This is a genomic window from Rhodococcus sp. NPDC059234 (assembly GCF_042754225.1).
Taxonomy (GTDB): domain Bacteria; phylum Actinomycetota; class Actinomycetes; order Mycobacteriales; family Mycobacteriaceae; genus Rhodococcus_G.
On record NZ_JBHZAH010000029.1, the window covers coordinates 1 to 47868 of the forward strand.

The 47868-nt window shown below is 70.9% G+C and carries 51 protein-coding genes; 28 read left to right on the top strand and 23 right to left on the bottom strand.

Annotated features, from left to right (window positions below; all coding sequences use genetic code 11):
- Nucleotides 1-27: 27 nt before the first annotated feature.
- From lepB to ACFXGJ_RS09070, 3 genes are all read left to right on the top strand, one after another.
- Entirely contained in the window at nucleotides 28-813 is a 786-nt protein-coding gene (gene lepB, locus ACFXGJ_RS09060; RefSeq protein ID WP_378618017.1) for a signal peptidase I, read from the top strand.
- Nucleotides 814-826: 13 nt separating this feature from the next.
- On the top strand, nucleotides 827-1558 hold the full coding sequence (locus ACFXGJ_RS09065) for a ribonuclease HII (protein WP_378618018.1): 732 nt from the start codon (nucleotides 827-829) through the stop codon (nucleotides 1556-1558).
- Between the two features lie 71 nt (nucleotides 1559-1629).
- Complete coding sequence (locus tag ACFXGJ_RS09070) at nucleotides 1630-1953, top strand: DUF2469 domain-containing protein (RefSeq protein ID WP_378618019.1); 324 nt, start codon at nucleotides 1630-1632, stop codon at nucleotides 1951-1953.
- A 3-nt stretch (nucleotides 1954-1956) separates the two neighbouring features.
- Here the strand turns inward: ACFXGJ_RS09070 and ACFXGJ_RS09075 are convergent, their stop codons facing one another.
- Nucleotides 1957-2469, bottom strand: coding sequence for a TIGR04338 family metallohydrolase (locus ACFXGJ_RS09075; RefSeq protein WP_378618020.1), 513 nt, complete (start codon nucleotides 2467-2469; stop codon nucleotides 1957-1959).
- Nucleotides 2466-3227 carry a DUF2786 domain-containing protein gene (locus tag ACFXGJ_RS09080; protein WP_378618021.1) on the bottom strand — a complete coding sequence of 254 codons (762 nt, stop codon included), beginning with the start codon at nucleotides 3225-3227 and terminating at the stop codon, nucleotides 2466-2468. The genes ACFXGJ_RS09075 and ACFXGJ_RS09080 overlap by 4 nt, the downstream gene beginning before the upstream one ends.
- A gap of 327 nt (nucleotides 3228-3554) precedes the next feature.
- Here ACFXGJ_RS09080 and ACFXGJ_RS09085 point away from each other — a divergent pair, with 327 nt between their 5' ends.
- The 3 genes from ACFXGJ_RS09085 to dprA are packed head-to-tail and all read left to right on the top strand — an operon-like array spanning nucleotide 3555 to nucleotide 6534.
- Complete coding sequence (locus ACFXGJ_RS09085; RefSeq protein WP_378618022.1) at nucleotides 3555-3911, top strand: YraN family protein; 357 nt, start codon at nucleotides 3555-3557, stop codon at nucleotides 3909-3911.
- Nucleotides 3911-5419 (top strand): YifB family Mg chelatase-like AAA ATPase, encoded by a 1509-nt coding sequence (locus ACFXGJ_RS09090; RefSeq protein WP_378618023.1) that lies wholly within the window; start codon nucleotides 3911-3913, stop codon nucleotides 5417-5419. The genes ACFXGJ_RS09085 and ACFXGJ_RS09090 overlap by 1 nt, the downstream gene beginning before the upstream one ends.
- On the top strand, nucleotides 5416-6534 hold the full coding sequence (gene dprA / locus ACFXGJ_RS09095; RefSeq protein WP_378618024.1) for a DNA-processing protein DprA: 1119 nt from the start codon (nucleotides 5416-5418) through the stop codon (nucleotides 6532-6534). Before ACFXGJ_RS09090 ends, dprA begins: the two co-directional genes overlap by 4 nt.
- A gap of 52 nt (nucleotides 6535-6586) precedes the next feature.
- Here the strand turns inward: dprA and ACFXGJ_RS09100 are convergent, their stop codons facing one another.
- Entirely contained in the window at nucleotides 6587-7150 is a 564-nt protein-coding gene (locus tag ACFXGJ_RS09100) for a hypothetical protein (RefSeq protein WP_378618025.1), read from the bottom strand.
- A 193-nt stretch (nucleotides 7151-7343) separates the two neighbouring features.
- Here ACFXGJ_RS09100 and ACFXGJ_RS09105 point away from each other — a divergent pair, with 193 nt between their 5' ends.
- Entirely contained in the window at nucleotides 7344-8120 is a 777-nt protein-coding gene (locus tag ACFXGJ_RS09105) for a siderophore-interacting protein (RefSeq protein WP_378618026.1), read from the top strand.
- Here ACFXGJ_RS09105 and ACFXGJ_RS09110 read toward each other — a convergent pair.
- The 3 genes from ACFXGJ_RS09110 to ACFXGJ_RS09120 all read right to left on the bottom strand — a co-directional run bounded on the left by ACFXGJ_RS09110 (nucleotide 8117) and on the right by ACFXGJ_RS09120 (nucleotide 12479).
- A complete protein-coding gene (locus ACFXGJ_RS09110) occupies nucleotides 8117-8782 on the bottom strand; it encodes a hypothetical protein (protein ID WP_378618027.1) in 666 nt (221 codons plus the stop codon). The two genes, ACFXGJ_RS09105 and ACFXGJ_RS09110, sit on opposite strands and share 4 nt — an antisense overlap.
- A gap of 58 nt (nucleotides 8783-8840) precedes the next feature.
- Entirely contained in the window at nucleotides 8841-11198 is a 2358-nt protein-coding gene (locus tag ACFXGJ_RS09115; protein ID WP_378618028.1) for an arylsulfatase, read from the bottom strand.
- 93 nt (nucleotides 11199-11291) lie between these two features.
- Nucleotides 11292-12479, bottom strand: a complete 1188-nt coding sequence (locus ACFXGJ_RS09120) for a multidrug effflux MFS transporter (protein ID WP_378618029.1) — start codon at nucleotides 12477-12479, stop codon at nucleotides 11292-11294.
- Between the two features lie 84 nt (nucleotides 12480-12563).
- Between ACFXGJ_RS09120 and ACFXGJ_RS09125 the strand changes: the two genes are divergently transcribed.
- Entirely contained in the window at nucleotides 12564-13514 is a 951-nt protein-coding gene (locus ACFXGJ_RS09125; RefSeq protein ID WP_378618030.1) for a tyrosine recombinase XerC, read from the top strand.
- Here the strand turns inward: ACFXGJ_RS09125 and ACFXGJ_RS09130 are convergent, their stop codons facing one another.
- Entirely contained in the window at nucleotides 13515-14021 is a 507-nt protein-coding gene (locus ACFXGJ_RS09130; protein WP_378618031.1) for a M23 family metallopeptidase, read from the bottom strand.
- A gap of 286 nt (nucleotides 14022-14307) precedes the next feature.
- On the opposite strand from ACFXGJ_RS09130, the gene rpsB reads away from it, so the two are divergent.
- Nucleotides 14308-15201, top strand: coding sequence for a 30S ribosomal protein S2 (gene rpsB / locus ACFXGJ_RS09135; protein ID WP_378618032.1), 894 nt, complete (start codon nucleotides 14308-14310; stop codon nucleotides 15199-15201).
- 100 nt (nucleotides 15202-15301) lie between these two features.
- Nucleotides 15302-16126: a translation elongation factor Ts gene (tsf, locus tag ACFXGJ_RS09140; RefSeq protein ID WP_378618033.1), complete on the top strand. Its 825-nt coding sequence runs from the start codon at nucleotides 15302-15304 to the stop codon at nucleotides 16124-16126.
- Nucleotides 16127-16253: 127 nt separating this feature from the next.
- On the opposite strand, the gene ACFXGJ_RS09145 is transcribed toward tsf, so the two are convergent.
- Nucleotides 16254-17045 (bottom strand): SDR family oxidoreductase, encoded by a 792-nt coding sequence (locus tag ACFXGJ_RS09145; protein WP_378618034.1) that lies wholly within the window; start codon nucleotides 17043-17045, stop codon nucleotides 16254-16256.
- 180 nt (nucleotides 17046-17225) lie between these two features.
- Here ACFXGJ_RS09145 and pyrH point away from each other — a divergent pair, with 180 nt between their 5' ends.
- Genes pyrH through ACFXGJ_RS09165 form a run of 4 tightly spaced genes read left to right on the top strand, consistent with a single transcriptional unit; the run spans nucleotide 17226 to nucleotide 20199 of the window.
- Nucleotides 17226-17969, top strand: coding sequence for a UMP kinase (gene pyrH / locus ACFXGJ_RS09150; protein ID WP_378618035.1), 744 nt, complete (start codon nucleotides 17226-17228; stop codon nucleotides 17967-17969).
- 37 nt (nucleotides 17970-18006) lie between these two features.
- On the top strand, nucleotides 18007-18564 hold the full coding sequence (frr, locus tag ACFXGJ_RS09155; protein WP_378423113.1) for a ribosome recycling factor: 558 nt from the start codon (nucleotides 18007-18009) through the stop codon (nucleotides 18562-18564).
- A gap of 27 nt (nucleotides 18565-18591) precedes the next feature.
- Nucleotides 18592-19470 carry a phosphatidate cytidylyltransferase gene (locus ACFXGJ_RS09160; protein WP_378618063.1) on the top strand — a complete coding sequence of 293 codons (879 nt, stop codon included), beginning with the start codon at nucleotides 18592-18594 and terminating at the stop codon, nucleotides 19468-19470.
- 3 nt (nucleotides 19471-19473) lie between these two features.
- Complete coding sequence (locus tag ACFXGJ_RS09165) at nucleotides 19474-20199, top strand: class I SAM-dependent methyltransferase (protein ID WP_378618036.1); 726 nt, start codon at nucleotides 19474-19476, stop codon at nucleotides 20197-20199.
- A 147-nt stretch (nucleotides 20200-20346) separates the two neighbouring features.
- On the opposite strand, the gene ACFXGJ_RS09170 is transcribed toward ACFXGJ_RS09165, so the two are convergent.
- A complete protein-coding gene (locus tag ACFXGJ_RS09170) occupies nucleotides 20347-21183 on the bottom strand; it encodes an HpcH/HpaI aldolase/citrate lyase family protein (protein ID WP_378618064.1) in 837 nt (278 codons plus the stop codon).
- A gap of 197 nt (nucleotides 21184-21380) precedes the next feature.
- Between ACFXGJ_RS09170 and rlmN the strand changes: the two genes are divergently transcribed.
- A complete protein-coding gene (gene rlmN, locus ACFXGJ_RS09175) occupies nucleotides 21381-22490 on the top strand; it encodes a 23S rRNA (adenine(2503)-C(2))-methyltransferase RlmN (protein WP_378618037.1) in 1110 nt (369 codons plus the stop codon).
- A 140-nt stretch (nucleotides 22491-22630) separates the two neighbouring features.
- Here rlmN and ACFXGJ_RS09180 read toward each other — a convergent pair whose 3' ends face one another.
- Nucleotides 22631-22897, bottom strand: a complete 267-nt coding sequence (locus ACFXGJ_RS09180) for a DUF2631 domain-containing protein (RefSeq protein WP_378618038.1) — start codon at nucleotides 22895-22897, stop codon at nucleotides 22631-22633.
- Nucleotides 22898-22965: 68 nt separating this feature from the next.
- Nucleotides 22966-23505 carry a DUF1990 family protein gene (locus ACFXGJ_RS09185; RefSeq protein WP_378618065.1) on the bottom strand — a complete coding sequence of 180 codons (540 nt, stop codon included), beginning with the start codon at nucleotides 23503-23505 and terminating at the stop codon, nucleotides 22966-22968.
- 55 nt (nucleotides 23506-23560) lie between these two features.
- Between ACFXGJ_RS09185 and ACFXGJ_RS09190 the strand changes: the two genes are divergently transcribed.
- From ACFXGJ_RS09190 to ACFXGJ_RS09215, 6 genes are all read left to right on the top strand, one after another.
- On the top strand, nucleotides 23561-23857 hold the full coding sequence (locus tag ACFXGJ_RS09190; RefSeq protein ID WP_378618039.1) for a hypothetical protein: 297 nt from the start codon (nucleotides 23561-23563) through the stop codon (nucleotides 23855-23857).
- Nucleotides 23838-25082: a 1-deoxy-D-xylulose-5-phosphate reductoisomerase gene (gene dxr / locus ACFXGJ_RS09195; protein ID WP_378618040.1), complete on the top strand. Its 1245-nt coding sequence runs from the start codon at nucleotides 23838-23840 to the stop codon at nucleotides 25080-25082. Before ACFXGJ_RS09190 ends, dxr begins: the two co-directional genes overlap by 20 nt.
- A gap of 7 nt (nucleotides 25083-25089) precedes the next feature.
- Entirely contained in the window at nucleotides 25090-26313 is a 1224-nt protein-coding gene (locus ACFXGJ_RS09200; protein ID WP_378618041.1) for a M50 family metallopeptidase, read from the top strand.
- A gap of 47 nt (nucleotides 26314-26360) precedes the next feature.
- Nucleotides 26361-27518: a flavodoxin-dependent (E)-4-hydroxy-3-methylbut-2-enyl-diphosphate synthase gene (gene ispG / locus ACFXGJ_RS09205; protein ID WP_378423128.1), complete on the top strand. Its 1158-nt coding sequence runs from the start codon at nucleotides 26361-26363 to the stop codon at nucleotides 27516-27518.
- Between the two features lie 61 nt (nucleotides 27519-27579).
- Nucleotides 27580-28416 (top strand): GNAT family N-acetyltransferase, encoded by an 837-nt coding sequence (locus ACFXGJ_RS09210; protein WP_378618042.1) that lies wholly within the window; start codon nucleotides 27580-27582, stop codon nucleotides 28414-28416.
- A gap of 110 nt (nucleotides 28417-28526) precedes the next feature.
- Complete coding sequence (locus tag ACFXGJ_RS09215) at nucleotides 28527-30335, top strand: penicillin-binding transpeptidase domain-containing protein (protein ID WP_378618043.1); 1809 nt, start codon at nucleotides 28527-28529, stop codon at nucleotides 30333-30335.
- A gap of 63 nt (nucleotides 30336-30398) precedes the next feature.
- Here ACFXGJ_RS09215 and ACFXGJ_RS09220 read toward each other — a convergent pair whose 3' ends face one another.
- Both ACFXGJ_RS09220 and ACFXGJ_RS09225 read right to left on the bottom strand, forming a co-directional pair.
- Nucleotides 30399-31175 carry a transporter gene (locus ACFXGJ_RS09220; protein WP_378618044.1) on the bottom strand — a complete coding sequence of 259 codons (777 nt, stop codon included), beginning with the start codon at nucleotides 31173-31175 and terminating at the stop codon, nucleotides 30399-30401.
- Between the two features lie 75 nt (nucleotides 31176-31250).
- Nucleotides 31251-32117 (bottom strand): response regulator transcription factor, encoded by an 867-nt coding sequence (locus tag ACFXGJ_RS09225; RefSeq protein ID WP_378618045.1) that lies wholly within the window; start codon nucleotides 32115-32117, stop codon nucleotides 31251-31253.
- A gap of 101 nt (nucleotides 32118-32218) precedes the next feature.
- On the opposite strand from ACFXGJ_RS09225, the gene ACFXGJ_RS09230 reads away from it, so the two are divergent.
- On the top strand, nucleotides 32219-33847 hold the full coding sequence (locus ACFXGJ_RS09230) for an AMP-binding protein (protein WP_378618046.1): 1629 nt from the start codon (nucleotides 32219-32221) through the stop codon (nucleotides 33845-33847).
- A 101-nt stretch (nucleotides 33848-33948) separates the two neighbouring features.
- On the opposite strand, the gene ACFXGJ_RS09235 is transcribed toward ACFXGJ_RS09230, so the two are convergent.
- The 9 genes from ACFXGJ_RS09235 to ACFXGJ_RS09275 all read right to left on the bottom strand — a co-directional run bounded on the left by ACFXGJ_RS09235 (nucleotide 33949) and on the right by ACFXGJ_RS09275 (nucleotide 42001).
- On the bottom strand, nucleotides 33949-34245 hold the full coding sequence (locus ACFXGJ_RS09235) for an antibiotic biosynthesis monooxygenase (protein WP_378618047.1): 297 nt from the start codon (nucleotides 34243-34245) through the stop codon (nucleotides 33949-33951).
- A complete protein-coding gene (locus tag ACFXGJ_RS09240; protein ID WP_378618048.1) occupies nucleotides 34242-35060 on the bottom strand; it encodes a dienelactone hydrolase family protein in 819 nt (272 codons plus the stop codon). Before ACFXGJ_RS09240 ends, ACFXGJ_RS09235 begins: the two co-directional genes overlap by 4 nt.
- A gap of 114 nt (nucleotides 35061-35174) precedes the next feature.
- On the bottom strand, nucleotides 35175-36161 hold the full coding sequence (locus ACFXGJ_RS09245) for a GlxA family transcriptional regulator (RefSeq protein ID WP_378618049.1): 987 nt from the start codon (nucleotides 36159-36161) through the stop codon (nucleotides 35175-35177).
- Nucleotides 36162-36196: 35 nt separating this feature from the next.
- Nucleotides 36197-36982 (bottom strand): ABC transporter permease, encoded by a 786-nt coding sequence (locus tag ACFXGJ_RS09250; RefSeq protein WP_378618050.1) that lies wholly within the window; start codon nucleotides 36980-36982, stop codon nucleotides 36197-36199.
- The gene (locus tag ACFXGJ_RS09255) at nucleotides 36957-37862 is read right to left on the bottom strand and encodes a 2-aminoethylphosphonate ABC transporter permease subunit (protein WP_378618051.1); all 906 of its coding nucleotides are present in this window, start codon (nucleotides 37860-37862) and stop codon (nucleotides 36957-36959) included. Before ACFXGJ_RS09255 ends, ACFXGJ_RS09250 begins: the two co-directional genes overlap by 26 nt.
- A complete protein-coding gene (locus ACFXGJ_RS09260) occupies nucleotides 37859-39031 on the bottom strand; it encodes an ABC transporter ATP-binding protein (RefSeq protein ID WP_378618052.1) in 1173 nt (390 codons plus the stop codon). The genes ACFXGJ_RS09255 and ACFXGJ_RS09260 overlap by 4 nt, the downstream gene beginning before the upstream one ends.
- A 1-nt stretch (nucleotide 39032) precedes the next feature.
- Nucleotides 39033-40100: a 2-aminoethylphosphonate ABC transporter substrate-binding protein gene (locus tag ACFXGJ_RS09265; protein ID WP_378618053.1), complete on the bottom strand. Its 1068-nt coding sequence runs from the start codon at nucleotides 40098-40100 to the stop codon at nucleotides 39033-39035.
- Between the two features lie 63 nt (nucleotides 40101-40163).
- Complete coding sequence (locus ACFXGJ_RS09270; protein WP_378618054.1) at nucleotides 40164-40847, bottom strand: phosphonatase-like hydrolase; 684 nt, start codon at nucleotides 40845-40847, stop codon at nucleotides 40164-40166.
- A gap of 26 nt (nucleotides 40848-40873) precedes the next feature.
- Entirely contained in the window at nucleotides 40874-42001 is a 1128-nt protein-coding gene (locus tag ACFXGJ_RS09275; RefSeq protein ID WP_378618055.1) for a TIGR03364 family FAD-dependent oxidoreductase, read from the bottom strand.
- A gap of 97 nt (nucleotides 42002-42098) precedes the next feature.
- On the opposite strand from ACFXGJ_RS09275, the gene ACFXGJ_RS09280 reads away from it, so the two are divergent.
- The 3 genes from ACFXGJ_RS09280 (at nucleotide 42099) to ACFXGJ_RS09290 (ending at nucleotide 44273) form a co-directional block, all read left to right on the top strand.
- Entirely contained in the window at nucleotides 42099-42638 is a 540-nt protein-coding gene (locus tag ACFXGJ_RS09280; RefSeq protein WP_378618056.1) for an HD family phosphohydrolase, read from the top strand.
- The gene (locus tag ACFXGJ_RS09285; protein WP_378618057.1) at nucleotides 42635-43342 is read left to right on the top strand and encodes a GntR family transcriptional regulator; all 708 of its coding nucleotides are present in this window, start codon (nucleotides 42635-42637) and stop codon (nucleotides 43340-43342) included. Before ACFXGJ_RS09280 ends, ACFXGJ_RS09285 begins: the two co-directional genes overlap by 4 nt.
- Nucleotides 43343-43403: 61 nt before the next feature.
- Nucleotides 43404-44273, top strand: coding sequence for a type 1 glutamine amidotransferase domain-containing protein (locus ACFXGJ_RS09290; protein WP_378618058.1), 870 nt, complete (start codon nucleotides 43404-43406; stop codon nucleotides 44271-44273).
- Between the two features lie 31 nt (nucleotides 44274-44304).
- Here ACFXGJ_RS09290 and ACFXGJ_RS09295 read toward each other — a convergent pair whose 3' ends face one another.
- Nucleotides 44305-44661: a hypothetical protein gene (locus tag ACFXGJ_RS09295; RefSeq protein WP_378618059.1), complete on the bottom strand. Its 357-nt coding sequence runs from the start codon at nucleotides 44659-44661 to the stop codon at nucleotides 44305-44307.
- A gap of 144 nt (nucleotides 44662-44805) precedes the next feature.
- Here ACFXGJ_RS09295 and ACFXGJ_RS09300 point away from each other — a divergent pair, with 144 nt between their 5' ends.
- The 3 genes from ACFXGJ_RS09300 to ACFXGJ_RS09310 all read left to right on the top strand — a co-directional run bounded on the left by ACFXGJ_RS09300 (nucleotide 44806) and on the right by ACFXGJ_RS09310 (nucleotide 47433).
- Nucleotides 44806-44994 carry a ChaB family protein gene (locus ACFXGJ_RS09300; protein WP_378618060.1) on the top strand — a complete coding sequence of 63 codons (189 nt, stop codon included), beginning with the start codon at nucleotides 44806-44808 and terminating at the stop codon, nucleotides 44992-44994.
- Between the two features lie 67 nt (nucleotides 44995-45061).
- Nucleotides 45062-45919 carry a type I methionyl aminopeptidase gene (map, locus tag ACFXGJ_RS09305; protein WP_378618061.1) on the top strand — a complete coding sequence of 286 codons (858 nt, stop codon included), beginning with the start codon at nucleotides 45062-45064 and terminating at the stop codon, nucleotides 45917-45919.
- Complete coding sequence (locus ACFXGJ_RS09310) at nucleotides 45916-47433, top strand: cobyric acid synthase (RefSeq protein ID WP_378618062.1); 1518 nt, start codon at nucleotides 45916-45918, stop codon at nucleotides 47431-47433. Before map ends, ACFXGJ_RS09310 begins: the two co-directional genes overlap by 4 nt.
- The last annotated feature ends 435 nt before the right edge of the window (nucleotides 47434-47868 follow it).

Below are 47868 nucleotides of genomic sequence, written 5' to 3' on the forward strand. Positions count from 1 at the left end.
GTTCCGGGGCCGGGCTAACCTGATCCGGTGGTAGATACCCCGCAGGAATCGACGACGCCGGCCGCCGGCGCCGATGGCCCCGACTCGAAGTCGGAGAGGCCCAAGAAGAAACCCCGCTCGTTCTGGCGGGAACTCCCCATACTCATAGTCGTCGCGCTGCTGATGAGCTTTCTGCTCCAGACCTTCATCGCGCGGGTGTACCTGATTCCGTCCGAGTCGATGGAACCCACCCTGCACGGCTGCGCCGGCTGCACCGGCGACCGGATCCTGGTCGAGAAGATCAGCTATCACTTCGGCGACCCGCAGCCCGGCGATGTCGTCGTCTTCAAGGGACCCGACTCCTGGAACGCCGAGTTCCACTCCACCCGCTCCTCCAATGTCGTCGTCCGCGGTCTGCAGGAGTTCGGTTCGCTGGTCGGCCTGGTGCCCCCGGACGAGAACGACCTGGTCAAGCGCGTTATCGCGACAGGCGGCCAGAAGGTCGAGTGCTGCGACAGTCAGGGCCGGATCCTGGTCGACGGCAAACCGCTCACCGAGCCCTACGTCGTCAACGACTTCCCGTTCACCCCCGGCGTGCAGACCTGCGAGACGTTGCCCAAGTCGGGGCGCTGCTTCGGGCCGTTCACCGTTCCCGAGGGGAACCTGTGGGTGATGGGCGACAACCGCAGCAATTCGGCGGACTCGCGCTACCACATCGGTGACGAGTACAACGGAAGCGTGCCGGTCGACAACGTGATCGGCAAGGCCGTCGCGATCGTCCTGCCGCCGTCGCGGTGGGGCACGATCTCGTCCCCCAATCCACAGAGCAACTGAGCGCCACCAGAACGTGAGTACCTGGCCACCACGGACGATCATTCGCAGAGCCGCCGGACTGCGGACGATGGAGTCTGCGCTGATCCGGACCGGGCTCGGTCCGGTCGCGGGGGTGGACGAGGCGGGCCGGGGCGCGTGCGCCGGCCCGCTGGTGGTCGCCGCGTGCGTGCTCGGGCCGAAGCCGCACCGGGCCCTGGAGGGACTCGACGACTCCAAGCGGCTCACCGAGCGGGTCCGTGAGGAACTGTTTCCCACCATCCAGCGGCTGGCCCGGGCCTGGTGCATCGTGGAGATCCCGGCGTGGGAGGTGGACTCGCTCGGTGTGCACGTCGCGAACATCGAGGGCATGCGGCGCGCGGTTGCCGGACTGTCCGCGGTGCCGGGATACGTTCTCACGGACGGGTTTCGGGTCCCGGGGCTGCCCGCGCCGTCGCTCCCGGTGATCGGTGGCGACGCGGCCGCCGCATGCATCGCCGCGGCCAGCGTGCTGGCGAAGGTCTCCCGGGACCGCACGATGGTCGACCTCGACCGGCAGTTGCCCGGCTACGGGTTCGCCGGGCACAAGGGGTACAGCACGGCCGTGCACACCGCCGCGATGGCCGCGCTCGGCCCGAGCCGCGAGCATCGGATGTCGTACGCGAACGTGCGGGCCGCGGCGGCGCAACGCGACGCCGGTCGCGCCGACCCGCTGGCCGACCGGCCGGGGGTGGGCGAGATGTACAGCGCGGCGGTCGGTGCGCGATGATGTGTGTTCACAAGTGACGCTGGTACAGCAATGGTGTTGATTCAGCGCAGAGCAGGAGGACGGCGAAACCGATGAGTGCCGAAGATCTCGAGAAGTACGAAACGGAGATGGAGCTCTCGCTCTACCGTGAGTACAAGGACATCGTCGGCCAGTTCGCCTACGTCGTCGAGACCGAACGCCGCTTCTACCTTGCGAATTCGGTGGAACTGGTCCCACACAACGCGGACGGCGAGATCTACTTCGAGGTGCGGATGGCCGACGCCTGGGTGTGGGACATGTACCGCCCGGCCCGGTTCGTCAAGCACGTTCGGGTGATCACGTTCAAGGACGTGAACATCGAGGAGCTCGAGAAGTCCGACCTGCGCCTGCCCGAGAACGGCCCGTTCGGCGACTGACGCTCAGCCGAACCGGACGCCGTTCTCGGCCATGGTCGTGCGCAGCACGAACGCGGTCTCGCCGCCGAGAATCTCCTCGACCAGGGTGAGGTAACGCTCGACGAACTCGGGGCCGTGCGGCGCCAGGTCGGCGCCGGTGGGCTCGAGGTGGTGCGCGATCTCGTGCAGGACGACCAGCTCGCGCAGTGCCCACGCCGCGTCCCGTCGGTGCACGGGGATGGCGAGGGTCGCGCTGTCGGGCTCGTAGTGCGCGGCGGTGGCGCCGGCGCGGACCCGGACGTTGAGCGGGGTAGCCGCCTCGGGCCAGCGGACCCGCACCCAGTTCAGCGCGAGCACGCGGTCGGCGTAGTCCTGTACCGACTCGGCGGAGGCGAACTTGCGCTCGGTAGGCAAGGTGATCCGGGAACCGAACAGCTCGAGCTGGCGGCCGGTACCCGCGTCCGCGCGGTCGAAGATCCGGCGCACCACGGACTCCGCCTCGTAGACACGCGAGCGCTGAGCGTCCCGGGCACTCATACGAGTTGGCTGCGGGCGGCGGGCAGCTCGGGGGAGTTGCCCAGGCGCGCGTCGCGGCCGGCCCGGTCGCCTGCGCGTCGTGACTTGGCGGACGGTGCGACCGTGGCCTTGGCCCCGCGCCACGTGCCGCGGGCCTGTGAGGTCTGCCGGTAGAAATCGGAAAGTTCGATCTGCTTGTCGCGCAACACGAGTGCGGTGCCGGTGGGCTCGGCCGCGGGGTCGGGTCGGTCCGCGCTGATCGCGTCCGCCTCCGCCTCGCGTTTCGCGGTGGCCAGCCGCTCGCCGATCCGTGCGGCGAACGCCAGCTGGAAGTTCAGCCGGGCGGTGACGCCGGCGACGGGCCGGTGCGCGCCCGAGCGGATGAACGCGTCCGAGGCCCGGACCATCTGCATCAGCAGACTCGAGTACAGCGCCTCGCTGGCGTCGATGTCGGTGTCGAAGCCGTAGGCGAAGACCTGGGTGGAATTGTGCGCGACGTCGCACTGGACATCGTTGGCGGCGGCGATCGAAACGAACAGGTGCACGTAGGTGCGAAGACCCTTCTTGCCGGTCTCGCCGATCCGGATCGAGCGCTGCACCGGTGTCGCGCGGCGCTCGCGCTGCGAGGTGTGCGAGCGGGCCACCGCGAGGTCGATGGACGTCGCGGTCGCGATGCGCTGCGCGGCCTCCATGAACGCCTGCGCCTCGTGCGGGTTGGTGGTGGACTCGGCCTGCCGCAGCAGGCCACCGATCCGCGCCAGCATCTTCTCGGAACTCACCCGGTCGAGGGTAGACGGCGGGTGGGACAGGTGGCGCGACACTTCCCGCGGTGTGGCCCCGCCGGGTCGTCGATCACCGACTGGTCGTGTTCGACGAGCCGGCGACCGACGAGATCGAGGAGCGACTGAACCCTCCTGGGATCGGCACAGCCGGTCTCGGGTCATCCCGAGCTCGGCGGGAAGGAGTGACCTGCAGCGCCGCGGTCTGTCGCGGTAGGTCGACCGGGTCCCTGTCGGTTTGTCCACAGGGTCGAATCCGTCCACAGGCCGCGCGAAACCCCAGGACGATCGTGCGGGCGAGTCGTGGTGGGGGCGCATGGTCGACCCATGGCGCGAAACCTGGAGTTGGGCGCACGGGGCGAGGACCTGGCCGTCGAGCATCTCGTTGGGCTGGGAATGACCGTGCTGGAACGCAATTGGCGGTGCCGGTACGGCGAGCTGGACGTTATCGCGCGGGACGGCGAGGCGGTGGTGTTCGTGGAGGTCAAGACCCGATCGGGCCGCGGCTACGGGACGCCGGCCGAGGCGGTGACCTTCGTCAAGCAGTCCCGGATCCGGCGGCTCGCCGGACTGTGGTTGCGCGAGCAGTCGCGGGGCTGGGCGCGGGTGCGCTTCGACGTGGTGTCCATCGTCGTCGAGCCGGGCCGGGAACCGGAGCTCGTGCACCTCGAGGCGGTGTTCTGATGACGTTGGGGCGGGCGCACTCGGTGGCGGTGCGCGGGGTCGAGGGGCAACTGGTCGAGATCGAGGCGGATCTCGGTCGGGGGCTGCCCGGGGTGCATCTGGTCGGGCTGCCGGACACGGCGTTGCAGGAGTCCCGGGACCGGGTGCGTGCCGCGGTGACCAATTCGGGTGAGAAGTGGCCGGATTCGCGGGTGATCCTGGCGCTCTCGCCCGCGACGCTGCCCAAGGGCGGCAGTGCCTACGACCTGGCGCTGGCGTGTGCGGTGCTAGCGGCGGACGCCAAGGTGCCGACCGGGGACCTCGACAAGTCGGTGCTGCTAGGCGAGCTCGCTCTCGACGGTCGCCTGCGGACGGTCCGCGGAGTGCTGCCGGCGGTGCTCGCGGCGAAGAATGCGGGCTGGTCGTGCGTGGTGGTGCCGCACGCCGCGTTGCCCGAGGCGGGTCTAGTCGCGGGGATCGACGTCCTCGGTGCCCGCGATCTGCGGGAGGTGATCGAGTGGCTGCGTGGGGAACTGATGCTGACCGCACCCGGCCCGATGGACCGGGCCCCGACGGTCGCGGTGGCGGACCTGAGCGAGGTCGCGGGTCAGGCCGAGGCCCGGCTGGCGCTCGAGGTCGCCGCCGCAGGGGCGCACCACCTGATGCTCACCGGACCGCCCGGCATCGGCAAGACCATGCTCGCCCAACGACTTCCGGGTGTGCTGCCGCCGCTGAGCGAGCGGGAGTCGCTGGAGGTGACGGCGATCCACTCGGTCGCCGGACTCCTGACCACCGAACGGCCGCTGATCACCGAACCGCCGTTCGTCGCTCCGCACCATTCCTGCTCGATCAGTGCGCTGGTCGGCGGCGGCTCGGGGATGGCCCGGCCCGGCGCGGTCAGCCGGGCCCACCGCGGCGTCCTCTTCCTCGACGAGTGCGCGGAACTGGGAGTCAAGGCGCTCGAGGCGCTGCGCACACCGCTCGAGGACGGGGAGGTCCGGATCGCCCGCCGGGACGGGGTGGCGTGTTACCCGGCCCGCTTCCAACTCGTTCTCGCGGCGAACCCCTGCCCGTGCGCACCGCCACGGGAGGTGGACTGCATCTGCGCCCCGACCGCCCGGCGCCGCTACCTCGGCAAGCTGTCGGGACCGCTGATGGACCGGGTGGATCTGCGGGTGCGGATGCATGCGCTGTCCGTCGGCGCGCTGAACGGCGAGGTGGCGGAGTCGACCGCGACCGTCCGGGACCGGGTGGCGCGGGCGCGGACGACCGCCGTGGAGCGATGGAGCGACTACGGCTGGCGCACCAACGCGGAGGTGCCGGGACCGATTCTGCGGCAACGCTTCCGACTCGCTCGCGCGGCGCTCGCGCCGCTCGAGCGGGCACTGCGGGAGGGGCAGATCACGGCCCGCGGCGCCGACCGTGCGCTCCGCGTGGCGTGGACCCTCGCCGACCTGTCCGGACTGACCGTGCCCGGCGAGGACCAGGTCGGCACCGCGCTCGAGTATCGCGACCGGAGGGGTGAGTGAACCCGCGCCTGGCCGCCTGGGCCTACCTGTCGCAGGCGGCGCTGGGACCGTGTGCCCCGCTGGTCGAACTGGTCGGGGCGGTCGGCCCGGAGGAGGCCGCCCGAGCCGTCCGGGAGGCGGCTCTGCCGGAGGTGCTGCGCTCGCGCACCGCCGCCCGGCGCGACCGGGACACCGCCGAACGCGACCTCGCGGCGATCGAACGCCTCGGTGGCCGTCTGCTCACGCCCGACGACGAGGACTGGCCGGCCTGGAAGTTGCTGGCGTTCGACGCGATGGACCCGCGCCGGGACCGTGAGTGTGCTCCGCCGCTGGCGATGTGGGCGCTGGGGAGTCGCTCGCTGGCGGAGTTGACCGAGCGTGCGGTCGCGGTGGTCGGGACCCGCGCGGCGACCGGCTACGGCGAGCACGTGACCACGCAGTTCGTCGACGACCTCGCCGGGGAGGGCTGGACCGTGGTGTCGGGTGCGGCGTACGGGGTGGACGGGGCCGCGCATCGGGCGGCGCTCGCCGCGGGTGCGCCGACGGTGGCGGTGCTCGCCTGCGGGGTGGATCGCGCGTACCCGGCGGGGCACGCGCGACTGCTGCGCGAGATCGCCAGGGAGGGGGCGGTTCTCAGCGAGTACCCGCCCGGAACCACCCCGGCGCGGCATCGGTTCCTGGCGAGGAACCGGCTGGTCGCGGGGTTGTCGGACGCGGTGTTGGTGGTCGAGGCGGGTGTTCGCAGCGGGGCCCGCAACACGGCGGCATGGGCCGCCGGGCTCGGTAGGCCGGTGCTTGCGGTCCCCGGGCCGGTCACCTCGGCCTCGTCGGTGGGCTGTCACCGGATGATCCGCGACGGCGAGGCCGTGCTGGCCTCGCGGGCCGCCGACGTGTCAGTCGCGGCCGGGCCGATTCGTCCGGGGGAGCGGGAGGAGGGTCCCGCGCGGCCGCTCGACGGCCTGTCCCGCAAGGCGGCGCTGGTCTACGAGGCCCTTCCCGCATCGGGTTCGGTCGGCGTGCGTCAGCTGTCGGAGACATCCGGCGTGCCGGTCGAGGCGGTGCGCGGCGCGCTACCGGTGCTCGAGCTCGAGGGCCTGGTCGGGTCGGACGAGACGGGCTGGTTCCGCCGCGGCTGAACCAACCCGCCCGTCCACCTCGACATTCCCCGTCGCTTCGCTCGCTCCGTGACTACTTGCCGAACTGCGGGCAGATGTTCGCGAGCGCGGCGTCGTACACCTGCCGACCGGCCTCGGCCGCGGCCGGATCTCCCTTGGTCATCATCGCCACGTAGCCGGACCAGTCCGACCACGCGCCGCTGGACGCCGCGGACGGGCGCAGCTGCTCATAGGTGTCGCAGTAGTTGTGACCGGCCGCAACGATCGCGCCCCGCTGCGTGCGCGCGGTAGCCAGGACCGTGCCGTCGGGGGAGACCACGTCGTCCCAGCGGGCCTGCGCGCACACCGCCTTGGTGAACGCGGCGTCGCCGTCCGCCGGGACCGCCTTGAAGACCGAGCTCTCGCGCACGCGGGCGACCTGGGCGTCCCGGCCCTGGTCGAACTGCGCGGCCAGCTCGCGGAAGGTGTCGTCGGCCCCGCCCGGTCCGGACGGTTGCGGCTTGAGCACGTCCACGAGTTCCTCGGCGGACGCGTTGGGGAGCGAGGCGTCGACGCAGTCCCGCGCACCTGCGGCGGAGTCGTCGGCCTGCGCGGACGAGGAGCACCCCACGACCGCGGTGGCCGCGGCGGCGACCAACAAAGAGACGGAACAGGCGCGGCGAACGGGGTGCATTTTCCTCCGATGACGATGAAAGGTGGTCGACGACAACGCGTCAGGAGTATTCCAGTCGTCGTCCGATCGGGGGGCGGATCGGGGTCAGCTCTCCCGTCCAGTGGGCGAGCATCGACTCGATGTAGTGTTGGGCAAGGCTGACAACGGAGGTTCCGTGATGTCTCGTCCGATCGTCACCCTGACCGTCCTGCGTACCGAGCAGTTGACGCCACACCTGGTTCGGGTCCACCTGGGGGATCCCGGATTCGACGAGTTCGTGCCCAACGACTACGCCGACGCCTACGTCAAGCTGCTGTTCGGTACCGAGGACGCGCCGGTGCTGCGCACGTACACGGTGCGCAGCGTCGACGACGCGAGGCGTGAGATCGCCATCGATTTCGTGGTGCACGGCGACGAGGGCGTCGCGGCCCGGTGGGCCGCGTCCGCTCGGCCGGGCGAGACCCTCCGGCTGCGTGGTCCCGGCGGCGCCTACGCGCCGCGACCCGATGCGGACTGGCACCTGCTCGCGGGCGATGAGTCCGCCCTACCGGCAATCTCGTCCGCCGTCGAGGCACTGCCCGCGGGCGCGGTCGCCCTCGTGTTTCTCGAGGTCGCCGGTCCGGAGGACGAGGTGCACCTGCGTAGCGCGGCGAACCTCGACGTCACCTGGATCCACCGCGGCGGCGGCGCCGACGAGGTCGGCGACGACCGCGCCGGCGACAACGCGCCGATCGTCGCCGCGGTGCGCGGCGCCCGGTGGCTGCCCGGCCAGCCGCAGGTGTTCATCCACGGCGAGGCGCACGCCGTCATGCACGGACTGCGCGGCTACGTCCGCAAGGAGCGCGGGGTCACGGCGGAGTGGGCGTCGATCTCCGGGTACTGGAGACGCGGGCGTACCGAGGAGGGCTTCCGGGTCTGGAAGTCCGACCTCGCCGCATCGGAGAGTGTGGGCTAGACGGCTTCGGCTCCCGGCGAGGACGTCGGGCTGGTGAGTACGTACACGCTGATCACCACCGCCCACACCGGAAAGATCAGGGTTACCCAGAAGCTGAAGCTGACCACGACCAGCAGGGTCAGCGCGAGCAGGTAGGTGGCGATCGCCAGCCATCGAGGCATCAGTCCGGTGCGTAGCCAGATAGTTCCGAGCGAGATCATGAACACGCCCGCCATGCGCACCCCGTAGACGTTGTTGAGGTGCAGCATCACTATCCGGCCCAGGGTGACGGTCCCGTCGCGGCCGGAGTCCACGTCACGGGAGACGGCGAGAATCCCGCCGGCGAGCGCCATCGAGGTGAAGGTCGTCGCCAGGAACAGCAGGCCGCTGCCGAGAGCGACTGTCGCAAAGAAGCGATCTTCGAAGGTGCCGAGCCGGTCGCGGAGGACACCGAGGAACCACAGGAACGCGATCCCGGCGAGCGGCGCAAGCGTCAGGGCGGCGGCGATTCGGGAGCCGTTGTGAACCCACGGGGTGGCGGTGTCGGCGGGTAGCGAGGTGCCCAGCAGGACGATGCTCGTCGCGAAGAGCGCCCCGAAGGCGATCCCGGCCACCGCCGCGGCTCGCGGCGTCCGCAGTCGACGGAATTCGGTCCCACCGCGCCGGCCGCCCCCGCCACGCACTCGGGTCCGCTGGCTCCGCCCCCGCCGTCGCGGAGGCGGAGCCGACGTGGCCATGCCGTCACTCGCGGGAGAGCATCGCGGCGGCCTCCCGTTCGAGGTCGACGAAGGGTTCGCCGCTCACGTCGACCGCCACCCGGTCCAGCGTCCCGCCGGTGAACTCGAACGGGGTGCTGCCGGGGTAGTCGTCGGTGATCGCCTCGGCGCCGCTTCTGCCAACGGTGAGGCCTGCGCCTGCAAGCCCGAACGTGCCGGCCTGGGTTCGGATTCGGCCCTCGCCGACCTTCCGGTCCCCGTAGTACAGGCTGAGCAGGCCGCGGGCCGTTCCGGGCGGATCCTCACCCTCCTTGTCGAAGGAAGCGGCCAGGATCAGGTTGTCGCCCTCGGGAAGGTCCGCGGTCGCGCTGATCCGCTGTTCCTCGCTGCCGACGAAGTTGTAGACGTAGTGCAGGCGGTTGTCCTTGACGTAGAGCGCGTGCCCGCCGAACCGGCTGCCCTGTGCGAAGAGCACACCGGCCGAACCGGGTCCGGGCAGGTCGACGAGCGCTCCGATCGAGTACGACCTGTTGCGGAAGCTGACCGCGACGGTCTCGGGCACCTCGGCTCGGCCGGGGCGATAGACGTAGCGGTTGCGCGGCGGCGCGAGTCGCGGGCGCGGGGTCGTCAGGATCTCGACCGGGGAGCGGTCGTCGAGAGGGTAGGCCTGGTTCGCGCCCGCCTCGTGGAACCACAGTCCGATCAGTTCGGCGAGCCGTCCGGGTTCGGCGGTGGCGAGGTCGTGCAGCTCCGTGCGATCGGTGTCGGTGTGGTAGAGCTCCCAGGTGTCGTCGGGGAAGTGGCTCCAACCGCTGATCGCCGGATGGGTGGTGACCGCCTTCCAGCCGTCGTGCCAGATGCCCCGGGTGCCGAGCATCGAGTAGAACTGGGTGTGCTTGGCGGTCGGGATGGCGCCGTGGTCGAAGCTGTAGCGCATGCTCAGGCCCTGGATCGGATGCTGGGTGTAGCCCTTGACCGTGTCCGGGAGTTCGACGCCGAGGCAGTCGAGCAACGTCGGCACGATGTCGACGGCGTGGTGGTACTGGTCCCGGGTCTCGCCGCGCGCGGCGATCCCGGCCGGCCAGGACAGGATGCACGGATCGCAGGTACCGCCGTTGAACGAGTAGCGCTTCCACATCTTGAACGGGGTGTTGAACGCCATCGCCCACCCGTTCGGATAGTGGTTGTAGGTCCTCGTGCCGCCCAGCTCGTCGATCATGGCCATGTTCTCGGCTAGATCGTCAGCGACCCCGTTGAAGAGTTTGTTCTCGTTCACCGAGCCGTTGGGACCGCCCTCGCCGCTGGCGCCGTTGTCGGAGACCAGCACGACGATGGTGTTGTCGAGTTGGTCGATGTCCTCGAGGTAGGCCAGGAGGCGGCCGATCTGGTCGTCGCAGTGTGACAGGAATCCCGCGTACACCTCGGCCATCCGGGCGAAGAGCCGTTTCTCGTTGTCGGACAGGGTGTCCCAGGGTCGGGTGAAGTCCAGCGGCGGGAACGGCTGCCCCCCGGGTCCCGTGCGGTTCTCGGGGGTGCCGATCGGGTTGAGCGGCGGCAGTTCGGCGTCCTGCGGGACGAGACCCATCCCCTTCTGTCGGGCGAGGGTCCGTTCGCGCATCGCCTCGTAGCCCTCGTCGAACCTGCCCCGGTAGCGATCGGCCCATTCGCGCGGCACGTGATGGGGTGCGTGCGCACAGCCCGGTGCGTAGTACAGGAACACCGGCCGATCCGGTGCGATCGCCTTGACGTCGTCGATGTACTCGATGGCCCGGTCGGTGATGTCGACGCCGAAGTGGTAGCCCTGATCGGGCGTGGCCGGCTGCTCGACCGGGTGGTTGTCGTGCACCAGGTCCGGGTACCACTGGTTCGTCTCGGCCCCGAGGAAACCGTAGAAACGCTCGAAGCCTCGGCCGACAGGCCAGTTCGCCTTGGTGGAGGCCAGATTCATCTCGTCGGCTGCGCACAGGTGCCACTTGCCGACCATCGCGGTGCTGAACCCGCGCTCGACCAGGATCTCGGCGAGGGTGGCGCACTCCTGCGGGATGTGCCCGTTGGCTCCGGGGAAACCGACCGCGGCCTCGCTGATGCAGGCCATGCCGTTGGTGGTGTGGTTGCGGCCGGTGAGCAGGCAGGAGCGTGTCGGCGAACACAGCGCCGTGGTGTGCCACTGGCCGTAGCGCAGCCCGTTCGCGGCGATCCGGTCGATGTGAGGAGTGTCGATGGGCCCGCCGTAGCAACCCAGCGCGCCGAATCCCACGTCGTCGAGCACGATGTACAGCACGTTCGGCGAGCCAGGCGGCGCCTTCGGCTGCTCGTACGGACTCCAATCGGGGATCGAGTCGCGAATGTCCAGGTTGACGACACCTCTGAACGGCTTGGCCATGACAAGGCTCCTCACACGGGATCCGCCCCTGACGTCAACCCAAGCACCGGGGCCCGCTGTTGGCTAGGCCCGCCGACCGAGGCCCGCGGCCGGCTAGACGGACGCCGGTTCCGTGACCCTGGTCCGCGGGGCGTCGACGGCCCGTCGGGTGAGCGTGAGCAGCGCGGTCACCGCGATCGCCGCGCAGACCAGGATGCTCGTCGCCATGCCCGTCGCGGAGCCGCCGACCAACGGTGAGACCAGGGCGGCCAGGCCGAACTGGCCGGCGCCCATCAGCGCCGACCCGGTGCCCGCCGCCTGCGACACCTCCGACTGTCCGAGCGCGGTGGCGTTGCCCATGACGAAGCCGATCGCGGTGGTGGTCACGAACAGCAGCGGCAGCACCACCCAGCGGTGCGCGCCGCCGACGGTCACCTCGAGCGTCAGGAGCGTCCCCGCGGTCAGCAACATCAGCACGCCGAAGGTCAGCAGCTGGCGGGCGTGGAAGTGGCCGATCAGCCTGGTGTTGACGATGCTGCCGCCGACGATGCCCATCGAGTTCACCCCGAACACGATCGAGAACTGGCCCGGCGTGAGACCGAGGACGTCCTGCACGACGAAGGGCGAGGCGGAGATGTAGGAGAAGAGCGCCCCGAAGCCGAACATGAAGGTCAGGGCGTACCCCACGTAGCTGCGGTTGCCGACCACGTACCGCACGTTGCGGACCAGCGCGGTCAGGCCGCCGCCGTGCCGCCGTTCGGTCGGCAGGGTCTCCGGGATCAGCGCCGCCACGCCGACGACCATCAGGACCCCGGCGCCGGTGAGCACCCAGAAGATCCCGCGCCAGCCGATCGGACCGAGCAGCGCGCCGCCGAGCAACGGGGCCACGACGGGGGCGACGCCGCCGATGATCATCATGATCGAGAACAGTTTCGCGGCGAGGTCGCCCGTGGCGCGGTCGGCGATCACCGCGCGGGCCAGCACGATCGCCGCGCCGCCGCTCAGGCCCTGCAGCAGCCGCGCGGCGATCAGCACCTCCGCAGACGGGGCGAGCGCACACAGGACGCCGCTGATCGCGAACGCGACCGTGCCGCCGAGCAGCAGCTTGCGCCGGCCCCAGCCGTCGGAGAGGGGTCCGACCACCAACTGGCCGATCCCGAGCCCGGCCATGAAGGTCGTCAGGGTCAGCTGGACCGTCGAGGTCGTGGTCCCCAGGTCGTCGCCGAGGGCGGGCAACCCGGGAAGGTACATGTCGGTGGCGAGTGGAGCGATCGCGGAGAGCAGTGCGAGGGCCAGCAGCATGGGAATCGAAACAGCTCGGGTCACATGTGGACCCAGCGGCGCGGATGCTTGATTTATTCCAGTTCCGGAGACAATCTTCGTCCCATGGCATCGGACGCGGCGGCAGGGGCACACGACGAGTTGCCCCGTCGGCTCGCCGAGCAACTGGACGCGTACGCCGAGCATCTGCGGCTCGAACGCGGTCGTTCCGAACACACCGTGCGCGCCTACATCGCCGACGCGCGTTCGCTGCTCGGGCACCTGGCGGCAGCCACTCCCGAGGCGGGGCTCGACGATCTGGACCTGCGGGCGATGCGGGCGTGGCTGGCCGCCCAGGCGGCGTCGGGCGTAGCGCGCAGCACCCTGGCCCGGCGGACCGCTGCCGCGCGGACCTTCACCGCCTGGCTGGCCCGTACCCGCCGGATCGGCCGGGACCCCGGCATCCGGCTCGCCTCGCCGAAGTCGCACCGCGCGCTGCCCGCGGTGCTGCGTCAGGGGCAGGCCGCCGAGGCGATGGCCGCCGCCGAATCCGGAGCAGCCCAGCTCGATCCGGTCGCCGTGCGGGACCGGTTGATCGTGGAGCTGTTGTACGCGACCGGGATTCGCGTCGGCGAGCTGTGCGGGCTCGACCTCGGCGACGTCGACCACGACCGCCGGGTGCTGCGGGTGCTGGGCAAGGGCAACAAGGAGCGCAGCGTCCCGTTCGGCGGTCCGGCCGCCGAGGCACTCGACGCCTGGCTGCGCTCCGGGCGCCCCGCCCTGGTGACCCCGGAGTCGGGGGCCGCGCTGCTGCTCGGCAAGCGGGGCAGGCGGCTCGACCAGCGACAGGCCCGCTCGGTGGTGCACGAGGTGCTCGACGCGGTGCCGGGTGCACCGAGCCTGGCGCCGCACGGGCTTCGGCACTCCGCCGCCACCCACCTGCTCGAGGGCGGCGCCGACCTGCGGGTGGTCCAGGAACTGCTCGGGCACACCAGCCTCGCGACCACCCAGCTCTACACGCACGTCTCGGTCGCCCGCCTGCGGGCGGTGCACGACCAGGCCCACCCGCGCGCCTGATCATCCGGGCCCCGGCAGGGCCGCGGGGTGCAGGGGTTTGAGCCGCACCGGCGCCGCCCGGACCAGCCCGAGCGGGTCGAGGTACTCGCGGCCGCGACGCACGCCCCAGTGCAGGCACGCGGCAGGGCAGTCCGGGTGTCCCGGTTCGAGGGTGCCGAGGACACTTCCGCGTCCGACCCGCTGCCCGGGGCGGACCGACGCCCGCACCGGCTCGTAGGTCGTGCGCAGGCCGCCGGCGTGGTCGACCGAGACGACCGGCTTGCCCGCGATCGTCCCCGCGAAGGCGACCAGCCCGTCGCCCGCGGCCAGTACCGGCTGGCCGTCGCCGCCGGCGAGGTCCACGCCGCGGTGACCGGGCAGCCAGTCGTGTTCGGGAGGGTCGAACGGCCGCGCGACCGCCGGTCGCGGTCGCAGCGGCCAGTCGAACCCGGAGACGGGAGCGGCGACGCCGGCCGGCGCGGCGGCCAGCAGCAGGGCGGTCAACCCGAGCACGGCCGGTAGTCGCATTCCTCCACGCTCCGGCAGTCGCGGCGGCCACGGAACCCCGCCGCCGCGATCTGTGGACGGTCCGGACCGCCATCCACAGGCGTCCGACCACCGGTTATGACCTGCCAGTTCCAACCCGTACACTCGACACGCGGTCTGTGTTCGCGCAGTCCGACTTCGCGCGTCCGCGCAAGAACTATCGGCCTTCGGCTGGTCCTGCATTCGTGCAGGTCCGAGGGCTGGCGGACGCCAGGGCAGGGGTCACCCGACCGCCTGCGTCAACCGGCAATGAAAGAGGTACACAGCCATGGCTGTCGTCACCATGAAGCAGATGCTCGACAGTGGTACCCACTTCGGGCATCAGACCCGTCGCTGGAACCCGAAGATGAAGCGTTTCATCCTCACGGACCGCAACGGCATCTACATCATCGACCTGCAGCAGACCCTGACGTACATCGACAAGGCGTACGAGTTCGTCAAGGAGACCGTCGCCCACGGCGGCACCGTGCTCTTCGTCGGCACCAAGAAGCAGGCGCAGGAGTCCATCGCCGAAGAGGCCACCCGCGTCGGCATGCCGTACGTGAACCAGCGCTGGCTCGGCGGCATGCTCACCAACTTCACCACCGTCCACAAGCGTCTGCTGCGCCTCAAGGATCTCGAGGCCATGGAGCAGACCGGTGGCTTCGAGGGTCGCACCAAGAAGGAAATCCTCATGCTCACGCGTGAGATGACCAAGCTGGACCGCACCCTCGGCGGTATCCGGGACATGGGCAAGGTTCCGTCGGCCATCTGGGTCGTCGACACCAACAAGGAGCACCTCGCGGTCTCCGAGGCTCGCAAGCTGAACATCCCGGTCATCGCGATCCTGGACACCAACTGCGATCCCGACCTCGTCGACTACCCGATCCCGGGCAACGACGACGCGATCCGTTCGGCCGCGCTGCTGACCAAGGTCGTCGCCTCCGCCGTGGCCGAGGGCCTGCAGGCCCGCGCGGGCCGCGGTTCCGCGGACGACGCGAAGCCCGAGGCCGGCGCCGAGCCGCTCGCCGAGTGGGAGCAGGAGCTGCTCTCCTCCGCCGCGCCCGCCGCCGATGTCATCACCGAGGGTGGCCCCGAGTCTCCCCGTGAGGCTGTCGCCGAGGCCGATTCGAAGCTCGCCGAGGCTCCCGCGGACGTCGCGGACGCCGAGAAGCAGGCCTAGTCGATCCGGCCCTGACCCGTCATCTCGAAAAGACTGGGTCAGGGCCGTTTCGCTCAGACAGACATACCCGGCTCCACAATTACGAGGAGGCTCGCCCCCGATGGCGAACTACACCGCCGCTGACGTGAAGCGGCTCCGTGAGCTCACCGGCTCCGGAATGATGGACTGCAAGAACGCTCTCGCCGAGACCGACGGCGACTTCGACAAGGCCGTCGAACTGCTGCGCATCAAGGGCGCCAAGGACGTGGGCAAGCGCGCCGAGCGCACCACGGCCGAGGGCCTGGTCGTGGCCAAGGGTGGCGTCATGGTCGAGCTCAACTGCGAGACCGACTTCGTCGCGAAGAACGCCGAGTTCCAGGAGCTCGCGGACAAGGTCGTCACCGCGGCCGCTGCGGCCAAGGCCGCCGACCTCGAGTCGCTCAAGGCCGCTTCGGCCGGCGATCAGACCGTGGACGAGCTCGTCGCAGCGCTCTCCGCCAAGATCGGCGAGAAGCTCGAGCTGCGTCGCGTCGTCGCCTTCGAGGGCCCGGTCGCGACCTACCTGCACAAGCGCAGTGCCGACCTGCCGCCCGCCGTCGGCGTGCTGGTCGAGTACACGGGCGAGGGTGACGCTGCTGCGGAGGCCGCCCGCGGCGCCGCCATGCAGGTCGCCGCGCTCAAGGCGAAGTACGTCACCCGCGACGAGGTCCCCGCGGACATCGTCGACGGCGAGCGTCGCGTCGCCGAGCAGACCGCCAAGGAGGAGGGCAAGCCCGAGGCTGCACTCCCGAAGATCGTCGAGGGTCGCGTCAACGGCTTCTTCAAGGATGTCGTGCTCACCGAGCAGTCCTCCGTCACCGACTCGAAGAAGTCCGTCAAGGCTCTTCTCGACGAGGCAGGCGTGACCATCACCCGCTTCGTGCGGTTCGAGGTCGGCGCCAGCTAGTCGCAGGCAGTCGCAACGCGAGCGGCCCCGTCACCTTCCCGGTGGCGGGGCCGCTCGCCGCTTCGCTGCCTGTGCGCGATCTTCACCCCGACCGCGGTACGGATCGCGCCCGGGTGGCGGAGCCGCATCACAGGTCGGGCAGGCCGAAGTCCAGATTCGGGGTCTGCAGGCCGCCGTCCACCTCGAGCACCTTGCCGGTCAGATACGACCCCGCGGGCGAGCACAGGTACAGCACCGCGGCCGACGCGTCCTCCGGATCCCCGATCCGGTGCAGCGGGGTCGCGTCCTCCATCGTGGACTTGATCGTCTCGTTCTGCGCGACCACCTCGAGCGCCGAGGTCAGCACCGATCCGAGGGACACGCAGTTGACCCGGATCCGCGGGGACAGGTCGGCCGCGGCCAGGCGCGTGTAGTGCGCGACCGCCGCCTTCGCGGTCCCGTAGGCGGCGTACCCGCGCCCACCGACCCGGCCGACCACCGAGGACACGTTGACGATCGCGCCGGCCCCCGCGGTCTCGAGGATGTGCGGCACCGCGGCCCGCACCAATGCGTGCGCGGTCGAGACGTTGAAATGGAAGGCCTCCTCGAGCTGACGCGGCTTCGTCTGCAGCAGGGGAGTGGGCATCGCGCCGCCGACGTTGTTGACCACGATGTCGAGCCGGCCGAGCACCTCGCGGGCGGTCCCGGCGAGTCCGGCGACGGCGTCGAGGTCGGACAGGTCCGTGGCCACCACGTGGGCCCGCCTGCCGGTCGCCCGCACCCGCTGCGCGACCTGCTCGAGCTGGTCCTGGCTGCGCGCGGCGATCAGCACGTCGGCCCCGGCCTCGGCCAGCGCGACCGCGGACGCCGCGCCCACTCCTCGGCCCGCGCCGGTCACCACGGCCACCTGATCGGTCACGAGGAACCTGTCGAGGATCATGTCTCTCCCGTCGTCGCGACGCGGCAGTGTGGCGCGCCGCGCGCAGCCTACGGCCCCGACCGCCATTCGCGGGGCCGGATAAGGCAGGATGAAGAGGTCATCTGTGGCCGAACAGGCCGAGGTGGCCGATTCATGCTGGCCGCAGGCGCCGACCGCGGCCCGCCGGAGAAGAGGAGAGCCATGACCGAACCCGCCCCGACGGATTCCGCACCGCGACGTGAGGGCTTCAAGCGCGTCCTGCTCAAGCTCGGTGGCGAGATGTTCGGTGGCGGCGAGGTCGGTCTCGACCCCGACGTGGTGCAGACGGTCGCCCGGCAGATCGCGAAGGTCGTCGAGACCGGTGTTCAGGTCGCCGTGGTGATCGGCGGCGGCAACTTCTTCCGCGGCGCCGAGTTGCAGCAGCGGGGTATGGACCGGGCCCGCTCCGACTACATGGGCATGCTCGGCACCGTCATGAACTGCCTTGCGCTGCAGGACTTCCTGGAGAAGGAAGGCATCGACACCCGCGTGCAGACCGCTATCACGATGGGTCAGGTCGCCGAGCCGTACCTGCCGCTGCGCGCCGTCCGCCACCTCGAGAAGGGCCGTGTCGTCATCTTCGGCGCGGGCATGGGCATGCCGTACTTCTCCACCGACACCACGGCCGCGCAGCGCGCCCTCGAGATCGGCGCCGAGGTGGTCCTCATGGCGAAGGCCGTCGACGGCGTCTACAGCGCCGACCCGCGAGTGGACCCAGCAGCGACCATGTACACCGAGATCAGCCACCGCGAGGTCATCGAGCAGGGCCTGCAGGTTGCCGACGCAACGGCGTTCAGCCTGTGCATGGACAACCAGATGCCGATGATGGTGTTCAACCTGCTCACCGAGGGAAACATCGCGCGCGCGGTGGCCGGTGAGAAGATTGGAACGCTCGTCAAGTCATGAATCACCACACCGCACCCGCCGAGCCTGGAGGAACACCGTGATCGATGAAGCTCTCTTCGACGCCGAGGAGAAGATGGAGAAGGCCGTCGCGGTGGCCAAGGAGGACCTCGGCGGCATCCGCACCGGGCGGGCGAACCCGGGCATGTTCAACCGGATCCACATCGAGTACTACGGCTCGGTCACCCCGATCACCCAGCTGGCGAGCATCAACGTGCCCGAGGCCCGCATGGTGATCATCAAGCCGTACGAGGCCGCTCAGCTCGGACCGATCGAGACCGCGATCCGCAACTCGGACCTCGGCCTCAACCCCAGCAACGACGGCAGCATCATCCGCATCTCGGTGCCCCAGCTCACCGAGGAGCGCCGGCGCGAGTTCGTCAAGCAGGCGAAGGGCAAGGGCGAGGACGCGAAGGTCTCGATCCGCAACGTGCGACGCAAGGCGATGGACGAGCTGTCCCGGATCCAGAAGGACGGCGAGGCGGGCGAGGACGAGGTCGGACGGGCGGAGAAGGAGCTCGACAAGACCACGGCCAAGTACGTCGCGCACATCGACGAGTTGGTCAAGCACAAGGAAGCCGAATTGCTGGAGGTATAGGCGGTGCCTACCGAAGGCTCAGCGGCGGTGCCCGCCGAAGGCTCAGGGCCCGACGGTTCGCCCCCCGCGGCGACGGCCACCGCAGCGGCCTCCAAGGCCGGGCGCAACCTGCCCGCCGCGATCGGGGTCGGCGGTGGCCTCGGCGTTCTGCTCATCGTCACGCTGATCTTCGCGTCGCGATTCTGGTTCGTGATCGTCGCGGCCGCGATGGCGGTGGCGGCCTGGGAAGTCGCCAAGCGCCTGCGCGAGTCCGGCATCCTGGTACCGCGGATCCCGCTGATCCTCGGCGGTCAGGCCATCATCTGGCTCGGCTGGCCGTACGGCACGACCGGTGTCCTCGCCGGGTTCGCGGGCACGGTGCTGGTGTGTCTGGTGTGGCGGCTGGTCGAGCAGGGGCTCGACGCGACGCCACAGAACTACCTGCGCGACGTGGCGATCACCGTGTTCGTCGCGGCCTGGATTCCGCTGTTGGCGTCGTTCGCGACGCTGATGGTGCTGCAGGACAAGGGCGCCGACCGGGTGTTCGTCCTGATGATCGGCGTGGTCTGCTCCGACGTCGGCGGGTACGCGGCAGGGGTGCTGTTCGGCAAGCATCCGATGGCGCCCGCGATCAGTCCGAAGAAGTCGTGGGAGGGCCTGGCCGGTTCGCTGCTGTTCTGCGTGATCGGCTCGGTGCTCACCGTCACCCTGCTGCTCGACGCCGCGTGGTGGAAGGGCGTGCCGCTCGGCATCCTGCTGGTGGTCGTCGCGACACTCGGGGACCTGGTCGAGTCGCAGGTCAAACGCGACCTCGAGATCAAGGACATGGGCACCCTGCTGCCCGGTCACGGCGGCATCATGGACCGGCTCGACTCGCTGCTGCCCTCGGCGTTCGTGACCTGGCTGGTGCTGACCGCGCTGCTGTAGGTCATGACCCGCGAACGCCGTGGCCCCGGGCCGATCCCGAGCCCGAACATCTGGCACTGGCCCGAGATATACGAGGCGGAGAACCGCGCGCAGGACGTCGACGGCGCAATCTTCGACGCCCTGCGCGATCTCGCCGACTGGTCGGGACGCGACGTGCTCGACGTCGGCTGCGGCACCGGGTTCCACCTGCCCCTGTTCGCACGCGACGCCCGCAGCGTCACGGGCGTCGAACCGCACCCGCCGCTCGTCACGCGGGCCCGTGACCGGATGCGGGCGACCGGGTCGGCGGTCGAGGTACTCGCCGGATCGGCCGAGCGGATCCCGCTCCCCGACGACAGCGTCGACCTGGTGCACGCGCGCACTGCGTACTTCTTCGGGCCCGGTTGCGGGCCGGGAATCCTCGAAGCGATGCGGGTACTGCGCCCCGGCGGAGTGCTCGCGGTCGTCGACCTCGACGCCACGGTCGGCGGGTACGGCGCATGGATGCGCGCCGATCTGCCGCACTACGACCCGGCGGCCGTGGAGGCGTTCTTCGCCGCCCAGGGATTCGAGCTCTCGCGGGTGCGGACCCGGTGGCAGTTCGACAGCCGGCAGGACCTGCGCGCCGTGCTCGGCATCGAGTTCAGCGGCAAGATCGCCCAGCGCGCCTACGAGCAGACCCCGGGGCTCGCGCTGGAGGTCGGCTACCGGATCCACACCAGGCGTGCGCCCGCCGGGCTGCTGTACTGAGACCTGGCCAGCCGGACGCCGTCGGCCGGGAGAGCTCGCGCATCGCCTGGCAGATCGTCGCGTGAACCACCGACTCCTCGGCGGCCGCGTCGGATCCCACGTCGGCTCGGGTGCGCCTCTCCGCGTGCGGGAGGGCGGTGCCGTGGCCTAGTCCAGGCCGAACGACCTGGCCAGTTCCGCAACCCTCTTCGCCTTGGCCAGGCGCGGCAGGTCGCTTCCGTCGCGGACCCGTTCGCCGTCCTCGCCGAGCTCGGCGATCACGTCCCGTGCCCAGGCGACGTCGTCCGGGCTCGGGCTCAGCGCCCGATTGACCGCGCCCGCCTGGTCGGGGTGCATGCAGAGCTTGCCGGTCAGCCCCATCGACGCGGTCAGGGCCGAATCGCGCTGCAGGACGGTCTCGTTCGTGCTGAGCGTCGGGCCGTCGATCGGGCCGGGGAGCCGGGCGGCGCGGCTGGCGACGACGAGCCGGGCTCGCGGGTACGCCATGGCCATCGGGTCGTCGCTCATCCCGGTGTCGCGGCGGAAGTCGCCGCTGCCGAACGCGAGGCGGAACACCCCGTCGGCCTTGGCGATCTCGGGTGCGGACTCCAGGCCCGCCGCCGACTCGATCAGCGCGAGGATGGGCGTTCCCTCGGGCAGCCGGTCCGCGGTCGCGTCGACCTGGCTGCCGCTCTCGGTCTTGGCCAGCATCACCCCGGCCAGGCCCGGCGCGGCCGCGAGCGCGGCGAGGTCGTCGGCCCAGTACGGCGTGGTGGCGTCGTTGATGCGGACCCAGGCACTGCCGCCGCTGCCGAGCCAGTCGACCACGCGGGCGCGCGCGGCGGGTTTGGCGGGCGGAGACACCGCGTCCTCGAGGTCGAGGATCACCGCGTCCACCCCGGATTCCGCGAGCGGCGTGAAGCCCTCGGGCTTGGTGGCGGGAACCAGCAGCCAGGACCGGGCGAGATCGGGTGGGGCGGCTACCCCTCGACGCTCCGCGTGAATGGTCACAGCAACTCCTCCGGTGATCGGGACGACGCCTTCATCGTCCTCTCGCCGGTCACGCCGAGCTAGTTTGCGTAAGTAATGTGCGCGGCCGCACAACCTCGGGGTGCCCGTGGCGCGATCGGCACGTGCGACGGGTGTGATTGCGCGCTCACATTCGCCCGTCGCGGCACTTCGATGGGACACTGGGGGACACTATGGCCGTTTCAGTCCCGCTCGTCTTCAACGCCCCGCGTCGCGGCATGCCGCCGACGCACCTCGCCGACCTCGACTCCGAGGGCAGGCGCGCGGCCGTCCAGGAACTCGGTCTGCCCGGTTTCCGGGCCGATCAGCTGGCCAGACAGTATTACGGCCGGCTCGAGGCGGACGCGGGCAAGATGACGGACCTGCCCGCGTCGGTGCGCGAGAAGGTCGGGGAGGCGCTGTTCCCGACGCTGCTCACCCCGGTCAAGCATGTGGCGTGCGACGACGGCACCACCCGCAAGACGCTGTGGAAGGCGAACGACGGCACGCTGCTCGAGAGCGTGCTGATGCGCTACCCGGACCGCGCGACGCTGTGCATCTCGAGCCAGGCCGGCTGCGGCATGGCGTGCCCGTTCTGCGCCACCGGTCAGGCCGGCCTGACCCGGAACCTGTCGACTGCCGAGATCGTCGACCAGGTCCGCGCGGCGGCCGCCGCGATGCGCGACGGCGAGGTCGCGGGCGGCGAGGGCCGGCTGTCGAACGTGGTGTTCATGGGCATGGGCGAGCCGCTGGCGAACTACAAGCGGGTGGTCGCGGCGGTGCGCCGGATCACCTCTCCCGCGCCCGAGGGCCTGGGCCTGTCGCAGCGTTCGGTCACCGTCTCGACCGTCGGCCTCGCGCCCGCGATCCGCAAGCTGGCCGACGAGGGACTGTCCGTCACGCTCGCGGTGTCGCTGCACACCCCCGACGACGAACTGCGCGACACCCTGGTCCCGGTCAACAACCGGTGGTCGGTCGCCGAGGTGCTCGAGGCCGCGCGGTACTACGCCGACAAGACCGGTCGCCGGGTGTCGATCGAGTACGCGCTGATCAAGGACGTCAACGACCAGCCGTGGCGGGCGGACATGCTCGGCAAGAAGCTGCACAAGGCGCTGGGCTCGCTGGTGCACGTGAACCTGATCCCGCTGAACCCGACCCCGGGCAGCGAGTGGGACGCCGCGCCGAAGGACGTCGAGCGCGAGTTCGTCCGCCGCGTCATCGCGCAGGGCGTGTCGTGCACGGTCCGCGACACCCGCGGCCAGGAGATCGCCGCGGCCTGCGGACAGCTGGCGGCGGAGGGCTGACAGCGCCGGATTTCTCGCACATTCTGTGTGTCGGCTGCGCGGAATCAGCCGCCGCGGCCGCGGAGTGTGCGGCTCCCGAAACGACTGCGGCCGCGCGGCTCCCGAGGGAGCGGCGCGGCCGCTGTCGTGCGTGTGGGTGTCTACCGCGGCTTGCGGCGACGGATGATGTCGCGCACCAGCATGAAAATCATGAACGAGGAGAGGCCGACCAGCCAGAGGTCCTCGACCTTGCCCTCGTGGTTGCCGATCGTGTAGACGAGCAGGAACGCGGCGAAGAACCAGCCGAGGAAACGGAACAGTCGCGGCGCCTCGCCACTCCAGCCCCAGGCGGCGGACGGAACTTCTGCGGTGTCGACGTGTGCGGCGACGAGGGGCTCGTTGACGCTGGGGTCCAGCTCGGTGGCCACGGTCGATCCTCCTGCTCGTGCGGGTGTGCTTTGGTCTGCATATCGTGGCATACGACCGGGCGTCGTACCTAGCTGGGTCGGCGGGTGCGCGGCGGCCTGCGAAACGCGTCGAGGTACCGGCGGGTGATCACGCGTTGCACCGCCCGATTGACCGGACCGCCCAGCCGGGTCAGCCGCGTGCCGGCGGTGGAGAAGGCGTCGACGACCACCTCGACCCGTCCGGTGTGCGGGTCGTGCTCGACGACGAAGCGTTCCTCGCCGCGCTCGGGGTGACCGGGCAGGGTGCCGTACGCGAACCCGCGGCGGTGCGGCTCGTCGACGACGTACACCACCCGGCACGGCGCGGCGACCGCGCACCACGCGGGACCCACGCGCAGGATCACCGTCGCGCCCGTGACGGCGGTCTCGTCGGTCGACTCGACGCGCACTCCCGCACTCCGGTGCATGTCCCAGCCGAGCAGTGTGCGTGTGGCCCGTTCGAAGTCGTCGGCGCCGCGCCCGATCTCCGCGCTCGCGTGCACGTGGTGGTAGCCGGCCGGCAGCGGTCCACGAGTCGCGCCGACCTCCGGGTAGGTCGGCGAGGCGGCGTGCGCCGAGGCGAGGTCCACGGCCGCCATCCTGTCAGCCTGGCGGCGGGGGCGCCGGAACCGAACGGTGTACTACATGACGATCCTGGTGACGGGCGCGACCGGAAGCATCGGACGGCTGGTCGTCGACCACCTGCCCGCCATCGGTGCGGTGCTCGGTAGGCCCGTGGAGTTCGTCCGGGTGAGCGCGGGGGAGGCCGTCGAGATCCTCGAGCCCGTCATGGGGGCGAACGCTCGCTTCTACATCGACACCGCGGTCGCGTCGCTGGTCGGCGCCCCGCAGCCGGCGACCGACACGGTCGCCGCAGTGACCGGGCGCGGCGGGACGACGTTCGCCGAGTGGGCCGCCGCCAATGCGGGCGCGTTCACCTGATCGCCGCCTCGGGAGTCCTGTCAGGCTGCTCTCAGGTGCCATCGGGAACAATGGATGCGTGGTCGACACATCCTCTTCGGCGCCGACGCGCGTCCTCCTCCTCGGCAGCACCGGCTCGATCGGCACCCAGGCCCTCGAGGTCATCGCCGCCAACCCCGACAAGTTCACCGTCGTCGGACTCGCGGCCGGCGGCGGCAACCTCGACCTGCTGGCCGAGCAGCTCCGCGCCACCGGCGTCACGAACGTCGCCGTCGCCGACCCGGCTGCCGCGGCCCGGCTGGAGATTCCCGGTGTCCTGTCCGGGCCCGACGCGGTCACCGAACTGGTCCGCACCACCGAGGCCGACGTGGTGCTCAACGCGCTGGTCGGCTCGCTCGGTCTCGCCCCGACCCTGGCCGCGCTCGAGTCCGGCGCCCGGTTGGCGCTGGCGAACAAGGAGTCGCTGGTCGCGGGCGGCCCGCTGGTGACCGCGGCGGCCGCCCCCGGCCAGATCGTGCCGGTCGACTCCGAGCATTCGGCGCTGGCGCAGTGCCTGCGCGGCGGGCGCGCCGAGGAGGTGGACCGGCTGGTGCTCACCGCGTCGGGCGGCCCGTTCCGCGGCTGGACCGCCGCCGCGCTCGAGTCCGTCACCCCCGAGCAGGCGGGCGCCCACCCGACCTGGTCGATGGGCCCGATGAACACCCTCAACTCGGCGACCCTGGTCAACAAGGGGCTCGAGCTGATCGAGACCCATCTGCTCTTCGGCATCGACTACGACCGGATCGACGTGACCGTGCATCCGCAGTCGATCGTGCACTCGATGGCCACCTTCACCGACGGCTCCACCCTCGCCCAGGCCAGTCCGCCCGACATGCGGCTGCCGATCGCCCTCGCGCTCGGCTGGCCGGACCGGGTGCCCGGCGCGGCCGCCGCCTGCGACTTCTCCACCGCCGCGACGTGGACGTTCGAGCCCCTCGACAACGCCGTCTTCCCGGCCGTGGACCTGGCCCGCGCCGCGGGGACGGCGGGCGGCTGCATGACCGCGGTGTACAACGCCGCCAACGAGGTCGCCGCGCAGTACTTCCTCGACGGGGTCGCAAGCTTCCCGTCCATCGTCCGGACGGTCGAGAAGGTCCTCGTGGGTGGCGATCAGTGGTCGGCGCCACCGGCTACCGTGGACGACGTGCTCGCCGCCGACGGCTGGGCGCGGGCACGGGCACACGAACTCGTCGAGCGGAAGGGCTAGAGCGACCATGTTGATCTTCGGCGTGATCCTGTTCGCACTCGGCATCACCGTCTCGATCGCCCTGCACGAGGCCGGCCACATGTGGACCGCCCGCGCGCTGGGCATGAAGGTCCGCCGCTACTACATCGGTTTCGGCCCGAAGATCTTCTCGTTCCGTCGCGGCGAGACCGAGTACGGCCTCAAAGCCATTCCGGCGGGCGGGTTCTGCGACATCGCGGGCATGACCCAGCACGACGAGCTCGCGCCGGACGAGGTCGACCGGGCGATGTACAAGCAGAAGACGTGGAAGCGCCTCGTCGTGATGTCCGGCGGCATCGTGATGAACTTCGTGCTCGGCATCGTGCTGGTGTTCGTGCTCGCGATGGGCTGGGGTCTGCCGAACCCCGAGACGCGCGCGGTCGTCAACGGCCTCGTCTGCGTCGCGCCCTCGCAGAGTGCGGGACCGGACTACGCCTTGGCGGCGTGCACCGGCGCTGGACCGGCGCAGACGGCGGGTATCCGGGAGGGCGACGTCATCGTCGCGGTGAACGGCAAGAGCACCGACACCTTCTCGGACGTGGTGAAGGCGACGCAGCCGCTGACCGGCACCGCCGAGTACACCGTCGAGCGGGACGGCCAGCGGCTGGTGATCCCGGTGCAGGTGACGCAGGCCCAGCGGTACGTGAACAACCCGGCCAACACCGACAGCGAGTCGCTGCCCCCGGTCTCCAAGGACGTCGGCGCCATCGGCATCGCGGCCCCGCCCGCCCTGGTCCAGTACTCGGCGCTGGGCGCGGTGCCCGCGACGTTCTCGTTCACCGGCGACATCTTCGGTCGCAGCGTGCAGGGCCTGGTCCAGATGCCCGGCAAGGTCGTCGACCTGTGGCACTCCGTCACCGGCGGTGAGCGCGGACTCGACACCCCCGTCAGCGTGGTCGGCGCCTCGGTGATCGGCGGCCAGGCGGCCGAGCACAGCAACTGGGAGACGTTCATCCTCCTGCTGGCGACGCTGAACTTCTTCCTCGGCATCTTCAACCTGCTGCCGCTGCTGCCGCTCGACGGCGGACACATGGCCGTGGCGCTCTACGAGAAGATCCGCAACGTGATCCGCGGCCGCCGCGGCCTGCCGGTGGGCGCCCCGGTCGACTACGCGAAGCTGATGCCGCTGACCTACGTGGTGATCGTGATCGGCGGGGCGTACATGCTGCTGACGCTGACCGCGGACATCGTCAATCCGATCAAGATTTTCTAGCGACGCTAGACTTTTGGCATACCGCAACCCCGAAAGAAGGCACTTCCGTGACTAGCTCCGTTGGACTGGGCATGCCCGCCGGCCCGGCCGCCGTGCTCGCACCCCGGCGCAAGACCCGGCAGCTGATGGTCGGCAACGTCGGGGTCGGCAGCGAGTCGCCGGTGTCGGTGCAGTCGATGTGCACCACCAAGACCCACGACGTCAACGCGACGCTGCAGCAGATCGCCGAGCTCACCGCGTCCGGCTGCGACATCGTCCGCGTCGCGTGTCCGCGTCAGGAGGACGCCGACGCGCTCGCGACGATCGCGAAGAAGAGCCAGATCCCGGTCATCGCCGACATCCACTTCCAGCCGCGCTACATCTTCGCGGCGATCGACGCGGGCTGCGCGGCGGTACGGGTGAACCCCGGCAACATCAAGGAGTTCGACGGCCGGGTGGCGGAGGTGGCCAAGGCGGCCGGCGACGCGGGCATTCCGATCCGGATCGGTGTCAACGCCGGTTCGCTGGACCCGCGGCTGATGCAGAAGTACGGCAAGGCCACCCCGGAGGCGCTGGTCGAGTCGGCGCTGTGGGAGGCGAGCCTGTTCGAGGAGCACGGCTTCGGCGACATCAAGATCTCGGTCAAGCACAACGACCCGGTGATCATGGTCGAGGCGTACCGGCAGCTGGCCGCGCAGTGCGACTACCCGCTGCACCTCGGCGTGACCGAGGCGGGCCCGGCGTTCCAGGGCACCATCAAGTCCGCCGTCGCGTTCGGCGCGCTGCTCTCGGAGGGCATCGGCGACACCATCCGGGTCTCGCTCTCCGCGCCGCCCGCCGAGGAGATCAAGGTCGGCACGCAGATCCTGCAGTCGCTGAACCTGCGCCCGCGCAAGCTCGAGATCGTGTCCTGTCCGTCCTGCGGGCGGGCCCAGGTGGACGTGTACACGCTCGCCGAACAGGTCACCGCGGGCCTCGAGGGCATGGAGATCCCGCTCCGCGTCGCCGTGATGGGCTGTGTCGTCAACGGTCCCGGCGAGGCTCGCGAGGCCGACCTCGGTGTGGCGTCCGGCAACGGCAAGGGCCAGATCTTCGTCAAGGGCAAGGTCATCAAGACCGTGCCGGAGGCGCAGATCGTGGAGACGCTGATCGAGGAGGCGATGCGGATCGCCGAGGAGATTGGTGACGATTCCGACTCGGGGACACCGGTCGTCACCGTCAGCTGACTCGGCCCCGTAATGTGGATCTCACGTCCACTTCCTTCCGACCGCACCCGGGGGTGACTCGGTGCTCAAACTGCTCGGCGCCCGGCAGCTCGGCTCACGCGACCGTGCCGATGTGCTTCGGGTGCTCGACGCCGACCCCGTCGCCTCCTGCATGGTGGCCGCACGCGTCCAGGATCTGGGCGTCGAGCCGCGGTCGATCAACGGTGAGCTGTGGAGTCGCGGCGGACCGGACGAGTCGTTGTGCTTCTCCGGCGCGAACATGGTGCCGCTGCGCGGGAGCCTGAGCGATCTGCGTGCCTTCGCCGACCGGGCCTGTCGGGTCCCGCGGATGTGTTCGTCGCTGGTCGGTCGCGCGGAGCTGGCACTGCCGCTGTGGGAGATGCTCGAGTCGGACTGGGGTCCGGCGCGCGAGGTGCGCGCGGACCAGCCGCTGATGGCCCTCGCCGCGCAGCCGACCATCGCACCCGATCCGTCGGTGCGGCTGGTCCGGATGGACGAACTCGACACCTACCTGGTCGCGGCGATCGCGATGTTCATCGAGGAGGTCGGCGTCGACCCCCGTGCGAACGACGGCGGCCGCGGCTACCGGCGCCGGGTGGCCGGGCTGATCGCCTCGAACCGCGCCTTCGCCCGGTTCGAGGACGGCGAGGTGGTGTTCAAGGCGGAGATCGGGTCGGCCTCGCGGCAGGTCGGACAGATCCAGGGTGTGTGGGTGAACCCGCGATACCGGTGTCAGGGGATCGGTGCGGCCGGAACCGCGGCCGTCGCGTCGGCGGTACTCGCCGGCGGGCGGACGGCGAGCCTGTACGTCAACAGCTTCAACCGGCCCGCACGGCGGACCTACGACCGGATCGGGTTCACGCAGGTGGCGACCTTCGCCACGGTCCTCCTGGACTGAGCGGCTGCGCCGCCCGGGCGCGATCGGTACCCCGGGCAGGGTGAAAATCACTCACAGTTCGCGAGGCGCCTGCCCCGGCCGTTGCCGGTGCGCCCCTAGGATGGGCACCGATGATCTCCCGAGTCTCCCGCCGCGCCTCCACGTCCCTCGCTGTCGTCGTGACGGCGGCCCTCGCTGCCGGCGTCGGGGCCTGCACGCCCAAGCCGGACGGTCCGGAACCGGCTGCGCAGCAGTTCTTCTCCGCATTGGCCGACCGTGACACCGCGAAGGCGGCCGCGTTGTCCGACCGGCCCGACGCGGCGAAGTCCGCGCTGGAGTCGGCCTGGACGAAACTGCAGGCGGAGTCGTTGACCACGACGCTGGGGTCGGTGCGGGTCAACGGAGACACCGCCACCGTCGGCTACACGTACGAGTGGCACCTGCCCAAGGATCGGGTGTGGACGTACTCGGGCGATCTGCAGATGGGCCGGCGCAACGGAGACTGGGCGGTGCGCTGGAGCTCGACCGACCTGCACCCCAAGCTCGGTGAGACACAGACGATGTCGCTGCGCGCGACGCCCGCGCCGCGGGCCCGGGTCAACGAGCGGTCGGGCACGGACGTCCTGGTTCCCGGCACGGTCGAACGAATCAAGTTGAACGCCAAGGAGGCCGGGAACCTGGGATCGGTGGCGTCCACGCTGGCGACGACGCTCGCCCCGTTCGACAAGTCGCTGACCGCACAGTCGATCGCGGAGTCGGCCTCCACCGCGAAGGGTGACTATCCGGTGGCGACGTTGAGTCAGGACGACTACGCGTCCGTCGCGGCGACGCTGCAGGCTCTGCCCGGGGTGTCGGTGACCGAGGAGGCCGACCTGGTGCCCACCGACCGCGGCTTCGCGCCCGACCTGATCAGTCAGGTCAAGAAGCGGGTGATCGACGAGGTCGACGGCAAGGCCGGCTGGAGCGTGGTCACGGTCAACCAGAACGGCATCGACACCGACGTGCTCACCGACACCAAACCTCAACCGGCGCCGTCGTTCTCGGTGAGCCTGGACCGCAACGTCCAGGCCGCCGCGCAGAACGCGGTCAACCCCCGCAGCGAGCAGGCGATGATGGTGGTGATCCAGCCGTCGACCGGCGCGATCCTCGCGGTCGCGCAGAACAAGGCCGCCGACCGCGACGGTCCGGTCGCCTCGATGGGCCTGTACCCGCCCGGCTCGACGTTCAAGATCATCACCGCCGGTGCCGCCATCGACAACGGGCTCGCGAAGCCGGACAGCATGGTCGGCTGTCCGGGCCGGATCGAGATCGGGGAGCGGTCGGTCCCGAACTACAACGAATTCGCGTTGGGCACCGTCTCGATGAGCACCGCCTTCGCGCGCTCGTGCAACACCACGTTCGCGAAGCTGGCCAGCGAGATGAAGTCCGACACGCTGACGGTCGCGGCCGCGCGCTACGGCATCGGCCCCGACTACACGGTGCCCGGGCTGCCGACCGAGTCCGGATCGGTGCCCCCCGCCTCGGACCTCGTGCAGCGCACCGAGGACGGCTTCGGTCAGGGCAAGGTGGTGGTGAGCACGTTCGGGATGGCACTGGCCGCGGCCACCGTCGCGCACGGGTCCACGCCGGTCCCGCAGTTGATCATGGGGGAGGAGACGAAGATCGACGGCGCGCACCCGCCGATCACCCCGGCGATGGTCGACGGGCTGCGGGGGATGATGCGGGAGGTGGTCACCAGCGGCACCGCCACCCGGATCGCCGGCGAGGGCGAGGTGTACGGCAAGACCGGGGAGGCCGAGGTCGACGGCGGCTCGCACGCGTGGTTCGTCGGGTACCGCGGCGATATCGCGTTCGCGACCCTGGTGGTGCGGGGCGGCAGTTCCGACAACGCGGTCGCCGTCACCAAGGACATGTTCGACGCGCTGCCCGACGGGTACTGAGCGGCGGAACGCCGTGCCCGGGGTGACGCCGGACGTCGGCTCGCGCCGGGCCTCGGCTGCCCGTCAGGTGTTCGTGTACACCCGGCACTCGGTGATCGTGTGGTTCTTGCGGTTGAGGTAGGCGAAGAGCACGGCGGGGTTGCCGTCCACGGTGCAGGACGCGGTGACGGTGTCGCCGGCGGCGATCAGCTTGGTCAGGTCGGTGACCTTCGCGCCGCCGAGCAGTCGCAGCGAACGCTCGTCGCCGCGCTGCGCGGACTCGACCAGCCGTTCCACGACCTGCTTGCCCGCCTTGCCGACGCTGCGGACCGCGGCGCCGAACGCCAGCGTCCCGCCGAGGCCCTGCAGGCGCAGCATCCGGGCGCCCATCCCCATCCCGACCTTCAGTTTCGCGGGGTCGATCCCAGCGACCTGAGCGAACATCGGCGCGACCTCCCAGTGCGCGGCGATCCGGCGGATTCGCGGCTCCCCGTCGTCGAGGGTGGTCTCGTAGAGCAGGTGCATCGGGGCGCGCGCGGTGACGCCGCCGCCGAGCCGGGTCTCGATGGTCACGTCGCGCACGACGTCGAGTCCGCTGACGATGTCGTCGCGTTCGACGTGGAAGCGAATGTCGTTGGGGCCGATGAAGGTGTCCCAGAACCGGGCGAGGGGTTCGCCGCCGCGTCTGCCGCTGCGCCTGTCGTAGAGGCCGCCGAGCACGGGCCGTCCGCCGACCGGGTCCTCGACGACGTGGCGGCGGGCGAACAGGTCCAGCCAGGCCTGCCTGTCGTGGACGGCCACGGCGGCGGGGGAGGCGTGGGCCAACGCGAGCAGGTCGGCGGCGGTCGGTTGCACGGACATGGCACTCCCGGGATCGGGGACGACGGATTCTCGGAGTATGCCAGGGAATCCTAGAACCTGTTCTAACTTTCTGGGCTACGGAAGCAGGCCGAGCCGGCGCGCCGCGACCACGGCCTCGTGCCGCGAGTGCGCGTCCAGCTTTCCCATCGCGTTGCGCAGATAGCTCTTGACCGTCTCCGGCTTCAGCGAGAGGCGATGGGCGACTTCGCTGTTCGTGCAGCCGAGGGCGATGTGCGCCAGGACGTCGAGTTCGCGCGGCGACAGTCCGACATCCGACGCGGCGGCACCCTCGCCGTCGCCGACGAGGCCCGCCAGCCTCTCGGCGACGGCCCGTAGCCGAGAACCGAGCTGCCTGTCCGGCACCGACTGCGCCAGCCCCCGCAGCTCGGCGTGCGCGTCGCGGATGCCCTCCGACACGGCGGCCGGGGCGGCGCCGCGGGTGGCATCGAGCGCGCCGAGCATCTGCAGGCGGCGGTCCACCTCGTCGCGCACCGCGATCTCCGTCGCGAGCCTGCGCCCGGACGCGACGATCGCCTCGGCGGTGCGGTCGCCGATCGGGGTGCGCTCGCGGACCGCGGCGTAGAGGACCGCCCGGGAGACCCCGGCCACGACCACCGGCACCGCCAGCACCGAGCGGATGCCCTCGCCGAGCACCGGGCGGTCGTAGTGGTGGGTGATGGACAGGGAATTGCTGTAGTCGGGGACCGAGGCCGGCCGGAGCTGGTGGACCACGCGGCCGCCGAGCCCGGAGGCGGGCGGGATGGCGAGGCCGCGGAGCCCGTTCGTGCGGGTCCCGAGGAACTCGGTGAGGTGCAGGGTGCCGTCGTGCACCTCACCCCCGAAGAGCACCGGGACGTTCGCCAGGGCGGCGGCCTGGCGGAGCTCGGCACGCAGGGCGTCGCCGTCGCGGGGGCGCAGCAGGGGAGGGGTTCGGGAGATCATCCGGCTACCCCTTTCCGGGGGTGGTGGAACGGTCGTGTGAGCTAGATCATAAGGGCTATGAAGAATCCGGCGACGGCCGGATCTGCGCTGGAAGGAGCCTCATGGCAATCGACACCGACGTGCGGGTGCACGAGCTGCTGGGACAGTACGACACACCTCAGGCCTGCGCGGCCGACCTGCTGTGCGACCGGCACCCCGCGACCGATGTCGCATTCACCGTGATCGAGTCCGACCTGTCGGCACGCGACCTCACCTACGGCGAGCTGCGCGGCGAGTCCACGAAGTTCGCCGCGGCCCTGGCCGACCTCGGGGTCGAGCCCGGTGACTGCGTGGCGACCCTGATGGGCAAGTCGGCGGAGTTGGTCGTCGCGCTGCTCGGCATCTGGCGGCGCGGCGCGGTGCACGTCCCGCTGTTCACTGCGTTCGCGAGCCCCGCCATCGCGTTCCGGCTCGGGGCCAGTGGCGCGAAGGTGGTGGTCTCGGACCGGAACCAGCTCGCCAAGCTCGCGCCCGGCGAGGACATTCCGGCCGACGCGTCGTGGCGCGTGATCGTCGCGGCGGGGGAGCCGGAGTCGGACGGCCAGCTGCGCTTCGGCGACCTGCTCGCCGCGCACGAGGCGGACGACCCCGAGGGTGCGGCGGTTGCCGTCGGCGGCGATGCTCCCTTGGTCCAGCTGTTCACCAGCGGCACCACCGGAACCCCGAAGGGTGTGCCGGTGCCGGTGCGGGCGCTCGCCTCGTTCCACGGGTACATGGAGTTCGGGCTCGACGTTCGCGAGGACGACGTGTTCTGGAACGCGGCCGATCCCGGCTGGGCGTACGGGCTGTACTACGCGCTGCTCGGACCGATGGCGGCCGGCATCCGCAGCCTGCTGCTGCACTCGGGCTTCTCGGCCCCCCTGACCTGGCAGATCATCGAGAAGTTCGGTGTCACCAATTTCGCGGCCGCCCCGACCGTGTACCGCAGCCTGCGCGCGGACCCGAGTCCGGTGCCGGACGGGCTGTCGCTGCGCCGCGCGTCGTCGGCCGGTGAGCCGCTGACCCCGGACGTGGTGGCGTGGTCGCGGTCCGCGCTCGGTTGCGAGGTCCGGGACCACTACGGGCAGACCGAGCACGGCATGTTCGTCGTCAACGCCTGGGCGGACGGGCTGCGTGAGGAGGTTCCGGCCGGGTCGATGGGCCGGCCGCTCCCGGGATGGTCCTGCGCGGTGCTGCTCGACGACGCGGACGAGGTCGCGCCGCCGCGCACCGCCGGCCGGGTCGCGATCGACACGGCGGCCAGCCCGATGATGTGGTTTACCGGCTACGTCGACGCACCCGAGAAGACCAGTCAGCGGTTCAGCGCGGACGGCCGCTGGTACCTCACCGGCGATGCGGGCAGCACCGACGAGGACGGGCACTTCTTCTTCTCCTCGCGCGACGACGACGTGATCATCATGGCCGGCTACCGGATCGGTCCGTTCGACGTCGAGTCGGTGCTGGTGATGCACGAGCACGTCGTCGAGGCCGCGGTCGTCGGCATGCCGGACGAGCTGCGCGGCGAGGTGCTCGAGGCTTTCGTCGTGCTCCGCGACGGCGTCGAGGGCACCAATGCGCTCGAGGCGGATCTGCAGACGCTGGTGAAGAAGAAGTTCGCCGCGCACGCGTACCCGCGGACCGTGCACTTCGTGCCGTCGCTGCCCAAGACGCCCAGCGGGAAGGTGCAGCGGTACATCCTGCGCAAGGGCTGAGGCACCACCCGTCGAAACGGGGGTTCCTGGTCGGCATTCCGCTCGGATGTCGACCAGGACCCCCGTTCGTCGCTACGGCACCCGTACGTTCGACGCGCCGCTCACAGCAGCCCGTCCTCCAGGCTCTCCAGGTACCGGAACGTGGGCGCCTTCACTCCTGCCTCCTCCCGGATCCGAACCAGCTCGGGGGACTCGAAGAATCGCCTCGCGTCGGTCAGCGACGACCACCTCGAGAAGTGGACGACCTCGTTGGCGTCGAGTGCCAGCCTGAGCAGGTGGTAGTAGATCTCCCCGGCCGCCCTGCGGATCGGGGCGGCGTCGTCGAACACCGCCTTCCAGGCGGCGTAGTCGGCGACCTCGTGGACGATCAGCACGTAGTTCCCGTCGCGGTCGGTCACCGGGCGAGCCGCTCGGCGAAGAAGGCCAGGATCTCGTCGCGCGCGGCGATCGTGGGCGAGCCGGCGGCGTCGATCAGGTGGGCGGTCACAACACTGTGGGGGCTCGCGACCACCTCCGCGAAGAACGGCGCGGGGGTGAGGTCGGCGGCGCTGTCCGGCAGCACCCTTCCGACGAACCGGTCGCCGAGCGCCTCGGTGTACGCGGCGAATCGCCGGGCCCGGCACCACGTGTCGCCGGCGAAGCGGTACGCCAGGACCGTCAGGTCCGCCCGGTCGAGGCGGTCGGCGACGGCCCGGAGGTCGTCCGGCGCAATCTCCAGACCGGCGGGGTCGTCGAGCGGCAGCGACGGCTGACAGAGGACGGGTGCGAGGACCGACTCCTCGAGCACCATGGTGAGCGCGAAGTTGCCCGTGAAGCACATGCCGACCGCGCCCACACCGGGGCCGCCGCACTCCCCGTGCGCGGAACGCGCGAGGGCGCGGAGCCACTGGGTCACCGGACTGGTGCGGTTCGCGCCGAAGGCGCGGAACTCGGCGCTCACGCACGCCCGCTGCATGACGGCGGTGCCCTCCTCGACGGTGGGCACCGCGCCGTCGCGACCGAACAGGGACGGCAGGTACACGGTGAATCCGGCGTCGCGCACCCAGCGCGCGAAACGTGCGACGTGGGGGCTGATTCCGGGCATCTCCGGCATCACGACGACGGCCGGACCCGCACCGGACACCAGGACGACCTTGGTGTCCGAGTCGAAGGTGACGCTGCGCCGGTCGAAGTCCTCGAGCGGATCGTCCTCGGTCATCACACGGGTCGGCATCGGTGGGACTCCTGACTGTGGATCGGTGTGCACGGCGCGAGCGGGTCGATCCTCTCCCCGAATGCGGGCGACGGCGAGGGGCGATACCGCCACGTTCACGGGCGATCCCGCCACCTATCGGTCGGTGTCGCGCGCCCGAAACTGCCTGCGGTACTCGGCCGTGCCGATGCCCACCTGATCCGCGAACAGTCGCCGCAGGGTGCCCGGGTCCCGGTACCCGACCCGGTGGGCGATCGTCGCCAGCGTCAGATCGGTCTCGGCGAGGAGGCGCTTGGCGGCGCCGATCCGGGCCTCCCGCAGGTAGGACAGCGGCGACCGCGCGGCCTCGTCGGCATAGCGGCGCAACAGCGTCCGGGTGCTGACGTGGAACGCGTCTGCCAGTCGGGACAGGCTGTACGGCTCGGCGAGGCGGTCGACCAGCCAGCGCTCGACCGCCGCCGCGAACGGCCCGGTCGCGGTCGCAACCATCGACTCGACGACGTACGGCGCCTGGCTGGTGCGGTTCTCCGGCACGAGGGTGATGCGTGCGGTTGCCCGCGCGACACCGGCGCCGAGGTGGTCGCGAACGATGGCGGTCGCGAGGTCGAGTGACGCGCTGAACGCGGCGGTCGTCGTGACGTGTCCGTCGGCCACCACCAGCGACTCCGCACACACCGTGGACCGCGGATACCGCCTGGCGAGCTGCGACGCGAACAGCCACGAGGTCGTCGACCGCCGCTCGTCCAGCAGGCCGGCCTCGCCGAGCAGGAAGGCACCGACGCACACCGAGGCTATCCGGGTGCGGCGTCGCCCCGCGTCGCGGAGGAAGTCGATCTCGCGGGTCCGGCCGGCGAGCCGGACGGTCATGTCCGCGGTGGGGGACACGTCGAATCCCGGCACGACGAGCAGATCGAATCGGTGGTGCCACCGGTTCGCCCCGATGGTGAACCCGCCCGCCGCGGACACCGGACCGTCCTCCGCGGCGACCACCGATGTCCGGAACAGGTCGGTGCGGGCGGTTCCGTTGTCCCGGGCGACCCGGTTCGCGATCCGGAGGACGTCGGAGACGGCGAACACCTCGGTCGCGAAGCAGTTGTCGTACGCCAGGATCCCGATCCGCATGGCCCTCACGGTATGCGCTCGCGCGCATGACGGGGTCAGCGCCTGCGGATGCGGCCGACGACCAGCAGCGCGACGAGGGTGACGGCGAGCAGGAGGGTGGTGTCGGCGGCGGCCTGGAACACCTGTCCACGGTCGCTGAGGCCGAAGATGGTCACTGGCAACGTCTTCCATGTCGCCGGGTACACCATGACCGTGGCGCCGAGTTCGCCCATCGACAGTGCGATGGACAAGCCGGCGGCGGCGCCGAGGGCGGGCAGCAGCAGCGGCAGCGTCACCCGCGCCAGTACCCTCGCCGGACCGGCGCCCAGCGACTCCGCGGCCTGACGGTAGGCCGGGTCGAGCCGGTCCAGCGCGGCGGAGACGGAGCTGAACGCGAACGCCAGCACCAGCACCGTGTGCGCGAGGATCACGATCCACTTGGTGCCGCCGAGCAGCAGAGGCTCGGAGTTGAAGGCGATCAGCAATCCGAGTCCGATCGCCACCGACGGCACGGCGATCGGCAGGTGGAACGTCGCCTCGGTGGTTGTGCGCAGCCACCCCGGCGCCTCGCGGGCCGCCAGCGCCGCCCAGGTCCCGACGAACAGTGCGAGCGCGCCGGCGATGAACGCCGTCTGCAGACTGACGGCCAGGCTCGCCACGTTCTCGTCCGACAACGCGGCCGCGATGTTCTTGCCGCCGAGATCCGACGGCAGTGGGCCCGTCCACGACCCGGCGAGCGCGGCGAGGACGACGGTGGCGATCGGTGCGACGAACACCACCGCGACCACGAGGCCGAACACCGCCAGGGTCAGCGTCCTAGCGCGGGTGGTCCACAGCAGCACGGCCTGCTCCCATCAGTTTGTCGAACACGAATCGGGACCCGGCGTACAGCGTGAGCGAGAGCACCACCTGGACGGTCGCGATCACCGCTGCACCGGGCAGGTCGAAGGTGACGATGCCGCGGGTGTAGATCAGCACCGGCAGGGTCACCACGTCCTTGGCGCCGGTGAAGAGCACGATGCCGAACTCGTTGAGCGTGAGCAGCAGCACCAGCGAGCCGCCTGCCGACAGTGCCGGCCAGGCCTCGGGCATCACCACGGTGCGCAGTACCCGCCACGGTGACGCACCCAGACTCGCGGCGACGTCGAGTTGTTCGCGGGGCATCTGGGTAAACGCCGCGAGCAGCGGACGCACCACGAACGGGGTGAAGAACGTGACCTCCGCCGCGACGACCCCGAGCGGGGTGTTCAGGAAGTTCAGCGGTCCGCGGTCGGCCCCGGTGAGCGTCGCGATCAGCGCGTTCACCGCGCCGGCGGTGCCGTACAGGAAGGTGAACGCGAGGGTGATCAGGAACGAGGGCAGCGACAGGACGGTGTCGATCAGCCGGCCGGTCACCTTCGACCCCGGGAACGGGACGAAGGCCAGCACGAGCGCCAGGAAGGTGCCGAGCAGCAGGCAGCCGAGCGTAGAGAGCGCGGCGATCTCGACGGTGCGCCACAACGCCTTCCGGAACAGGGACGAATCGAGAACCGCGGTCCAGGTGGACAGGCCGCGGCCGTTCCCGGTGACCGTGGACTCCGCGAGCACCCGGCCCAAGGGGTACACGGCGAAGCCGAGCACCAGCAGCAGCGGCGGCAGGACCCACAGGCCCCGACGCCACCGCGTCGGTCGCGGCCGGACCGGCGCCTGCCCGAGCGCCGGGCGGTCCAGGATCGCGGTCACGACACCGACCCCGGCGCGGGCACCAGCACCGCGCCCCGGTCGGGGAACCGCACGCCCACCTCGGTACCCGCCGCCCGTTCGTCGTGGCCGGTGACGTCCACCTCGATCGGCGACTCGGGCAGGCCCACCAGCGCGACCGTCAGGCGCGTCGAGGACCCGCGCCACACGGTGGCGACGATCCGGGCGGGCAGCGCGCCCCGCTCGTGCGGTGCGACCAGGTCGACTGCGTGCGGCCGGACACAGAGCAGCGCACCGGATTCCGACTCCCAGTCGACACGGCCGATGTCCGGCTGCGGTGCCTGCGCGGTGACGGGGGTGCCGCCGACCGAGACCAGCGCGGAGGTCCCGACGACCCGGGTGACGGTGCACGGCAGCAGGTTCGCGCCGCCGAGGAAGGCCGCGGTGAAGCTGCTGGGCGGGCGCTTCCACAGGTTCTCGGCGGTGTCGACGTCGACGAGACGGGCATCGCGCATCACCGCGATCCGGTCCGCGAGGGCCAGCGCCTCCGACTGGTCGTGCGTGACGTAGAGCATCGCGGTGCCGGGCAACGCGGCGCGCAACTGCTGCAGTTCGGTGAGCATGCTCTGCCGAAGTTGGGCGTCGAGGGCGGCGAGTGGCTCGTCGAGCAGCAAGACCCTCGGCCGGATCGCCAACGCGCGCGCGATCGCGACCCGTTGCTGCTGTCCGCCCGACAGCTCGCGCGGGAAACGCTTGCCGTAGGGGGACATTCCGACCATGGCCAGCGCGTCCGAGACCCGCCCCCCGATCTCCGAGCGCCGGACGCGATGGGCCCGGAGCCCGAAGGCGACGTTCTCGGCGACCCGCATGTGCGGGAACAGCGCGTACGACTGGACCACCACGCCGATTCCGCGCTTGGCCGGCGGCAGGTCGGTGACGTCGGTGTCGCCGAGCCGGACCGCACCGGAGGCGGGCCGGGTGAACCCGGCCAGCGCCTTCAGCGCGGTGGACTTTCCGGACCCGCTGGGCCCCAGGAGGGCGACGGTCTCTCCCGGGGCCACTCGCAGGTTGAAGTCGATCAACGCCCGGGTGGCGCCCCGGCCCCGCCCGTAGGCCACGTTGACGCGGTCGAAGGTGATGGCCGGGGCGTGGTCGACGGCCGTACGGGTGACGGCAGCGTCCGCGGACCGCCGGGTGTTGATCCGTGACATGTCAGCTCCCGGTGGCCTTCTGGTAGGCGGCGACGTCGGCGTCGAGCCCGGCGAGGACGGCGTTCCAGTCCGGCGTCCACACCGTGACGCCGGACAGCAGGCCGGCGGGGGTGGACTTGTCGCCGAGGTCGAGGGTCGCGGCCTCACGGACGTCCTTGCGGACCGAGACGCCGAGGGCGTCGGGGCCGACGGTCTTCTGAGCCTTCTCCGAGAGCAGGTACTCCATCAGCTTCTTGGCCTGTTCGGACCGCGGGGCGCCCTTGGCCAGGCCCATCACGTAGGGCAGCGACACGGTGGTGCGCGACCCGTTCGCCTCGGCCGGGAAGAAGACGCCGAACTTCGAGCCGTCGTCCTTGATGGACGCGAGGTTCATCTGCACGTCGCCGTTCGCGACGAGGAGTTCGCCGTTGCTGACCTTCGGCTGGAGCTTGCCGGTGGAGGAGGACGGGCCGACGTTGTTGGCCTGCAGCTTGCTCAGGTAGTCGAGGCCGCCCTCCTTGCCTCGGAGGTGCTGCAGCAGCAGCAGTACGGCGGTGCCGTCGCCGGCCTGACCGGGCGTGGAGTACTGCAGCTTGCCGCGGTACTGCTCGGTGAGCAGGTCGTCCCAGGTGGCGGGCGCCGGGTTCGCGCCGGGGTTGGCGATGAAGGACAGGAAGTTGCCCACCACCGGCACGTACTTGCCGGCGGGGTCCTTCTCCTCGGCCGGCACGGCGGAGGTGTCGACGCCGCTGGGCTGCAACAGGCCCTGTGCGTCCGCCTTCTGGATGAACGGCGGCAGCGTGACCACGATGTCCGCCTGCGGGTTGGACTGCTCCTTCTCGACGCGGGAGACGACCTCGCCGGAACCTGCCTCGACGAGGTTCACGGCGATCCCGGTCTCCTTGGTGAACTCCGCGAACTGGGGCTTGTACCAGCCGGAGAGGCCGTCGGCGCTGTAGACGGTGACGGTGCCCGCGTCGGACGCACCGGCGGCGGTGCCGGTGCCGCCGCAGGCGGTGAGAGACAAGGCGGTCGCGGCCAGGGCGACGGCGGCGAGACCGGGACGCAGTGAAGCACTGAAGCGGCGCATCGGATTCCTAACTGAGAGTGACGGATCGAGGGTGGGCGGAGCGGTGGAACGCTGGTGGGAGGGCTATCGGTCCAGCAGCAGCTGGGCGAACTCGCGGACCGAGGGCACCACGTGGGTGGCGCCCGCCGCGCGCAGCTGGTGCTCGTCGTGCGCGCCGGTGAGCGCGCCCGCGACGATCGACGCCCCGGCGCGCAGGCCGCTGGTCACGTCGTTGGACGTGTCACCGAGCACGGCAACGTCTTTCACGTCGTCGGCCTGCAGTTGCAGCAGCGCGGTGAGAATCAGGTCCGGGTAGGGGCGGCCGCGGCCGGCCTCGGACGGGGCGAGGGTGAGGTCGGCGAGGGACTGCCAGCCGAGCGCGGCGAGCAGCTTGTCCTGGGTTCCGCGGCTGAACCCGGTGGTCAGCGCCACCCTGATGCCCGCCTCGCGCAGCGTGGTGATCGCGTCGGCCGCACCGGGAATCGGCTCGGCGTTGCCCTCGTCGATCAGGCGGTCGTAGGTGGACTCGAAGGCGGTGTTGGCGGCCCGGGCCCGGTCCTCGTCGCCGAAGAGCGCGCGGAACACGACGATCTTGGACTGGCCCATCGTGTCGAGCACGTACTGGCGGGCGGCGTCGGCCTCGGCACCCTCGGGCGCCAGGCCTGCGGCGTCCGCGGCCGCGGCGAAGGCGCGCAGGACCAGGCCGTCGTCGGCGACCGTGGTGCCGGCCATGTCGAGCACGGCGAGGGTGATTCTTCTGTCGGACAAGGGATCTCCTCGATCTGGATGTGGGCTCAGAGCCCGAGCTGATCTGCGGTCTGTTCGGCCAGCGCGGGCCCGAGGGTCATGCCGCGGCCGCCGGGTCCGGCGACCACCCAGACGCCGGGCGCGGGTTGGCCCCGGTGCACGAGTTCGCCGGAGTCGCGGTGCTGGCTGTAGACACCCGCCCAGCGCTTGACGATCGGCGGCAGCTCGCGGCCCAGCAACTCCTCGACGACGCCGGCCAGGTGCCGGTAGGGCGCCTCGTCCACGTCGAAGTCGAAGGGTTCGTCGTACTCGTGGGTGTCGCCGATGGTCAGCCCGCCGTGCAGGCGCTGCACGCACAGCAGCTGCATCCGGTGCGCCTCCGCGGTCGGGGCCTGCGGCTGCGCGGCCGTCAACGCGTCGAGCGCGGTGCCGGCGAAACCGGGGTAGTACCGCAGGCTGTCGCCGTCCGCGATCGCCGTGGTCAGCGCCTCGCCGAGCGGTGCGGTCTGCATCATCTGCAGCCGCACCCGGCGCAGCGGCAGCTCGCCGGCCAGGTCGCGGGCCAGCCCGCCCAGGGTGGCGCCGGGACACACGATCGCGAGGTCGGCGTCGAAGGTGCGGCCGTGGTCGTCGCGCAGGTGCACGCCCGTGTCGGTGCTGGTGACCTCGCGGACCTCGGCCGGCGCGTGGAAGGTGTAGCGGCCGCCGGCCGCGAGGTGACGGCGGATGGCGGGCAGCGCGATTCGGGATTCCACGGCGCCGTCGCGGCTGCAGTGCAGTCCGGCGAGGTACTTGCCGCGCAGCGCGGGGTTGACCGCGAGGACCCGCTCGGGATCGAGCAGGTCGAAGCCGCGGGCGGCCGCGTCGGGGCGGGCCGCCGCCTGCTCGGCGACGGCCACCTCCTCCGGGGTGCGCAGCAGCGTCAGCGATCCGGCGGGGCGGAAACCGATGTCGGGGACGCGGGCGGCGAGGTCCTCCCACAGCTGTCGGGACCGTAGCGCCGCCTCGAGCTCGTGTTCGGCCCGGCCCGAGACCCACACGAGGCCGAAGTTGCGGACGGTGGCACCGCGCGCCTCGTGCTCACGTTCGAACTGGACGACCTCGTGTCCGCGTCGGACGGCCTCGTCGGCGTGCGCCGTACCGAGGATGCCGCCGCCCACAATTGCAATTCGCATGGGGACAGCATGGGGTTTGGTCTAGACCGTCTCGGGGACGCGCGGGAAACGCTGGATGAACAATTGGTATAGACCAAATCGGTGTACCCTGACCACCATGAACGACCACTCGGAGGTGCTCGAAGAGACTGCCGCCCTGCCGGATTCGCTGCGAGGTGTCTTCGACGGGGAATCGGTGGACGAGCTCGACCATGCGCTGCAGGCGGCAGGACGCGCGCTCGACGACCGCGCCGACGACGAGCTCGTGCTGGCGTCGGCGCTGCACGACCTCGCCCGCAGTCCGCTGCTGGAACCGGCGCACGACCAGCCGCACGACGCGGCCGCGCGCGACTGGCTCACCCCCCGGTTCGGGACTCGGGTCGGCTGGCTGGCTGGCGCGCACGTCGCGGCCAAGCGGTACCTGGTCGCCACCGTGCCCGGCTACCGCGCGACACTGTCGACGGAATCGGTCGTCACGCTCCGGGCGCAGGGCGGGCCGGGGGTGGACGAGGAGCTGGCGGCTCATCCCTGGTGGCCCGACGCGGTGCGGCTGCGCCGCTACGACGATCGCGCGAAAGTGCCTGGTGCGCAGTCGCCGTCGATATCCGAGGTGCTCACGGTCGCGGGCCGGGTGCTCGCGCGGAGGGGGGCGCTGTGACGGAGGCCGGGAACCTGCCCAAGTACTACCGGGTGCGCACCGAACTGGCCGCGATCGTCGCGGAACTGTCCGAGGGCGACGCGGTCCCCGCCGAGCGAGATCTCGCGGCGCGCTTCGCGGTCTCGCGCGAAACGGTCCGCCAGGCGGTGCGCGAGTTGCTCGTCGAGGGACTGATCCAGCGGCGCGGTCGGGGCACCGTCGTCGCGAGTCCCAAACTCGTCCAGCCTCTCTCGCTCGGTTCCTACACCGAGGGCGCGCTCAGTCAGGGGCGGGTGCCCTCGCGCGAGCTCGTCGCCTTCGAGGAGGAATCCGCCGACGCGGAACTGGCGGGGGAACTCTCGATTCCGATCGGTGCGGCCGTGCTCCGGCTCGAACGCGTGCTGCTGGCGGACGGCCAGAAGATCGGGCTGGAGAACACCTACCTCGCGGTCCGGCGGTTCGGCGCGTTGGCGAGCACCTTCGACCCGGGCACCTCGCTGTACGCCGCGATCCGGGCGACCGGCGTGGAGCTCGGCTCGGCGACCGAACGGATCGAGACGGTGCTCGCCTCGCCCCGCGACGCGGCCCTGCTCGACTCGACCACCGCGATGCCGATGCTGCTGCTCGACCGGACCTCGCTGGACACCGACGGGGTGCCGATCGAGCGGGTCCGATCGCTCTACCGCGGGGACCGGATGGCCTTCCTGGCCGTCCTGCGGGAGTAGCGACGCCCACCGTCCGGTGCGGGCCCGGATTTCGCTTCGGATCCAGTGTTAGCGTGCGGAGATGGGCACGGTGCTGGTTCCCCTTCCCGCGTGCGACTTCGACCCGACCGAGGTGGCCGTCAGCTGGCGGGTGCTGCGGCGGCTCGGTCACCGGGTGCGGTTCGCCACCCCCGGCGCGACGGTCGCCACGGCCGACGACCTGATGGTGACCGGGCGGGGCCTCGACCCGTGGGGCGCGATCCCCGGACTGGATCGGGTCGTGCTGGTCGGGCGCGTGCTGCGCGCGAACGTGGTGGCCCGCGCCGATTACGCAGCGCTGCTCGAGGATCCGGAGTTCACCGCGCCGTCCGGCTGGGACGCCGTCGACCTCGACACCGTCGACGGACTCCTGCTCCCCGGCGGCCACCGGGCCCGCGGCATGCGGCCGTACCTCGAGAGCGAGCGACTGCAGGGCCTCGTCGTCGACGCCTTCCGCCGGGACCTTCCGGTGGCGGCGATCTGTCACGGGGTGTTGCTGGCCGCGCGCAGCATCGATCCCCGCACCGGGCGGTCGGTGCTCTACGGTCGCCGCACCACCGCCCTGACCTGGTCGTTGGAATCGCGCGCCTGGCGGGTCGCCCGGGTCACCCGGTTCTGGGACCGGGACTACTACCGCACCTACGTGGAGGCGCCCGGTGAGCCGCGGGGCTACATGGGCGTGCAGCAGGAGGTGACCCGGGCGCTGCGGCAGTCGGGCGACTTCGTCGACGTCGACCCGGACAACCCGAACGCGGCGCTGCAGTCGAGCGGGCGCGCCCGCGACTCGGACGACGACGCCCGGCCCGCGTTCGTGGTGCGGGACGCCAACTACCTGTCTGCGCGCTGGCCCGGTGACGTGCACAGCTTCGCCCGCGGGTTCGCCGAGATGCTGGCGGGCGCCGCGACGGAGTAGAAGACGCTGAGCGCCGCGCTGCCGGACCCGATCACTCGACGAGAAGCCCCGCCCCCATGCTGGCGTAGACCAGCATGAGCACCATCAGCACCCACCCCGCGCCCTGCCAGATCGGCCATGTCCCGCCCGAGCGCCACACACGGTACGTGCGCACGAAGGCCCCGAGCCCGCCGAGCAGGAGGATCGCGGCCGGAGCGACCGCCAGCACCCACCGGTCCGTGGTCGAACAGATGCGGGCCTGGTCGACGGGGCAGTCGTGGTTCGTCGCACCCCACGCGAAGGCGAGTGCCATCGCGACCAGGGCGACTGCGATGACCGCGCAGGTGTACCGCGTCGCCCGCCGAATCGTCGGGGGGTCGTTCCACCGCTTCTCGATGTCGTCCGACATCCGCGCGCCTCGCTCCGGTCGATCGGGTCGTCCGTGTGGCAGGTACGTCCATTGTGCGCCGGGTATCGCGTTGTCCCGGCGGGGCTCGGGGCGGACAATCGACTCACGCGACATCGCATTCTCGATGGACGAAGGAGTGGCGTGGTGAACCGGACCGAGCTCCCACAGACTTTGCGGCGATCGTCGAAGGAGGTGCAGGCGGCCTTCGAAGCGGCGCACGAGACGGCCGTCAAGCAGTATGGCGACGGCGAGGAAGCGCAGCGAGCGGCATACGGGGAGATCAAACGCAGTTTCGAGCTGGTGACCGACCACTGGGTGCCCAAGCGGGACTGACCGGCGGGGAGCCGACACCGTCGGCGTCGTGACGGGTGGCGCACGCGATGCGTCTAACCTGGTGGGCATGCCCGTGCGTACCCAGCTCAGTCCCGGAATCGTCTCGCCGACCCTCGCGGTGCCCGCGAACGTCGAGCGGCCCGAATACGCCTGGAAGCCCACCGTCAACGAGGGTTCCGAGCCGTGGGTCCAGACGCCGGAGACCATCGAGGCGATGCGGGTGGCGAGCCGGATCGCGGCGCAGGCCCTGCAGGAAGCGGGCAAGGCGGTCGCCCCCGGCGTCACGACCGATGCGCTGGACCGCATCGCGCACGAGTACATGATCGACCACGGCGCTTACCCCTCCACCTTGGGCTACAAGGACTTCCCCAAGTCCTGCTGCACCTCGCTCAACGAGGTCATCTGCCACGGCATCCCGGACTCGACGGTGATCGAGGACGGTGACATCGTCAACATCGACGTCACCGCCTACATCGGCGGCGTGCACGGTGACACCAACGCGACCTTCCTCGCCGGCGACGTCGCCGAGGAGAATCGCCTGCTCGTCGAGCGCACCCACGAGGCGACGATGCGCGCGATCAAGGCCGTCAAGCCGGGCCGCGAACTCAACGTCATCGGCCGGGTCATCGAGTCGTACGCCAACCGCTTCGGCTACGGCGTGGTTCGTGACTTCACCGGTCACGGGATCGGCGAGACCTTCCACAACGGCCTGGTGATCCTGCACTACGACCAGCCGAACGTCGACACCGTCATCGAGCCCGGCATGGTGTTCACGATCGAGCCGATGATCAACCTCGGCACCGTCGACTACGACATCTGGGAGGACGGCTGGACGGTCGTCACCAAGGACCGCAAGTGGACGGCCCAGTTCGAGCACACCATCGTGGTCACCGACTCGGGGGCGGAAATCCTCACCCTCCCGTGAGGGGCGCGCTTCTGGTCGCCGGCACCACCTCCGACGCGGGCAAGAGCGTCCTGGTCGCGGGCCTGTGCCGGATGCTGGCCCGACGCGGGGTGTCGGTGGCACCGTTCAAGGCGCAGAACATGTCCAACAATTCCGTCGTCACGCTCGACGGTGGGGAGATCGGCCGCGCGCAGGCACTGCAGGCGCGGGCCTGCGGGCTCGAGCCGAGCGTGCGTTTCAACCCGGTGCTGCTCAAGCCGGGCAGCGACCGCACCTCGCAGCTCGTCGTCCGCGGTAAGGCGGTGACCTCGGTCGGAGCCCGTGACTACATCGAGCACCGTGAATGGCTCCGCGAGGTGGTTGCCGGCGAATTGGCTGCCCTGCGTGACGAATTCGACGTGGTGATCTGCGAGGGCGCCGGCTCGCCCGCCGAGATCAACCTGCGCGCCACCGATCTGGCGAACATGGGGCTGGCGCGGGCGGCCTCGCTGCCGGTGATCGTGGTCGGCGACATCGACCGCGGGGGAGTGCTGGCGCACCTGTTCGGCACCGTCGCCGTGCTCTCGCCGGAGGACCAGGAGCTGATCGCGGGGTTCGTGGTCAACAAGTTTCGCGGCGACGTCGGCCTGCTCGAACCCGGCCTCGAGCAGCTGCGCGCGCTCACCGGACGGCCGACCCTCGGGGTGGTGCCGTTCGCCGAGGGACTGTGGATCGACGCCGAGGACTCGCTGTCCACGACGCCCGACGCCCCCGTCGGGCGACCCGCCTCGCCGGCGGGGCGGGAGTGGCTGCGGGTGGCGGCGGTGCGGTTGCCACGGGTGTCCAACGCCACCGATGTCGAGGCGCTGGCCTGCGAACCGGGCGTGTCCGTGCACTGGGTGAGCGAGCCCTCGCGCCTGGCGGACGTGGACCTGGTGGTGCTCCCGGGCAGTAAGTCCACGGTGTCGGACCTGAACTGGCTGCGCACGAGCGGAATCGCCGACGTCCTCGCCGCCCGTGCGGCCGCCGGACTGCCGATCCTGGGTATCTGTGGTGGCTACCAGATGCTCGGCCGGACCATCGTCGACCACGTCGAGTCCGCCGCGGGCGCCGTCGATGGGCTGGGACTGCTGGACCTGGACGTCGAGTTCGCCAGCGAGAAGGTGCTTCGGCAGTCGACGGGGACCGCGGACGGAATCACGGTGTCCGGCTATGAGATCCATCACGGACGGGTGGTCCGCACCGGGGACGCGGCGCTGTTGCGCGACGACGAGTGCGGCCCGGAGGGCAGCGTGCGCGGACAGGTGTTCGGCACCCACTGGCACGGACTGCTCGAGTCCGACGAGTTCCGGCGGTCCCTGCTCACCCGGGTCGCGGCTGCCACGGGTCGGCAATTCGCCGTCGCCCCGGGCACCTCCGTGGCCGACGAGCGGACCGCCCAACTCGACCTGCTGGCCGACCTGGTGGAGCAGCACCTCGACGTGACGGCGATCGAGCGGCTCATCGACGGCGGTGCGCCGCAGGAACTTCCGGTGATCGAGCATCGGACTCGGTGACGGGCTTCGCGGCGCACACGCGGGCCGGTCGATCGAATTCTCACTACCTTCTTAGATGCCGCCCGACGGGCCGGTGACGAACACCTGACCACCAGGCGATTCGCGCTCGGGCAGGTGCCGACGGCCGACGTGGAAGCACACCGGCATCGGCTGACCAGCGGTGACTCGGGTCGTCGGAACCGCGAATCCATGCGTACCGTGTGCTGTGCAGCGCCGACAGGTCGAGCACTGAACGGCGGTGGCAGCGGCACGATCGGCGTTCGTGCCGATCGTGGCTCGGAGGGCCGGGAGGCTGCTCCACGAGGGGAGAGTGCACAGCGTGTTCGCCACCTGGGGTCGGCTCGTCTACCGCCTCCGATTCACCGTGATCGGTGTGATGGTCGCGTTGATGCTCGGTCTCGGGGCGTACGGCCTCGGTCTGGAAAACAACCTGAG

Excerpts from the sequence above, each read along its gene's own strand:
- ACFXGJ_RS09070 (WP_378618019.1), top strand. The coding sequence starts at position 1,630 with ATGAGTGCCGAAGATCTCGAGAAGTACGAAACGGAGATGGAGCTCTCG.
- ACFXGJ_RS09075 (WP_378618020.1), bottom strand. The coding sequence starts at position 2,469 with ATGAGTGCCCGGGACGCTCAGCGCTCGCGTGTCTACGAGGCGGAGTCC.
- ACFXGJ_RS09085 (WP_378618022.1), top strand. The coding sequence starts at position 3,555 with ATGGCGCGAAACCTGGAGTTGGGCGCACGGGGCGAGGACCTGGCCGTC.
- ACFXGJ_RS09090 (WP_378618023.1), top strand. The coding sequence starts at position 3,911 with ATGACGTTGGGGCGGGCGCACTCGGTGGCGGTGCGCGGGGTCGAGGGG.
- ACFXGJ_RS09105 (WP_378618026.1), top strand. The coding sequence starts at position 7,344 with ATGTCTCGTCCGATCGTCACCCTGACCGTCCTGCGTACCGAGCAGTTG.
- ACFXGJ_RS09115 (WP_378618028.1), bottom strand. The coding sequence starts at position 11,198 with ATGGCCAAGCCGTTCAGAGGTGTCGTCAACCTGGACATTCGCGACTCG.
- ACFXGJ_RS09120 (WP_378618029.1), bottom strand. The coding sequence starts at position 12,479 with ATGCTGCTGGCCCTCGCACTGCTCTCCGCGATCGCTCCACTCGCCACC.
- ACFXGJ_RS09125 (WP_378618030.1), top strand. The coding sequence starts at position 12,564 with ATGGCATCGGACGCGGCGGCAGGGGCACACGACGAGTTGCCCCGTCGG.
- ACFXGJ_RS09130 (WP_378618031.1), bottom strand. The coding sequence starts at position 14,021 with ATGCGACTACCGGCCGTGCTCGGGTTGACCGCCCTGCTGCTGGCCGCC.
- rpsB (WP_378618032.1), top strand. The coding sequence starts at position 14,308 with ATGGCTGTCGTCACCATGAAGCAGATGCTCGACAGTGGTACCCACTTC.
- tsf (WP_378618033.1), top strand. The coding sequence starts at position 15,302 with ATGGCGAACTACACCGCCGCTGACGTGAAGCGGCTCCGTGAGCTCACC.
- ACFXGJ_RS09145 (WP_378618034.1), bottom strand. The coding sequence starts at position 17,045 with ATGATCCTCGACAGGTTCCTCGTGACCGATCAGGTGGCCGTGGTGACC.
- pyrH (WP_378618035.1), top strand. The coding sequence starts at position 17,226 with ATGACCGAACCCGCCCCGACGGATTCCGCACCGCGACGTGAGGGCTTC.
- ACFXGJ_RS09165 (WP_378618036.1), top strand. The coding sequence starts at position 19,474 with ATGACCCGCGAACGCCGTGGCCCCGGGCCGATCCCGAGCCCGAACATC.
- rlmN (WP_378618037.1), top strand. The coding sequence starts at position 21,381 with ATGGCCGTTTCAGTCCCGCTCGTCTTCAACGCCCCGCGTCGCGGCATG.
- ACFXGJ_RS09190 (WP_378618039.1), top strand. The coding sequence starts at position 23,561 with ATGACGATCCTGGTGACGGGCGCGACCGGAAGCATCGGACGGCTGGTC.
- dxr (WP_378618040.1), top strand. The coding sequence starts at position 23,838 with ATGCGGGCGCGTTCACCTGATCGCCGCCTCGGGAGTCCTGTCAGGCTG.
- ACFXGJ_RS09200 (WP_378618041.1), top strand. The coding sequence starts at position 25,090 with ATGTTGATCTTCGGCGTGATCCTGTTCGCACTCGGCATCACCGTCTCG.
- ACFXGJ_RS09215 (WP_378618043.1), top strand. The coding sequence starts at position 28,527 with ATGATCTCCCGAGTCTCCCGCCGCGCCTCCACGTCCCTCGCTGTCGTC.
- ACFXGJ_RS09220 (WP_378618044.1), bottom strand. The coding sequence starts at position 31,175 with ATGTCCGTGCAACCGACCGCCGCCGACCTGCTCGCGTTGGCCCACGCC.
- ACFXGJ_RS09225 (WP_378618045.1), bottom strand. The coding sequence starts at position 32,117 with ATGATCTCCCGAACCCCTCCCCTGCTGCGCCCCCGCGACGGCGACGCC.
- ACFXGJ_RS09230 (WP_378618046.1), top strand. The coding sequence starts at position 32,219 with ATGGCAATCGACACCGACGTGCGGGTGCACGAGCTGCTGGGACAGTAC.
- ACFXGJ_RS09240 (WP_378618048.1), bottom strand. The coding sequence starts at position 35,060 with ATGCCGACCCGTGTGATGACCGAGGACGATCCGCTCGAGGACTTCGAC.
- ACFXGJ_RS09245 (WP_378618049.1), bottom strand. The coding sequence starts at position 36,161 with ATGCGGATCGGGATCCTGGCGTACGACAACTGCTTCGCGACCGAGGTG.
- ACFXGJ_RS09260 (WP_378618052.1), bottom strand. The coding sequence starts at position 39,031 with ATGTCACGGATCAACACCCGGCGGTCCGCGGACGCTGCCGTCACCCGT.
- ACFXGJ_RS09265 (WP_378618053.1), bottom strand. The coding sequence starts at position 40,100 with ATGCGCCGCTTCAGTGCTTCACTGCGTCCCGGTCTCGCCGCCGTCGCC.
- ACFXGJ_RS09275 (WP_378618055.1), bottom strand. The coding sequence starts at position 42,001 with ATGCGAATTGCAATTGTGGGCGGCGGCATCCTCGGTACGGCGCACGCC.
- ACFXGJ_RS09280 (WP_378618056.1), top strand. The coding sequence starts at position 42,099 with ATGAACGACCACTCGGAGGTGCTCGAAGAGACTGCCGCCCTGCCGGAT.
- ACFXGJ_RS09290 (WP_378618058.1), top strand. The coding sequence starts at position 43,404 with ATGGGCACGGTGCTGGTTCCCCTTCCCGCGTGCGACTTCGACCCGACC.
- ACFXGJ_RS09295 (WP_378618059.1), bottom strand. The coding sequence starts at position 44,661 with ATGTCGGACGACATCGAGAAGCGGTGGAACGACCCCCCGACGATTCGG.
- map (WP_378618061.1), top strand. The coding sequence starts at position 45,062 with ATGCCCGTGCGTACCCAGCTCAGTCCCGGAATCGTCTCGCCGACCCTC.